Source organism: Vibrio sp. SSH13-20 (assembly GCF_040104475.1).
Taxonomy (GTDB): Bacteria; Pseudomonadota; Gammaproteobacteria; order Enterobacterales; family Vibrionaceae; genus Vibrio; species Vibrio harveyi.
This window is the reverse complement of record NZ_JBECOU010000001.1, coordinates 57672-115342: the sequence shown is the minus strand read 5'-3', so window position 1 is coordinate 115342 and position 57671 is coordinate 57672. Positions and strand designations below refer to the sequence as shown.

Below are 57671 nucleotides of genomic sequence, written 5' to 3'. Positions count from 1 at the left end.
CCGATACCAAAGAAGTCAGAATCCATGTCGTCGATGATGTCATCAGACATGTCTTGGTAACGTTGGTACTCAGCGCGTAGGCTCCAGTTGTAGTTGATTTGGTATTCAGCACCTAGAGAGCCCGTTGGTACGAAATCTTTCTCATCGCCAGCCATCATGTAAGCAGCACCTACTTTAGCAAATAGGTTCCATGAGTCTGTTAGAGGTAGGTTGAACTTAGGAGCTAGAGTCAGTGCCCATAGGTCGCCATCAACAGTGTTTTTGCCAGCTTTGTTGAAGTTAGCAGTAAAGTTACCTAGGTAGTCAACGCCGTATTCAGCTGCAACGTATTCGTTAAAGTTGTAGCCAAGGTGCATACCTGCTGCAAAGCTATCGTCATCACATGGTGCGTCTAAGTGACATGCGTCGTTTAGTGCGTTGTAACCAAGTTTGCCACCGATGTATGTATCAGCAAGAGCAACATTTGACATTACGCCACCAGCAAGAACGGTAGCCACTGCAAGAGCAATCTTTTTCATTATTTTTTTCCTTTATGCGAAGGCGACCCGATTACTTTCCCCAGCATACGCTGTCATCAAGAAAGTCAGAACCTGCACTGTTTTTAGTGATTAAAACTACGCCAACAATCTCTATTAACGCATCATCGCATGACGCTCTAATTGGGATATTTCCATTAGGAGCGCTGGTTGGAATTTTGATACACCTATCTGCCACGTCTTGTCCCAAGCGTTTAAACCTGAACGATTGGAGTGATAGATAACGATGAGCAAACCTCTGTAGGTACAAGATTCCGCGAGAAAAATTATCCGGCTTCCATCTTGTAATTACATAGCAACTTAAAACTAATTTAACTGGCTGTGCCTACTTTCAACCTCACACTCAAGGCTGTTACCCCTATGAGATGTTATGATTTTTGTGACGAGAATCTCGAAATGGACTTTAACAGAATAAGTATCGCTAAATTAAATTAGATTTTTTATCGACACGATAAATCCAACTTATCGAGACTCACATAAGCATCAGAAATTGCAGATTTTTTGTCTTAACTGCGGAGAAAGTAGCTCATTAATAGAGAACGCGGAGAGAATAATGGCAGGAAAGACAGCCCGCAAAGTACGGGCTGTGAACGAATTGCGTTAAATTTTGTCAGATACGGCTAGCGTCGCTGCTAAAATATCTTGCCCAAACAACACACTACGCTCTGGAGACCAACCGTAAAGTGGGTCGGGGTGGTTGTTGTTGTCTTTGAATGGCATTTCAATGGTGTAAGACAGACATTTAAATTGCTCTGCTACCCAGTTAGAGCCAACGGTTAGGTTCGCTTTACCTGGTTCATCTTTGTCGTAACCAATCTCGTCTTGGAACTCTGGTGTAATCGTCAGAAGTGCTTGTTTAAACGCGTTTTCCAACTCAGCCATACCTTCGTCATAAGAAGGAATGCCTTCAGATCCCGCTACAAAATTGTAAGGGATAGCTTCATCACCATGAATATCTAGGAACATATCCACGCCAGTTTCTAGCATACGTTCACGAACCAAGAAGACTTCTGGGCTCTTTTCCATTGATGGCGTTTGCCACTCTCGGTTGAGGTTCACACCCACTGCGTTAGTACGCAAGTGACCACGAACACCGCCGTCTGGGTTCATGTTTGGTACAACGTAAAGTACTGCTTTTTCTAGCAATGCACGCGCAACCGTGTCGTTTTCATCCAGTAGACGTTGAATCATGCCTTCCATGAACCATTCTGCCATCGTCTCGCCTGGATGCTGACGTGCAATCATCCAGATTTTCTTTTTACCTTCTTCTGGCTCACCGAAAGTAAGCAAGCTCATGTCATTGCCATCTAGCGTGTGACCCAAAGTTTCCAACTGGCAGTGGTGTGCACTTTGTGCCATGTGTAATAGGTCTAGATGACGATCGTACGTGTATGGTGCAAAGTACGCGAAGTAGATTGAGCTGCGCTCAGGGATAACAGTGAAAGTCAGCGTGTCACCATCGAACTCTGCCGGCACGCGGAACCACTCTTCACGATCGTAAGACGCAACAACGTCGTAGCCTTGCCAGCCTTCTGGGTAAGCCGATTTCGCAAGATCAAGTAGTTTGATGGTGTGCGATTGCTCGGCTTCGGTCTCAAGACGGAAGTGGAACCACTGGTAGAATTCCGACATGTTGTCGTTAGGGATTTTAAGTAGGATGTCGTTTTTGTCGTCTGCTTTCACTACGTGAATGCTGCCGCTGTCGAAGTTGCTGAATACTTTCATTCTATTACTCACCTTTTGCATCTGAGCTTGAAAGACTGAGGCTAACACAAAGGGAAGAGGTGCCTCTAACGATTTCACTTCTTCCCTATCCGTTTGCGATCAAAATATTCAGTTTAGTCGAGCTTATCCGCTTTGCCTGCTGGTCCCGCAAGTTTTGCTAGCCACTTATCCCAGATAAATGGTGTTTGCTCATTATCTTCTGCTTCCTCTTTTCGGCGTACGGCATTACGCACCATCATTGCCCCTGTCCAACGAAAAGGCTCTGGTGGGAATTGTCCTAATGGTCCTCTGGCTAAACCGCTTCGCGTCCAGTCATTATCTAACCCCAATACGAATGAAGATAAGATCTTTCCGCCCATTCGAGTCTGAGCCACACCGTTACCCGAATAGCCAAAGCCGTAAAAGACATTGTTCTGTTTATCTAGCTCGCCAAAGAATGGGAAACCGGTAGCAGAGCGATCCGAACCACCCGTCCATGAATAAGCGAATTCTGTTCCTTTTAAACGCGGAAACAGCTTATCGAACGACTTACGCAGCAGATTTTGATAGCGCGTTGGTTTATTAAACATCACGTCGACGCGGTTATTGTAAGAGAATTGATTGCCGCCCTTACCCAACATCAAACGACCATCTGGCGTATCTCGATAATAATGGACGAAGATACGTGAATCCAACACGCTAGAGCCCGTTTGCCATCCTGATTGAGGCAAAGCGTCACCCAGAGGTTTTGTAATCACCATATCTGAAGAGACAACAACGATGCTGTTGTTAAATTGCTTAAAGTGTTCCACCATCCAAGCATTTAATGCCAACACTACTTGCTTCGCTTTGATGCTCGCATTAGGCGTACTAACGGTTGCAGGTTGACCATAATCTAAACGCGTCATTGGCGTATTTTCATAAACCTCAACACCCAGTTCGATAGCAACACGACGTAGCCCTCTAGCCAACAAAGCCGGCTGGACGCTTGCGGCAATAGGAGAGTGAAAACCGTCCACATGCCTTGGTGAGCCAGCATTCTCTCGCAGATCTTCAGTCTGACAATGTCGCCAACTATTCACGTTTAGCCGCTTAAGTTCATCCACGACCGGCTGCATACTTCCGGTTTGCGCATGGTTTGTCGCCGTGTAGTAAACGCCTTTCAAGGATAACTGTGCATCAACATTATGCTGCTGACAAAACGCCTCAATCTCCAAGACTGCTTGCTCCGATTCTTTTACTAACCATGCCGCTTGTTGTTCACCAAACAAGCGCTTCAATGTTGGAAACTTTGTTGACCAAGTCAGCATACAACCACCATTTGCGCCCGATGCCCCGCTACCACACAAGCCTTTTTCAATCACAACCACTTGTTTTTCCGGCGATTGCTGCTTAATCATGATCGCAGTCCAAAGACCTGTATAACCACCGCCGACAATCGCCACATCCGTCGCTATATCTTGTTGGAGTGACAATGGCGGCGTTGGCTGTTCTATTTCCAGAGCTTGCTTGAACCAGTAAGAGAGATGAGTCATTCCGTATCCTTTGTAAAGTGGCACACAATATTGCTTTAGTACCACTTTACAAACGAACATGAGAATCAACGAGCGAGAAAACCTGACGCTGAGCGTTAGAAAATATTGCCTATTAATAATAAATATAAATTAAGCAATAAAAAAAGGGGGGCAAAGCCCCCCAACATTCCTATAAATAACACACAGCAAGGATAAAGCAGAAATTAATAAATATTAGCTAGCGAGAATATAAATTAACGGTTACCTAACTCTCTCAAACGATATTCGTATTTCACGTTTAAAATTGGTTGGTAGGCAATTTGTCCGTTATCTTGTAGAAACTCATCCACCGTAACTTTACTATCGGTGATTGAGAAAGAATTTTTGTCTACTTTTGCAAAAGCGCCATACAGTTCTTTGCTTAGTTGTAGAGATGTTTTACCTTGATATTCTTTAATCATTTCAAAGCCCATCTCGTAAGCAGCTTGCTTGCTGTCGACGACATTACCTTGAATCGATTTGCTGTTATTTGTCCATTGATACCCACCAGCGAATGCAGCAATTGGTGAAGCGGTTAGTGCAATGAGACCAACAAGAGTGATTAAACGTTTCATAATATGCTCCTTACTTACCTTTTAAATATCGAGTTCCAAGTGCTCGATGAATGTAGCGTACGTATAGAGACCTATAGCGAATAAAATTAATTTCAAAAAAAGATTAAAATTAATTCATTTTATTTATCGGCTTTCTTTAAACGTCTTTGACTCTAAAAAAATAAACACTAGAAAAATCCATAGATTACGTTTTATACCTAACTCACTTCGAGATACTTGCTTCCGCAAAAATGGTTTGATTCGCACTCAAAACAACGATGTGTATCGCTTGTTTGTCTTCAAAGCTCATTCAGTCCCCCTAGATAGTGACAATGACTATTGGTTACTGAAGAAACGAACCCACTCATTAGCTCACTCAACGGGTTTGTCTGAGCACAACAACACGCTCTGACAATTTCATACTAAACCATACAAACCTCACTTCTTTTTTCTCTTAAAATCTTCGCCAAAAGAACACCGTTCAAAACCAGCTCCCGTCAATGCTTGAGCGAAATAAGACCACTCTCTTTTATCGCCCTATTTTCGCGTTTTATATCAAGCGCTCACGCCTCTTTGACAGAGCCGAACAACTGGAAATGAGTTTGGAGTGAAATGACCATGAATAAATCCATCCTTGATCACAGCAGAACCATTTATTCCGATGAGTACGCTGACATTTATCGTCCAATTTGGACCTACCGCGTAAAATTCATCGCACGCGCTTTATTCTACAGAAAGTCGTTTAAGTACCTCGCGGACAACATTGAAGCATCACTGCTCGAACTGCTTTGCACTCGTACACACCGATTCTTAGAGAAGCCATTTCGTCCTTACATTATTAAGAATGGACCTGCTTTCGACCGTTCTGCGCTTGTTGTCGATCACTACAACTCGGTAGCAGACCTGATCTCGCCTGAACTGATTCAAGAGATCTACACCGATGCGGAAGGTCTAACTCTGACTTCATTTGAAATTGACGACATCTTGTATTCGGTCCGCTTGGTTTACGAAGCGCGTTACCAAAAAGAAGGTGATATGAGCTTGGTGCTGCATAGCCAAGAAGATGGCAACTTCTACACTCTTTCTTTCAGCTTGGGTCATGAGAATGGCGAGCGATGCATCATGATTGGTGGTTTGCAAGGACCACGCAGCTGTGAGGAAAATAACGCAAAAATCAAAAAGCTGACGCGTAAGCTATACGGTCAACGTCCGAAAAGCTTGATGGTTGGATTGCTGGCTATCGTTGCGCAGGTTTGGGGCATAGAAACACTGTTGGCTGTAAAAACTCAATCGCACACTTACGCAGCTAAGCGTTACAGCAAAGGCAGAATCAAAACCGATTACGATGCGTTGTGGCTAGAGCTTGGTGGCACAGAATACGACCGCAACTTCTACTCTATCGACGTGAATGCACCTCGTCGTGATATTGAAGGTATGTCTCGTTCAAAACGTTCTATGTACCGTCGTCGTTACGAATGGCTAGACAACACCAAAGTCACTTTCGAACAAGTCCTAAGAAACTAAAAGGCTAAAAGGCTAAAAGCTAAGGGGAAACGTTTATGCGTTATTCATTCGTTACTGCTTTGGTGTTGTCGACACTTTCTTTGTCTGCCAACGCAACCACCAGCGAACACATCATAGGTACAAATATTGGCTATGGCGGTGTGAACTACGACGCACCGACGAGCGAAGAATCAGGCGACATGTTCTTAGGTGAGATTTATTACCGCTACATGCCAACGCATAACTTTGGTATCGAAGCGGGTTATAAAGGCGCGTTTGACGGTATTGGTTCGATACTCGTGAGTCCGATTTCAGAAGTCACCGATACGAGCTTCTCCGGACCTCGCTTAAGTGGCTATGCTAGCTATCCACTGGGTTCAGGCTTCGAGCTTTATGGCAAGGCAGGTGTTACTCTCTACACTCTCGAATACACTTATAAAGTGAACGGTCAGAGCAAAAACATCGAACACTCAAGTGTTGGTGGTGAAGCGGCTGGCGGTATTGGCTGGAGCTATAAACACTTTGGTTTGAATGCAGAATATGTGTATTCAAAAAACAGCGATTTTGACTCTAGTGGCGTGATGTTTGGTGCGCAATTGCGTTTCTAAACAAGGCTTACAGGTTAATACAAAAGGCAGCGAGAGGCTCATTCGCTGCCTTTTCTTTTTTGTATTAACGGGCGCATATCCCGCTCATTAGTTAATGCGTTAATGCCAAAATAATCCCCACCAGAATCGAAGTAACCCCAATACCCCGAGTGAGATACCATTTCTCAGACAGAAACCAAATCCCCATAAACAATCCAAACACGACGCTGATTTGCCTTAGTGCCACCACCAAACTTACGTTGTCTGTCATGGTCATCGCAAACAACACCAAGCCGTAGGTGGATGCCATCATTACCCCTGCCATGCTGGCTGTTTTGCGGATCTGCCACGCTGTCTTAATCTCATCTGGCTTCCCTATAACTAAGCACCATACAAGGGCTGGAATACCAATCGCCCAAAACTGCACGCCCAAGTAGAAGATTGCACTGTACTGATCATTCAAGATCTCTGATGCTTGTCCTGTGAGTAAACTCAGCGCTTCTTTATCGACCACCGAGTAACCCGTTGTGCCTATTGCGGCCATTAATGCCCAGAACACACCGACGTTCAAATAGGAGCCCAATGTCATTTGACGAAAATTCGTCAGTGGAACCAGCATACAACCAAGGGTAATCAGCAAGAACCCAAGCCACTGCTGACTAGATAATTCATGTCCCAATGCAACACTGATTGCGCCGACCATCATCACAGGCAGTGCCCGAGCAATCGGATAAACCACCCCCACATCAGCGTGCTTATAAGCGACAATCAAACCAACCAGATAAACCATTTGTGAAATGCCGCTAATGAACAGCAATCCCCAAAACTCACTCGGTAATGATGTCCAGCCAATGGTTGCCAAATACCAAATCAAATAAGGGGTAAGAATGAAACATGCAGAAAAGCTGGCGGCCATGGTAAACGCGAGCCCTGACCCAGAGTTGCTTTTGCCAAGGATATTCCAGCCCGCATGAAGAACAGCAGAGAAAACGACGAGACCAATCGCCAACAAATCCATTTCAATGTTCCTGTCTGAATAAAATAAAGGCCCCGAGATGGAGCCTTAGATAATGAGAAAATCCACTTAACGATGGAGTTCCGCCAGAGATTCAATGCTAATGGCATCGTGTCGCCAATATTCGATATCGCAATCAATCAACTCACCGTGTTGGTTATAGTTGATGCGCTCCACCACCATCGCTGGCGTACCGGCTGTCGCGCGCAGTGCCTGAGCCATTTCACCCAACAAAGTGCTGGTTGAAATGCGGTAGCGAATCTTTTGATACGTCACGCCATAATGCTCGCGGTAAATGTCCGTCAGTGAGTTTGACAAATCATAGTCCAGCAGATTCGGAAACAGCTCTGGGCGAATATAGTTTGTTACGAATACTACAGGTCTATCTTCAAGGTATCGCACACGGTCGACTCGATACACGTCCGAGAAAGGTTGCAAGTCCAGCAAGCGTGCCGCTTGTTTGTTTGCCAACGTTCCTTTTGCTGCGACCAACTCCGTTTTTGGCACGCGATTTTGCGCTTTCGCCATGTTCGGGAAGTTCAGAGTTTGGGTTGGGTCGTAACGCAATGGCTCGGGTGAGATAAACCAACCTCGGCGATCTTCGCGATAGATTCGACCTTCTGCTTCCAGCAGTGATAAAGCTTCACGCAGAGTGACGCGTGTAGTATCGAACGACTCCGCCAACTTACGCTCTGCTGGCAGTTTTTGACGCGGCGATAGCATGCCCGCTTCAATCTGTTCAACAATCGAATCTTTAATTTTTACGTATTGCACGAAGTGTCCTTATCTTTTGCGCCAAGCTTGTGTGCGATTCTCTAACAATTTACCCAAAGTCATCTGAACAATCTTCGCAATTGCGGCAGCCATCATGATCATCACAGCCATCGCTGCTGCAGCGCCAGTTTGACCTGCATCGTCCATATTCAGAATCGAGACCGAAGCCGGAATCGTATCGGTTGAGTAAAGGAATACTACCGCAGAAGTGGTGGTCAATGCATTAACAAACAAGTAAGTCGCAATGTCCAAAATCGCAGGTAAACACACAGGTAATGTCACTTTAAAGAACAACTTGTACTGAGGAAGCTTCACCGATGCTGCTGTGGCTTCAATCTCCGATGGCAACTGCTTTAGCGCTGTCAGGGCGGTCATGTGACCCACGGTGTAGTAATGCACTACCGTGTTAATCACCAAGAATGCCATGGTGCCATAAAGCACGTTCAAAGGATTGTTCGCATCATTGAAGTAAAAGATGTAACCCAAGCCAAGCACCATACCCGGAACTGCCATTGGCACGACGCTAAGCATTTGCATCACTTGACGAATTGGACCAAATGCACGCCCTTTCTCAATACAGTACGCACCGACAAAGATGATGGCTGTACCAATAACCGCTGTCCAACCTGCCAGCGTTAGAGAGTTGAAGAATGGGCTCCAACCGTAAGTGCTCATTTCAGCAAAGTTGTAGTTGTTTAGCGTCAGCGCTTTGTTCCAAGGCCAGAACGTCACTAACGAGCCATACACCGCCATACCAAGTACTGCCAGCACTGCGATAGAAATGATGCTGCAGTAAACCAAACAAATGCTGTCGCGCGCTTTGTTAGGCTCTGGCTGATAAGGCACCGAGCGAGTGTCGAATAAGCTTTTTTGTTTTTTCTGTACCCAGCGGTCTGCGCCGAACGCCATTACCGCAGGAAATAGCAACATAATGCTGGTCACCGCACCCATGGCAAAGTTTTGCTGTCCCACAACTTGCTTGAAGATGTCAGTCGCCAGGACGTTGTAGCTTCCACCAATCACTTTCGGCACACCAAAGTCCGTGATAACCAGCGTAAAGACCACGATAAGCGTACTGATCAAACCGTATTTCGCCGCAGGTAACGTCACCATAAAGAAGGTTTTGATGGGTGAAGTTTTCAGTGCGCGGGCTGCTTCATACAAGCGAGCATCAGAAGTGCGCAGCGAAGTGGTTAAGATCATCAATGCATGAGGAAAGGTCCAGAAGATCAAACCCATCGAGATACCAATCACGCCATAAATCGAGTTTCCTAACAGCATCTCTTTCGCAATGCCTTGATTACCGAAAAGGAAGATTAAACTGATCGCCGGCAACAACGAAGGCGCGAGAATCGGCGCAGTACCTAGGATTTGGAACAAACCTTTAAATGGCATACATGAACGAGTCAGCGCGTAGGCATAGCCAAACGCAAGCACACCCACTACCGAGGTAACTATCACGCCCAAAGTGAAGGTGTTGCCCACCGACACCCACAAGCTTGAAGAGGAAAAGTACGTCGCAAAGTTTGCCAATCCAACAAATTCGCCATTGGCATTTTGCACACTCTTGGTCAACATAGCCCAAAGCGGCATTAAGATGAACAACACCATCATGGTTGACAAGCCAGCGAGCAAACCAAACAACACAAGGTTGTCGCGGCTGACACGTCCGAGTAGGGATTTTGCTTTGTCTTGTGTGGTCAGGCTATTCATCGTCATTGTCTTCGCATCCATGTTTACACCTACGCTGCTAGCGCTTTATCAACCGAGGGCACGGCGTAACCATGCAGCCCTTCTTCAGCAAACTGGATGTAACGAACATCGCCCGCCTTGATATTGAGTTTTTGAACCGTTTCCACAGGCACATCCACGACGATGGTTTTCGTTGAGCTGTCGTTTTGCAATACGCAATCAATGCGGAAAAACGCCCCCAGAAACTCGGTTGCGGTAACTCGCACAGGTAAAGAGTTGGTGTAGTTTTCAACGAACTTGATGCTTTCAGGGCGCACCGCAAGGTCGAAGCGGTCACCACGTTGAATCTTACGATTGGTCAAGCTTGGCGCTAACATCAGGGTTTCGGCAATCCGTACTTGGGAGTCCGTTGCGACTGAGGTTTCAATAAAGTTCATGCTGCCGACAAACTCAGCGACAAAGCGCGTAGCTGGTTGTTGGTAGATCTCTTGAGGTGTGCCGACTTGCTCAATCACACCATGGTTCATCACCACGATACGATCCGCCATCGACAGCGCTTCGTCCTGATCGTGCGTAACCATGATGGTGGTGATGCCAAGCTTACGTTGCAGCTTACAAATCTCGTCACGTAAGTGAACACGTACTTTTGCATCCAGCGCTGACAGCGGCTCATCCAATAACAGTAAACCCGGAGATAGCGCCAATGCGCGAGCGAGTGCTACACGCTGCTGTTGACCACCAGAAAGTTGGTTAGGGAATTTCTCGCCAGAGGTTGGAAGACCAATGGTTTCTAACCAGTAATCCACCTTCTCTAACGCTTCTTTGGTCGACATGCCTTGGTTCTTCAAACCCACTGCAATGTTCTCTTGCACAGTTAGGTTCGGAAACAGCGCGTAAGATTGGAATACGATGCCGAAATCGCGCTTCTCTGGTGGTAGGAATGTGGTCTCTTGACCGTTTTGAAAAATCGCACCAGACGTTGGCAAGTCTAAACCTGCAATGGCACGTAGCAGAGTGGTTTTACCGCAGCCAGAAGGACCAAGAAAACAAACGAACTCGCCCTTTTCAATCGCTAGCGAGATTTTCTTTAATGCAGTGAACTGTCCGAATTGCTTCACTACATTTTCGATATTTAGGTAATGTTGGTTAGTTGACATAACACACGCTCCAAATGGTATATACCAACTTTAATTTTGGAGTGTTACGTTCCAATGACAAATTTATAGCCAGAAGATGACAAATAGATGAAGGGAAGCGAAGTTTGTTTACGTGACAATTAGAGCTTCCCGACTCACTCCTCCGTCGCTCTCGAGAATGACGTGGTGAGTGTGGTTCATAAATTCTGAAATCACACTCATTGCCTAGAATTACGAGCTTTGACTTTCACGCCATACGCTTAAGATCGTCATTCCGGACGAGCCTAAGCGAGCCATCCGGAATCTCTTACAAGTACTATATTCTGAGATTCCCGACTCACTCCTTCGTCACTCTCGAGAATGACGTGGTGAGTGTGGATTACAAATTCTGAATCACACGCATTGCTTAGAATTACGAGCTTTGACTTACACTCCATATGCTTAATATCGTCATTCCGGACGAGCCTAAGCGAGCCATCCGGAATCTCTTACAAGCACTATTTTCTGAGATTCCCGACTCACTCCTTCGTCGCTCTCGAGAATGACGTTGTGAGTGCGGATAGAAGCTCCCAACTTTCTTAAGTCCGTCATCGCGAACCTAGGTGAGACTAGGAATCTACTTTCAACAAACTCTGAAATAACAGAGAAAACAAAAAATCCACCTCAACCGAGGTGGATTTCAACATTCAACTCAAAGCAAATTCGATTAAGACTTTGGCTCTGATTTCGCGTCAAACTTCTCAGACCAAGCCGCTAGAATCTCTGCACGCTTGCTGCCCATTTGCGCGAAGTCCATCTTCGCCATATTCTCTTGAACATTAGGGAAGTTAGATACAGTCGCTTTCACTTCTTTATGTGCAACCACTGGGTACATTTCTACGTAAAGCTCGTTTGCTGCTTTAGAGATTGACCAGTCGACAACTCGTTTCGCTGCATCCGACTCTTTTACTAGACCAACGGCTTCTGATTCCCAGCCGATGCCTTTTGGTGTGATAACCGCTAGTGGCGCACCCTGTGTTTTCAGCTTCGCGCCGCGGCTCGCCATCGAGATACCGATAGCCACTTCACCCATACCCGCTTGAACACATGGCTTAGAGCCAGAGTGCGTGTAGTGTGCAATGTTCTTGTCTAGGTCACGCATGTAGTTCCATGCCTGATCTTCACCCATGTTTTGTAGCCAAGCAGAAACCTGCATGTAACCAGTGCCTGAAGACGCTGGGTTCGGCATTGCAATGTGACCTTTGTAAACCGGCTTTGTTAGGTCTTCCCAAGACGTTGGTTTCGGTAGGTTAAGTTGTTTCGCTACCGCTTCGTTAAAACAAACTGCGTTAAAGAACGCATCGTTACCGAACCAAGCTTGGTTTGATTGAGGGTCGTTTAGGTTCGCGTGCAGCTCTTCCAAACCTTTTGGTGTGTAAGGCTTAAGAAGACCTTCATCTTTAAGCAGTGCCATTGACGAGCCAGCCAGCCCCCAAACCACTTCCGCTTGAGGGTTGTTCTTTTCTGCCAGCAATTTCGCCGTCATGATACCGGTGGAATCGCGAACCCACTTAATCTTGATATCTGGGTTATCTTTCTCAAACGCAGACTTGTATTTAGCAAGAATGTCAGTTTCGAAAGCGGTGTAAACCGTGACTTCCTGTGCTGCCATTGCATTCGTAGCTAGCAGAGAGACAAGTGCAGCCAGCGATCCTTTCATCAAACGGTTTTTCATCATTTTCTCCAGTTAATTTGGCTAAGTTTTCATTTGGTCTGTACCAGTTGACGATATACACCCTACTGAGCCTTTGTGACGAAATCATGACCATTAAATGGCAGTTTTACGAAAATTTGCGATGAATAATCGTTCAATTGATCCGTCATTTTCTGGATATTAAAGTTTTATGAAATTGGATATTCGCCTATTTACTGCCCTTTTCTTCCTCGCTAGAGTGAACTTGAAATTTGGTGTAGACCAATTAGCCTATTCTGATGGAAATCGAGATGAAAAACGAATACCTACTACTGACTCCAGGTCCTCTATCTACTTCTGAAACGGTACGTGAAGCCATGCTAAAAGACTGGTGTACTTGGGATGATGAATACAACAAAGACATTGTAGAAGTGATCCGCACTAAGCTTGTAAAACTGGCGACGGAGCAAGACGGCTACACCAGTGTACTAATGCAAGGTAGCGGCACCGCATCAGTCGAAGCAACGATTGGCAGTGCCATTGGCAAAGATGGAAAATTGTTGGTTGTCGACAACGGTGCGTATGGTGCACGCATCGCTCAGATCGCTGAATACCTAAATATTCCATGCCATGTAGTTTCCCCAGGCGAAACATCACAGCCACACTTGAACGAGGTGGAAACTGCATTGGCATCGGATCCTGCGATCACACACGTGGCGATTGTTCACTGCGAGACAACCACTGGCATGCTTAACCCTATTGAGACATTTGCTTCTGCAGCGAAAGCACACGGTAAAGTGGTGATTCTCGATGCCATGTCGAGCTTTGGTGGCATTCCTATCGATATCGCTGAGCTAGGCATCGATTTTATGATCAGCTCAGCGAACAAATGTATCCAAGGCGTACCGGGTTTTGGCTTTGTGATTGCGAAACAAACTGAGCTAGAAAAGTGCCAAGGTCAGGCGCGTTCTTTGAGCCTTGATCTTTACGACCAGTGGCACTGTATGGAAGTGAACCACGGCAAATGGCGTTTCACGTCTCCAACGCACACAGTTCGCGCTTTCTACCAAGCATTGCTAGAACTGGAACAAGAAGGCGGCATTGAGGCTCGTCATAACCGCTACCAAACTAACCAGAAAACACTGGTTGCAGGTATGCGCTCTTTGGGGTTTGAGCCACTACTGAGTGATGACCTTCACTCGCCAATCATCACCTCTTTCTACTCTCCAACTCACAGTGATTACCAATTCAAAGCGTTCTACACGCGTTTGAAAGAGCAAGGCTTCGTGATTTATCCGGGTAAAGTATCGAACGCAGATTGCTTCCGCATCGGCAACATCGGCGAAGTTTACCCAGCAGATATCGAGCGCTTAATCGGTGCGATTGAAAAAGCAATGTACTGGCAAGTTGCGTAAAGCAGCCTTCTGATTGAGAGAGCGTTATGACTCAGAATATCAAACCGACCCATTTCCGCAGCGAAGGCGATGTCAACACAACACCAGCGCGCCAAGCTTGGAATGCATCGATGGATGACGAACGCACGCAAACATTATTGAAGCGTGATTCGGAGGTCTTTCTTCATCAAGCTATGTCGACGCCTTGCTTAGATACCTTGGAAGCAGCAGAAGGCATCTACATCCAAGATGCCACGGGCAAAAAGTACATGGATTTCCATGGCAATAACGTCCACCAGTTGGGCTACGGTCACCCGCATGTGATTAAACGTGTGCAAGAGCAAATTGCCAAACTGCCGTTTTCACCACGTCGTTTTACCAACGAAACTGCGATTGAATGTGCCGAAAAACTCACCCAAATCTGTGGCGGCGAATTGAATCGCGTGCTGTTTGCGCCGGGTGGCACATCTGCAGTGGGCATGGCACTTAAACTAGCGCGCCATATCACGGGCAACTACAAGGTGGTGTCTCTGTGGGATTCCTTCCACGGCGCATCGTTGGATGCCATCTCAGTGGGCGGCGAAGCGTGTTTCCGCCAAGGCATGGGACCATTAATGGCAGGTGTTGAACGCATACCACCAGCCGTATCTTACCGTGGCGCTTTCCCAGTAGAGGACGGTAGCGACGTGCATTACGCCGACTACCTTGAATACGTGATTGAGAAAGAAGGTGGCGTGGGCGCGTTTATCGCAGAAGCGGTTCGTAATACCGACGTACAAGTGCCGAGTAAAGCCTATTGGAAACGCATCCGCGAAATCTGTGACAAACACAATGTCATGCTGATCATCGACGACATCCCAAACGGCATGGGTCGCAGTGGTGAATGGTTTACCTACCAAGCCTATGACATCGAGCCAGATATGCTCTGCATCGGTAAAGGTTTGGGCGGAGGGTTAGTGCCTATCGCAGCCATGGTAACTAAAGACAAATACAACACCGCCGAGCAAATCTCCATGGGTCACTACACTCATGAGAAAAGCCCTATCGGTTGTGCTGCAGCACTGGCAACTATGGAAGCCATTGAACAAGACGGCTTGCTAGAGAAAGCCAAAGCCGACAGCCAGTTCATGCGTGAAAAGCTGCTAGAGATGAAAGCTAAGTACCCAGTGATTGGCGATGTGCGTGGCATCGGCATGTTATGGGGCATTGAACTGGTCACCGACCACGAAAGCAAAGCACGCGCGTATGACGAAGCTGAAGCTGTTCTGTACCAATGCCTCAACAACGGAGTGAGTTTCAAGGTATCACAAGGCAATGTGATTCAACTCAGCCCACCGCTGATCATCACTCACGAACAACTGACAGAAGCGTTGGCAATTTTCGAAGAAGCCATCGCCAAAGTGTGTCACGACTTTAACTACTTCTAACCTCAACAAAACCAATTTATCCTGAGCGCAGTTCCAACGTGTAGGCAGCGCTCTGGCAAGCAAGAAAAAGGATTGAACATGAGCAACTCACCAATTCAAGCAGTAATCTTTGACTGGGCTGGCACTATCGTCGATTTCGGCTCTTTTGCACCAACCAGCATCTTTGTGGAAGCGTTCAAACAAGGCTTTGATTTCGATATCGACCTTGAAGAAGCGCGCGAACCAATGGGTCTTGGTAAGTGGGATCACATCCAAGCAGTGGGACGCATCCCTGCCGTTGATAAGCGTTGGAATGAGAAGTTTGGTCGCTCAATGACCAGCGAAGACATCGACGCTATCTACGCAGCATTTATGCCTCTGCAAAAAGCGAAAGTGGCTGACCATGCAGAGCCTATCTTAAATGCGATTGAAGTTGTGAACAGTCTGAAAGACAAAGGCATCAAGATCGGCTCTTGTTCTGGTTACCCTCGCGAAGTGATGGACGTATTGATTCCAGTGGCGGCGGATTACGGCTACAAACCAGATTACGTAGTAGCAACGGATGACCTGCCTCAAGGTGGTCGCCCAGCACCATTTATGGCACTGAAGAACGTGATTGAGCTGAATGTAACGGACGTTAACGCGTGTATCAAAGTGGATGACGCCGCACCGGGCATCGATGAAGGTCACAACGCCGGTATGTGGACCGTTGGTTTGCTGCTGTCTGGTAACGAAGCAGGTCTAACATTTGAAGAATACCAAGCCGCGGACGAAGCAACGCTTAATGCCGCTCGTGAAAAAGCGCGTGCAAAATTGCTCAAGAGCTCGCCGCACTACCTTATCGATACGATCGCTGACTTCCCAGAAGTGGTTGCTGATATCGAACGTCGACTAGCAGCAGGTGAGCGTCCTTAGTCCACAGTCATTGTTCTCACGCATAAAAAAACCTCTCAGCATCGAGAGGTTTTTTGTATCACGTATTAGTTTCTAACCAAATGAGGTTAGTTGATCGCAGTACTCGCTCGGCGTTTTAGCTTAAAGCCCATGTCCGTTGCATGCTCTACGGGCTCACCTTTAATGGCTTGCAGTAACTTGTCTGCGGCTTTCGTCCCCATACGTTCGTAATCGAATTCCGCACAGGTCAAACTTGGGTAGGCGTGCTCACCCATGGAAGAGCCTTCCAAACAGATAATCGCAATGTCGGTCGGGACTTTCAACACTCGGCGGTGACACTCAAACAATGCACCAATCGCAATCTCTTCATGGCTACATACCAGAGCATTCAAACTTGAATCGCGCAGCAATAGCTTCGCCAACCCTTCCGCACCTAATTGTGACGATGGTGCTTCGTGCGTGGTTAAAAAATGGTCCGGCGCAAGGTAGTTCTCAATCATCGCGCTTTGCCAGCCGTGTAGCTTACGTTGCAAAGTGGAGTGATCGCCGCGCGCACCAATGAAACCCACGTTCTTGAAGCCTTGTTCAATCACATGCTTGGTACAGGCTTTACCCACCTCAAAATGGTCAACGCCGATATTGAGATAGCTCGCTTTCGAACTTAACTCAGCAATTTCCAATACCGGCGTGTTCGAGGCTTCCAAAAGCTGATTAGTACGTTGGCTGTGTTCATTACCAAACAGCACCACTCCGGCTGGGCGGCTCTCAAGAAATGTCGAAAGCAGTTTCTCTTCTTGCTCTACCGAGTAGTCGCTGTAGCCAAGCAGCAACTGATAACCTGCTTTGTTCAACGCTTGTTGAAAGCTCGGTAAGAAAAGCGCGCACGCTTTTTCAAACAGGGAAGGAATGATAAGAGCGATGGAGTAACTTTCAGCAGACGCCAAAGCCCCTGCCGCTTTATTCGGGATATAGCCGAGCTCATCAACCACTTGTTGAATCTTTTCTCTCAGCTTGTCAGATACTAGCTCGGGCGTTCGTAATGCTCTCGACACCGTCATGGTGCCTACGCCGGCTTTTTTAGCGACGTCCGCCAAGGTGACATTGCCAGTACTTCTTCGTTTGCGAGGTTCGCTCATTGTTCTTATTTAGTGTTCTCTATTTTCTGCCGCGACATCTTACCACAGCGTTTTAGTGGTTTTGATATTAGCGCATTAGAAGTCGATCACAAGCATATGAAACTCGGATGACTGATAAAAATGGTAGCGCTATCACAATTTATGATAGCGCTATCAGATAGCGCTACCATTTGTGATCATTCTCAGGTTTTTCTGACAAATTGATCGATAAAGTACCCATCAACAAAACAACAAACCGGAAAGATCCAATGCTACGTGAACTGATTACCTCTGATGTGATCCGCATCCATTCTGATGCTACTGACTGGAAAGATGCGGTGAGCAAATCCTGTGAAGCACTGATTGAAAATGGCGCGATTGAGCCAAGCTACGTGGACGCTATTTACCGCTCACACGAAGAGCTCGGTCCTTACTACGTGGTAGGTCCTGGTATGGCAATGCCACACGCTCGCCCTGAAGATGGCGTTAACCGTTTGTCTCTTGCTATCACGGTGATTCAAAACGGCGTGAACTTCGATTCTGAAGGTAACGACCCAGTGAAAATGCTGGTTACGCTAGCCGCGACAGACAGTAACTCGCACGTGGATGCGATTTCTAAACTGGCTGAGTTGTTTATGAATGAAGAGCATGTAGAAGCCATCTGCTCCGCTCAAAACACACAAGATGTTCTTGCGATCATCGAAAAATACTAACTCCTGATGTGCCCTTCGAAATGGGCATACACCCCTATAAAAAGAAAAGGTCTGAATTATGAAAATTATGGTTGTTTGCGGTCACGGTCTTGGTACTAGCCTAATGATGGAAATGAGCATCAAAGGCATCGTGAAAGAATTGAATGTAAACGCAGAAGTGGATCATATCGATCTAGGTTCTGCAAAAGGTACGGATTGTGACATCTTCATCGGTACTAACGACATCGTTGAACAGTTGAACGCACTTGGCGTTGAACCTCGCATCGTTGCGCTTGATAACATGGTCGACAAAGTGGCAATGAAAGAGCGTCTATCTGTAGCACTTCAAGAGCTTGGCGCTCTATAAGGTGGCGTTATGGAATTTTTCAGTTTCTTAATGAACGATGTCCTATCAGAGCCAGCGGTTCTGGTAGGTCTCATCGCCCTCATCGGCTTAATTGCCCAGAAAAAACCGGTTACTGAGTGTATTAAAGGCACGGTAAAAACCATTCTTGGTTTCATCGTGCTTGGTGCGGGTGCGGGTCTGGTTGTGACTTCTCTGGGTGACTTCGCGACGATTTTCCAACACGCATTTGGCATCACAGGCGTGGTTCCAAACAACGAAGCTATCGTCTCTATCGCGCAAGAAGCGTTTGGTAAAGAGATGGCGATGATCATGTTCTTCGGTATGTTAGTGAACATTCTGATCGCTCGCTTCACGCCATGGAAATTCATCTTCCTAACAGGTCACCACACGTTATTTATGTCGATGATGGTAGCGGCAATCCTTGCTTCTAGCGGCATGAAAGGCGTTCCACTGATCGCGCTTGGCTCTCTAGTTGTGGGCTCTGTGATGGTGTTCTTCCCTGCGATTGCTCACAAGTACATGAAGCAAGTAACAGGTTCTGACGACGTTGCGATTGGTCACTTCTCTACCCTTTCTTACGTGCTAGCTGGCTTTATTGGCAGCAAGTTCGGTAATAAAGAACACTCTACTGAAGAGATGAACGTACCTAAGAGCTTGTTGTTCCTACGTGACACGCCAGTAGCAATCTCGTTCACCATGGGCATCATCTTTATGGTGACGTGTATCTTCGCTGGCGGTGACTTTGTACGCGAAGTCAGCGGTGGTAAGCACTGGTTCATGTTCGCACTGATGCAATCCATCACATTTGCCGGTGGTGTGTACGTCATCCTTCAAGGTGTACGTATGGTTATCGCAGAAATCGTTCCAGCATTTAAAGGCATCTCAGACAAACTAGTACCAAACGCAAAACCTGCGCTTGATTGTCCGGTTGTATTCCCATACGCACCAAACGCGGTATTGGTTGGCTTCCTATCGAGCTTTGCGGCGGGTCTTTTGGGTATGTTCCTACTTTACGTGATGGGTCTTACTGTGATTATCCCTGGTGTCGTTCCACACTTCTTCGTAGGTGCTGCAGCAGGTGTATTTGGTAACGCTACAGGTGGTCGTCGCGGTGCAATCTTAGGTGCTTTTGCACAAGGTTTACTGATTACCTTCCTACCAGTATTCCTAATGCCAGTACTTGGTGACCTAGGCTTTGCTAACACGACCTTCAGTGACGCAGACTTCGGCGCTGTTGGTATCCTACTGGGTCTGATTGTTCGCTAAGTGGTTAGTCTGAATATGACTAGCTGATAACTGACTTGATTGAGGCGCGAATAGGCTCATCGGCATCAATCCTCAAAAATCTCTAGTCATAGCAAACGACTGGCTTTAGAAGAACCGGATCATGAAAGAAAACAAACGCCCCTCACGTGAGGGGCGTTTTTCTTTTTGGCACTATCTTAAGCAAGTTTGGCTTATTGAAGCGTAGTTCCGTTAGATAGCAGCTTTCTTGTCGGCTCTTGTTCGGTGTATTCGACCGCATCGTGATCCGCGAGCTTATCGACTTCCGCCTGTTCACCCACCACAATCAACACGTGTTGTTTCACCAGAGCGTCGACCACTTCAATGTTGTGCTGACGAAGAAGCGCTCTCACTTCGCTCTCTTTCCCTTCATGATACTTAACAAAGTAACGTGCAGGTTGCTGCTCGGCTTGATCTTGGCGTTCATCCACGAGAGGAAATCCTTGATTGTTTGCCAAGCTGCTTGAGCTCAGTCCGATTGCCAATAGTGCGGTAGCGCCTACCGCAGACAAAGAAAGTAAGGTCAACTTCTTCATAGTCACTCCTTATTGAAAGGTCAGAGTCCAACTGTTGATGGTGCCTGTGTCTCTTCTGGCATTGTCCACCGCTTTAAGTTCCCATGTGCCTTGCGATTCAAAACCAGAGAAGTCCGCTTGGAAACTGGTTTTAATGTCGTTCGCACCACCACCCGCATTGTCGTGCAGTACTACTTGACCACCATCTGGTGACGTTAGCGTGACACGAAGATCGCCAATGTAGGTGTGAGTGATATCCAAGTCGATAGTCACTGAACCTGCATCGCCAGAGCGAGCAACATCTAATGGGCTTACGATACCTGCAGAGCTGTTGTCAGGAATCGCTACTGCATTCGAGTTGGTGTAGCTAGAAGGTGCAGAACCGCCGCCTGATGAATCACCCGAACCGTTATGCGCGGCAACAAGAGAAACACCAGAGTACGCGCTGTAGCCGTAAACCAATACTTCATATTGCCCTGCGCCAGATACGTTCAAGCTACAGCTTTCGCCATTACCGCCCGCCCATGAACGACAATCGTAAGTGCTGGTGCTTGGTGTGCCGTTAAAGCGCACGTAAAGGTCAGCATCACCAGAGCCACCACTCATGTTGAATGTCGCTTGCGTTGCATCCGCTGGGACGTCAAACACGAATACTGTGCTTGATTTGCTGCCGCCAGAAAGCTGCGTTTTCGCCACACCATTTTCTAGAACGTTGTCGTTGCCAGAGCCGCCGCCATCCGGACCATTACAGCCTGCGTCTAGGTATTGTTTCGCAGCCTCAGCATTCACAAGACCATGACCAGTGCGGTTATCACGACCTGTTACGTCGATGTCCGTTGCTGTCTTGATCAGTGCGTTACGTACTTGTGCTGCGGTACAGGTTGGATGGTAACTCCACACTAAACCTGCAACACCAGTTACGTGCGGTGTCGCCATCGAAGTACCGTTGTAGTACTCGTAGTCTTCACCCTTGGTGGTCGATACCGTGATGTCTTGACCAACATAGCCCAACAGCTCCTGACCGAAAGCACGATCAACCGTCACTGACACAATACGCGCCGCGTTGTTTTGATCGACAAGGAAAGGATTCTGCAAACCCGGAAGCTCAGAGTTACTGTACACAATCGCCGCACTTGCGCCTGCGTTGTAACACGCTTGAACTGCATCGATTTCTGGGTAGTTACCTGATGATTGGTTGCCCACACGCTCGGTCAAACAAATCTTGCCCGTCATATCACCACAGCTGAAGCTGCTACCGGATACGTCACAGCTTGCCAGTGTCGCCGTGATAGAACCGGCTACTGGATCAGGACCGTAACTGCCACCCGATTGGATCAAGCGGTTGTGAGGAACGATGCCACGATCGAACTGGCTAACACCGTTCAAGCGAATGTCTGAAAGCTTACCCTCGCCCACGGTCACCGTAGATAGAATCGCTACGCCCGGACCTGCGATTTCAACTTGGTCTGTCGCTTGAGAGAACGCCGCGTGATCACGCTTATCATCCACTGCCGCAACGGACATAACTGAGTCGTAAGACGCTGGGTAGCTGTGCGCAGTATTACCATCGTTACCCGCAGCGGCAATCAGCAGCACGCCTTGGTCGTAAATGGTTTGCAACGCGTTTTTCTCTGTCACACTCGACTGGCTACCACCAAGGCTCATGTTGACGACGTTCGCGCCGTTGTCAGCACAAGTTTGTACCGCTTTAACCAAGCTGGATGAGTAGCCCCAACCCGCTTCATTGAACACCTTAACGATGTGCAAATTCACGTTTTGGTTCGGCATAACGCCTTTGATGCCCTCTGTGTTGGCAATCGCGGCAATCGTACCTGCTACGTGCGTACCGTGAGCGTTGTTATTACCCGGAACACTCCAAGAACCGGTACCGCTATCATTTGTACCCGACACTCGGTTACCACTCAGATCGTTGTGCGCCAAATCGTAACCCGAGTCGATGATACACACGGTGCGATTCCCTGCATTTGAGTCATTCAGAAGCTGAGCATTCACCGCCTCATAGCCCCAAGGGATAGTCTCGCTTAACAGATAACGCGGTGGGTCAATTTCAACGTATTCCACGTCGCTGCGGTTACGCAGTTGCCCCAACTCCGAGTCTTCCATTTCCACGCTGTAAATCGCGCGATTTCCTAGCTTTTCCACTTTACGCGCTTTGAGCTGATCTAAGACCGACTCTTGCGCGATACGTGGTCCCCAGAATGAGTTCCCACCCAATGCTGAAGGACTGGACGTATCTTCTTTAAATTTGACGATGTATTTGGTCGGCAAGTTAGATTCGTCGAACCCCGTCAGAGGAGCCGCATGCGCTGACATCGAAAATGTCAGTGCCACTGCAACGGCAGACAATGAAAACAAGCCATTTAATTTAGTTGTTGTGTGATGCATTTGCTCTATTCCTTTTTGAGCTGATTTTTATTCACTTTACGCTCATGAAAAATCATTCACTTATCATTAACATGAGCTACTCAGCTATAGATTATTTGTAAAAAAATCCAAACAATTGATTTTGTGAATGCATAATTGTTAATAAAGGATCATTTAATCAACAGATAAAGTGAACATCAAAAAGGAACCAATTTTCTTATAAAGCAATTACTTATTAACGCCAAAAGTGCATGTTAAATTAATGTTAGTGAGTAATTATTCTAGATTTTATAAAATTATGCTATTTACTAAATCTATTGAAAGTTGAACGCGGTACCAGAATTGACAAAATGAATAATTAGATATTTGACTAAGTAGGGTATTTACTCAGAATGAGGACGTTTGGTGAGATAAATTCTCACCTAAATCATGACGATAATCATCACAGAGAGTGAATCATGAATAAAACTATTACGTTACTTAGTGCATTATTACTACCACTAAGTTTTGCTCACGCTGCCGAGCCAACATTGTCTCCAGAGATGGTCAGTGCCTCTCAAGTAAGAAGCGCGCAAGCGAAACAAACTTACACTTATGTCCGCTGCTGGTACCGCACCAGTTATTCAAAAGATGAACCTGCGACCGATTGGGAATGGGCAGAAAATCCAGACGGCAGTTACTTCACGCTTGATGGCTACTGGTGGAGTTCGGTTTCTTTCAAGAACATGTTCTACACAGACACACCGCAAAGTGTTATCAAGCAACGTTGTGAGCAAACTCTGGACCTAGCAAATGAAAACGCTGACATCACCTTCTTTGCAGCCGATAACCGTTTCTCCTACAACCATACTATCTGGAGCAACGACCCTGTCATGCAGCCAGACCAAATCAACAAGGTCGTAGCATTGGGTGACAGCTTGTCTGATACAGGCAACATCTTTAATGCATCACAATGGCGATTCCCGAATCCAAATAGCTGGTTCTTGGGACACTTCTCAAACGGTTTTGTGTGGACTGAGTACATTGCTCAAGCGAAAAACTTACCGCTATACAACTGGGCTGTAGGTGGCGCGGCAGGCGAAAACCAATACATCGCTCTGACTGGTGTAGGTGAGCAAGTTTCCTCTTACTTGGCATATGCGAAATTAGCGAAAAACTACAAGCCTGCTAATACCCTGTTTACCCTTGAGTTTGGTCTAAATGACTTCATGAACTACAACCGTAGCGTGCCAGAAGTGAAATCAGACTACGCGGAAGCCTTGATTAAACTGACCGATGCAGGTGCGAAGAACTTGTTGTTGATGACACTACCAGATGCAACACGTGCACCACAGTTTACCTACTCGACTCAAGAAGAAATCAACAAGATCCGCGCGAAGATCGTGGAAATGAATGAGTTCATCAAAGCACAAGCGGCGTATTACACTGCACAAGGCTACAACGTTACCTTGTACGATACGCATGCACTGTTTGAAAGCTTAACAGCAAATCCAGAGCAACACGGTTTTGTAAACGCGAGCCAAGCTTGCCAAGACATCAACCGCTCTTCATCGGTGGATTACCTATACCATCATGCATTGCGTTCTGAGTGTGCGTCTTCTGGCTCTGATAAGTTTGTATTCTGGGACGTAACGCACCCGACCACAGCAACACACCACTACGTGGCAGAAAAAATGCTAGAAAGTACGAATCAATTGTCAAACCATCCTTTCTAAGTTAACGAAACTCATAGAACCTCTCTGTAGTCGAGAGGTTCTAATTGCCTTATTCCCATTCATAAGCCAGAGATTGTATTCGTCGTTCGAACTCGATAAGTTGAAAGAAAACTCTGAGGTCAACGTCATGCTCGAACATCCTTTAACTCAACGCGCTCTTGAAATCATTCGCTCGAAATCTGTTGGAGCACCTCAATCACATCCATTTTCGGTCACAATTAACTTCCATCCCGATCGTTTGACCTCTCAAGGCATACCTCTTCTCAAAGCAATTGCGCAAGACGGAAAGCTCAAATCTCAGTTTGAAACCGGTACAAGCAATGGCGGATTAACAGCTTATAAAGGCGGAGAGCGTTGGCGTTGGGAGCAACGCGTGTTTGATGGTGTGTACGACAATAGCCAACCAAATCAACGCCCAAAGTATGGCGCGTTAAACTTCTCAGGTTCAGAAGTTGGCGCTTCACCAAGATTTGGGTCAAGCTACTTCTTATTGAAACCAGAAATCACTAAGCGAGCGACATTTTGTTATCCAGATAGCTTCTTCGAGCCAGAGCACTTCGCCACCATTGAACGTGTTCAAGCCTTGTTGGATGAGTTAAACGCACAAGCGCCAGACAGGTTGGACGCCTATATCGAAACTCAAATCCACGGCGATTTGCGCTTGGAGGAAGATATTCGAGCCTTGGTGCTCGATCCTTCATTTAAAGGCACAGAGGTAGAAGATTACGCTCGCGAGTTACCAGTTGAAATTCGTTGGCACAGTGGCTTTTGTGTCTCAATAGAAGACATCAATCTTTATCCAGACTACCGAGGACAAACCATTTTAGACATCGCAAATCAAGTTGCAGAAAATGGCATGCTAACACCACGCATTATTGGTGAAGCGGTAAAAGCAAAAGCGTTTGACGAGCAAGATTTGAAGAAAGTCTGGCACTACTTAGCGCGATTTGGGTTTGATTATCGATAAGCTAGCGATTAAAAGCCACCAGCCCAGCTATCGAATTCATCAATCACATCTAGCTCTTTTTGAGTTCGAGGACGAGGATAATAAGGTAGAGCAAGTAGCTTTTCTGACGGCATTAGCAGCCAATCTGGTGACATCTTCATACGCACCAATTCTTGCTCCCCTTCACGGCGCACAAACATATAATAACCATCAACGTGAGTATTGGCATAACTTGCGATTTGAACGATTTCTCCACTTGGCAGCTTTACTTTGCGTCCCAAAGGATAGAGACGATGCAACGCAAAACTCACATGCGCATCTTCAAGATAGCCCTTTTTGAATCGAGAGATGCCAATCGCAGTCGATGTTGTTCGATGAGACCAACCCGCCAATATCAACCCTTTGAGAGAATCTTTGAATGGCTGCCCTTTTGGCTCACCTTCATTGGAGATGAATTGCACCGTTAACGTGTCACCTTGCTCATCTAAAATTTGCAAAAATTGTTCACCAGTTTTATCTGCCAATAATTTCACGCTACTGCTCCGCCAAAGGTTTATGAATGAAATACTATATACAACTTGGCAAGAGCTAGCTATTACGCTGCATTGTTTTCCTTGAACTCGACTCAATGACAACGCTCTGAACCCTGCATCTTGAAATCACTTGGGTATAAAGCCCCTAACGCAAAGTTCAAGGTCGTTTTTCGTCAATCTTGCTATGATAATTTGGTCACTTTTTAAGGAACAAAGAATGAATCTAAAACACTATATTGTATTGCCTATGATGGCAGCGGTGCTGTTTGGTTGTGCTCAGCGCAATTCTGATGACACCATGAACACAATGACAATTCATGTCGCTCCTGAGCGTGTAGACTGCGTGGGTGTGGCTCCAATGAAGTGCATGGTCGTGGACGGTAACTACTTCTATGATCAAATTGACGGTTTTGAATTTGAACCCGGCTATGAGTACACCTTAAAAGTCAAACGCATCCAGCAATTTACTCCAGAGAATGCGCCAGCAGATACAAGTTTGTACCGATATGAACTCATTGAAGTACTAGAGAGACGATAGCCCAAGATTAACCGCCTGTTGAAAGGAAATCATTATGTTTGGAAGTTGGAAACGAAACCGCCAAATTCGAGAAATCGCAAAAGACATTACACCTAAACTCGTGCTCAAGTATGGTGAGAAAACGGATTACGCGAAGAAAGAGATCGATTGGGCACTCAAAGAAAATGGAAAAACAGACGACGCTTTCGCCCTTCTCGCATACGGCATGTTCATTAACCAAACCACTTACGTGTCGATAGGGCTAAGCCAAGAGCTGGGTGAGCATGTTGAATTTCAATCAGAAGTCTCACTTGCCTTGTTTGACCAAGCGACAGATCTTGTAAGCGTCAGTGCTTTACTGACTTACGCAGAAATTCAGGACTGCAACAAACAACAACCCGCCACCGATTCTAATGATTTCGATGCTGACAGCGGAGACTTTGGAAGAGACGGTGGTGATGGTGGCGGCGAATAACATCACGCCAACATCTGTGGTGATAAGCACCTGTGGCAACAAAAAGCGGCGCTAATTCATCCCTATAATAATCACGAAAAGGCTCATCGCGAGCCTTTTGCCTTATCACCTTGGGTAACTTAATAGCTTCTTTTTGCTTATACCAAGCCTTTCAATTTCGCTAAACCATAAGCGGCAATGGTCACGCAGTCTTTGATTTCGCCGTCTATCATCATGCGCTCAAACGCTTCGACAGAAAACGAACGAGTGATCAAATCTTCTTCTTCGCTATCTAGCTGATTGCCCACTTCAGACAACTCACTCGCGAAGTACACATGGCAAGTCTGGTTTAAGAACCCGTAAGCGATGAACTGCGCACCAACGTACTCCATCTTATTAGCCTGCATGCCGGTCTCTTCACGAAGTTCACCTTTTGCTAGCTCAAGATGATCCGCATCTGGATTTGATTCCCACGCCCCTTGCGGGATTTCCCAACAACGTTGCCCTACGGTGTAACGAAACTGCTGTACTAAATGAATCACACCGTTATCGATAGCCAGAATCGCCGCACAGTCTGGCTTATCGACCACACCGTAAATGCCTTCGGCTCCGCTAGGGCGTTGGATTTTATCTTCACGTACCGTCATCCATTTATTTTGATATACCACTTTGCTGTCGAGCTGCTTGATGTCTGCCATGAGAGTCCTTACTGCTTGATTCTTCGAAATTACTTGTTGGATTAAGCGCCATTCTAACGCTGTTTGCGTGTCAGTTTGTAGACGGTTTTCAAATTCGAGGCGCTTATTTACGTTCAATATGTCGCATAAAAATAATCATTCATCGCAATAATTCCAATGGCGCGAAATGGCAAGTTTTCCCACCGGGGAACTCATATAGTTAACCCATCGACGCAAGGCATGGCTTTGCAAACTTGTTCATTATTGATTGAGGGTTCTTATGAGCGCATCGGATAAAGTCTACGGTTTCAACACTCCACAGCGTCTGTTTGTTGGTTATACCTTGGCGGTATTGGTAGACCTTACGGTACTGAACTTCTATGACGAATACTGGGACTTTGTAACGATTGATTCGTTTACGATTTCTTTCGCCGCGGCATTGCTGCTTCAGTTGCTTTTGAAGCTGTCGATCAAAGCGGAACACAAAATTGCAGAGTACTTTAAATCGAAACCGGGCACGGCACCTAAGATTTATCGCGGTCTTTCGACTTACGTTATTTTGGTCGGTTCGAAGTTCGTGATGCTAGAAGCAATTAACATCCTATTTGGTGACAAGGTTGACTTTAGTGGTCCTTGGAACGGTGTCGTCGCCTTCTTTGCGGTGGTGTTTACCATCCTGATTTCAGAAGTCATCGTCGGCAAGATTTACTTCAAGCTTGGTGAGAAAGAACAACAAGTGCAAGGCGAATTGACTGAAAAAAACGCAAACTAATAAGCAAGATCGATTGACACAAAACAGTATCGATAAAAACAAAAAAGCGCTGATAAATCAGCGCTTTTTCCGTTTATTTGTCTACTTAAGCTTAAGCGATGAGGATGCTCTTAAGCTCATTCAATGATTCCACCGTGTAGCTTGGTGCAATGCGCTCATCCACACTTGCGCCTGTGGTGTTCAGCCAACATGTTTCAATACCGAAGTTGTTACCACCCAAGATATCAGAATGCAGGTTGTCACCCACCATCAAGACGCGCGTCTTACACGGGTTACCCATTTGTGTCATCGCGTACTCAAAGATGCCTAGATCCGGCTTGGCAATACCGACTTGTTCAGAAATCACCACATGCTCGAAGTAATCGCTCATACCTGTGCGTTCTAGACGAATCGCTTGCAGCTCGGTAAAGCCATTGGTGATGATGCCCATTTTGGCTTTACCTTGCAGCGCTTCCATCAACTCTTTCGCACCCGGCAGCAAAGTGCAGATGTCTGCCATCGCTTCTAAGAATGCCGTGTTGAGATCCGCCGTCGTGGTATTGAGCTTTTCTGCCCACTCAGTAAAGCGTTTGTGCTTGAGCTCATCTGCTGTCACTTTACCATCTTGGTAATCTACCCAAAGTGGCTTGTTGACCGTTTGGTAGTGGGCAAAATCTTGCTCGGTGAAGTCTACGCCTTTGCGAGAAAACATTAGCTGCAAACCTTTGAAGGCATCAAAGTGAAACAAGGTTTCGTCAGCATCAAACAAGATCCAATCGTATTTCATTTTCTTCTTTCCAATATCCAGGTCGTTTTCTGCCGCATAGTCTAATTGTTTTCTTCTTGAAGATAATCTCTATAATTGGAAAATGATTGTATCGTTTTTCTCAACAATAAAATTAATAATAGATAATCCCAATAACCTAGGAGCACGCCGTGAATGCCATTGCGTCACTGCCAGTATTTGTCGCTGTCGTCGAATGCGGCAGCTTTTCCCTTGCCGCCAAGCAGTTAAACCTGACTAAATCGGCGATAAGCAAACGCATTAACCAACTCGAAGATGACCTCGGCATTCGCTTGCTTAATCGCACTACGAGAAAGCTCAGCCTAACCGAAGCTGGACGTCGATACTTCGAGTACGCTTCACAAGCAGTCAACCTTGCTCAGCAAGGCGTCGATGCCGTTTCTGAGTTGCAAGGTTCACCCCAAGGTAGGCTTAAAATCACCGCCCCTATGTCTTTTGGCGTTTTGCACGTTGCGCCACTTATCAGCGAATTTCTTGCACGTTACCCGAAAATTGAGGTGGATTTACAGCTAGAAGACGCCATGGTGGATTTGGTCGAACAAGGCTTTGATTTGGGGATTCGCATTGGCGAACTTGCGACTTCTAACCTTGTCGCTAAGCGCCTTGCTCCGTGTAAAAGCGTACTGTGCGCCTCTCCCGCATACCTAGAAGAATTTGGCGTACCAACCAAACCAAGCGATTTGGTGACACACAACTGTTTGCGCTATTCGTATTTCCGAGGCGGGGTGGAATGGATGTTCATCAACAGCGGTAACGAATATAAGGTACTGCCGAAGGGCAACTTTGTGGTCAACAACAGTGAAGCGATTCGCCAGTTGCTATTAAGAGGCTCTGGCATCGCACAATTACCGACCTTCATCGCCGCCAAAGACTTTGCAGCAGGCAACTTAAAACCGCTTATGGAAGAATTCTCTCTTCCTGAGCATGCCATCTATGCGGTATTTCCAGAGCGTAAGCACATGCCATTGAAGGTACGTGTGTTCATCGACTTCATTAGCGAGAAGCTTGGCACTGATACACCGTACTGGGATCGCTATTGATCGATTTGAATACCAACTGACGAATACACATGTTTTGCTGAGATCAGTTATTGGTCTCAATCAGAAGATCTTTCTTCAATTTTAGCGCCATAATTTCCTTTCTCAGCACTTCTTTAGTTTCAGGATCTTCTGAGCTTTCGAATTCTTTCTGCTTCTTATCGATAAGCCGCATCATTTGCACCGCTGGCGGTAGGCAGTTTGCATCTTTAAGAATCTTCATACCCATTCGGTGCTCTGCGGGTGTTTTAAAATAGTCTTCAAGGTCGAGCTTTTTTCCTCTGTAGGGGTTGTCTTTAAGCTCACCTGTTTTTTCAGCATTGCGAATCCAACCACCGATCGCGTTATCAATGTATGACGACATATTCACCTCTCGTGTAATGCGTTCTATTTGTAAACGGCTTTGAGACCTTCGATCGTGATTCGAATACCATCATCGAAGTACTTTTCATAGTTCACGGGCTTAGCTTGACTCATTAACCACGCAAAATGAGGCAGTTGCTCGTCGTCCAATTCAGGAAGAGATTGAGGTTTATTGCGTGCAGCTTGCTCTTGATGCTCAACGATATCCGTCACTCGCGTATAAACACTCGCAAACGCCATAAAACCAACTTCTGCTTCAAATTTGGCCTCTCTGAAGATACCTAAAATATCGTTGACGATGATGCTTGAAGCCGGCGTGAAGCTTTGGCTATGGCGAATAAACGCGACCGAACCCGGAATAGACATAAGTGCTTGTCTAAAGTTTTTCGCAAACGTGTAAAGGTATGCTTCCCAGTCTTTCTCTTGCGGCAATTCGACTTTCCCTAGTACATAGTCGCAACATAAATCGACCAACGCTTCTTTAGAGCCAACATGTCGGTACAGTGCCGTCGCGCTGACCCCCAATTGTTTGCCCAGCGCATGCATGCTTACATTTTCTAACCCTAGGTTTAAGGCACACTCAACCACGTCTTTTCTAGAAATTTGCGCAGGACGCCCTTTACTGCTTTTTTCGCTCATCATCGTCTCAAAATAAATAGTTAACACCATTAAGTTAATACCATTAACTTAAACTATCAATACTGCGATTTATTCAAAACGACGTACCACCTTATTTGGTTAATCTAATGTTTCATTTTTAACAGGTGCGCAACCGCTGTAGGAGCGCTAACTTAAGTAGCACGTCAACCACACCGGAGCGTGAAGCTATGAAAGTACTGATTCAATACACCCAAGCGGGTAAATATCGTGACCAAGCGTGGGAATCACTGACGCTAAAAGCAAAAGGCGAGATTCAAGCCGTGACGCCTTCTTATGCCGCTCAGCTTATTGAGCAAAACAAAGCGACGCTTGTAATGACCGAAGACGAACAAGTGATCTTCCATTCTTAATCTAACAGCGACTGACACTAAAAAGGCCTGCGTTTCTGCAGGCCTTTGTTTTTATTGGTTGAGGTTTAATTACTCAAAATCACTCGCTTCTGGCAGACGATCTAGCATTTCATAGTACTCACCAGCTACCGTACCGATGTCACCACGAATGTACGCTTGGATTAGATTCAGATCTTTCAGCCATAGATCTTTGTCTGCATCCGCAGACGCGACATAGCCAGCATACACATTATCAACTGCAAACATCATGTCTTTTGTGTAGTTGTTATAAATCAGAGCCATTGCGTCAGTGTAAGCTTCAAATACTTTTGTCGTCTTATGTGCTTTGCCACCTTTATAACTTAATGTTCCTGCAACTGAATCCATCACAAGATCACCTGAAGTCAGGTTGGCTCTCACAAAGTTACCGAATGAAGTGCTAAACGTCAGCACACCTGCTGCAATGTCTGCATCAATGGTAGTTTTCATTGCATTTACCATTGGAGCATCCAGTAGCAATACCGCATCGTGGTATGCAGGAAGAATCGATGTACGGAATGGTCCCCATGCCTTTTCAATGTCCGAAGCAATCTTGCTTAGTTGTGCCGAGTCGTAGTTATCCAAGTAGTTTTTCAGATCGTAGCCTTCGCTGGTAACTAGCTGATTTGCGTAATCATAAGCCAGTTTGTTGGCTTTCGTTGCCACAAACTTCTTACCATCAATTACAAACTCTACTTTGTCACCTGCAATAATACCGTAGCGATCTTGTTGTTTAGTGAATGCATCAAACTGCGCTTTACCACGAGCCTTAACTTTGTAATCGTCAGACTGCATTTGGCTAACGCCCATTTCAAGGATCACATCACCGATACGTTCACGACTGACTGCGTCAATGCCCAAGAATCGATAAATACCACGTGGCATTGGAGGTAAGGACTCCATTTGTTCAGTAAGGTGTAAGTTCACCGTGGTACCTTTTAGGTTGGTGTATGACTTACCCTCTTTATCCACCAGCGCGACAGGCGTGCTTAAAGCATCATTTGCCACAATGTTGCCCATGATATCTTCATATTCAGCTTGAACACCTGGTAGGTCCAACAACGAAGCAAAGCTCACTTCATCGGTGTAGCGGTTAGAGAATCGACGTGCCAAGAAATAGCTCGCAAGCGCTTTGTCTGGCCAGTAACCCAACACTGACACGGCGTTTGACCAAGGGTAATCAGGGTCAAAGCTGCCAATAGAGTTCAAGAAGCGTCCGTTTTGTGTCTCTGCAACCGCCTTGTAACCTTCATCGGCATCTTCAATGAAACGCGCCGCTAACTCATCAAAACAATTTGCTGCCGACAAATCGTAATCCGCCGGAATTTGGTGTGAGTTATTATCCAGCAATTTACCAAACGAAATCACTTTTTGATTGCCTGACGCATTTTCAATCACACATTGGTGCTCTGGTGTACGCAAAACATCAAGGAAGAACGCTGCTGATTTCTTCGCACCATTAGCGTAGTCACAGAACCATGAGTTATCTGCTTTGCCTTCACTACAGTATTGAGGGTTTGATGCTAGGCGCAGCAAGAAATCGCCCGGCTTATCTGTACTAGCGGTATAACCTAAGTTGGTGTACAAGTTATCGATGCGTTCTAGATCTTCCACCTTGTCACGAATCGAGTTCATCTCAGAATAACGGCGTAATAGGTAACCTATGTAATCTGTGGAGTACAACCCTGTCGTTCCGTAAAGCTGCAAATTGCGGCGGTCATAACTATCAAGGTAGTTTTGCCATTCATAAGAGACAATTTCTTCTAAGTTTGTCCCTTCATCAAAACGGTTACAGTCGCTGTTTAGTGAGACGTTACCATCAGTACAGAAGTCATATGACTTACGCTCAATCTCATTGACTTTATCAAGATAATAGAGCACACCGTAACGCGTCTTCGCCTTAAGTTCCGAGTCATCAGACAGTGCTGCAGTGTCAAATCGGCTAAAGTCACAGTTGTACAGAGATTTGCCACTGTCTGTGCCCGTTAACTTCTTAACTTCAGAACACACCATGAGTGCATCATTCTCAGCGTTATCACCAAATCTGTAGGCGAAGCTTTGCTGATAGTCTTGCAGTTCTTTTAGGTAGCTGTTGTATGCTGCTTTCGCTTCATCGCTAGCGTCGTCTGCTGGCTTCGCTACAGGTGTTGGTGCTGAGCCCGAAGATGCTTGAACGGTTTCAACTTTACGACCATAACCGAACTTAAACGCTGCAATATCGTACAGACCCCATGTTGGTGTTTCATCCAACATACTCGGCGCGTAGTCCATGGTTGAGCTGTATGCAGGAATATTATTCAAGCCCAGTTGATGTGCTTGCTCTAGCGTGTAGTAGTTTGATTTGTCATTCGAACCTTTAAAGTTATGACGTAAACCTAAGTTATGACCAAGCTCATGAACCAGCGTATTACTGTAAGTCGCTACAGTAATCGCATCTGCCGTTTTAACCTGCAGATCTTTTGGTAGGTGTTTCCAACGCTTAAGCTCTCGAGAGACTTCTTTGCCAGCATCATCTAGCTTGATTTCGAAGTAACGGTCGTCATCCAGTTTCAAATTATCAAGCATGGCTTTGCTGGTTGAAGAAACCCACGATGCTTCGATTGGGTAAACATTGTGCTCCGCCCAGAAAGACAAACGGTTTTCTTCTGTTGCGACCACCTTTTCAAAATCTAACTCATCGCTGAAGGTTTTCTTTAGCTCCGTTGGCGCTTTAGTCGCTGCTTTGCTTGTGGTCATTTCTTCTTTTGACACAAGAGGCGCAGGAATACTTTCGTCCGCTTCCAGCTTCGCGATTGCCGCCATAGTTGAGAGCGACTCAATTCTCTCTGAAACTTCTGATGTTGTTGTCGCGGAGCTTGTCGTTGGTAACGGATCGAGACCGTCTAAGTCCAATTGATTACGGTTGTAGAATCGGGCTAGGTTATCCCAGTAATAAGGAACCCCAGTTCTTGCCACACCAGCGTATTGGTTTACGTGACCTTTGATGATCTCACCCGTCATTGGGTTAGCAACGGAAGGACCATAACCTAACAAGCCGTTCGCCAGCGGCTCATCCACCAAGTTGATCACGTTGTAACGCAAATCACCCGGGTGTATACCTGCACCTTTGGTTTTGTTTACGATTTCAATTTCTGGCTTGCCAGAATCCGCACCAAATAATCTAAGTGCTTGGTTCATCTTATCGATGGATTCAAGCGTCGCATCTAAGAAGATTTTGTTTTTCTCTTCAAAGAAGTTATCGGTCAGATAATACTTGATTGAATCTTGATCAGGGTTGAAACGGTTCAGGTACACCACATCACGATCATACTTGTTTGTGATAGGGTTAAGCTGCTTTGTCTCAGAGACAAAGAAACCAATGTCATTCTCGTCACCAATAGGATATAGAACCGGTTGGTAGTCTTTGGTTGCCACCACACTCTCGTGCATTAGAGAGTAATAAAAACGAGATTTAAACGCGCCATCGACCAGCATGTCGTCAAGACCCGCTTTGGTATCTTCGTTGATGTAGGCTGACATGTTATCCAAGTCAATGCGGAACGAGCGCTCAAGTTCGAAGTTTAACGTGCCCTTCTCTGGATCAAAATCCCATGAGATTACGCGCGGCGAACCAATTTCGGTTAGCCCATCCGTGATCCCATACAGATCTTCCATATTGAATTCGGCGATCTCAAGATCTTCCGGACGCGGAGTAAAGTGGGTCTTACTCTTGTAGTTTAGACTCGCATCCTCGTTAGTTTCTTCTTTATTCGTACAGTCACCGTGACCATCTTCTTTACAGCGGTATGCTGCAAAGTCACCAGGAATAGTCAGAACATGTGCAAAGTTAACATCGTCATCATCGGCAACGAACTTCTCCTCGCCACAATAGTTGTTCGCGTCTTTGGTCAGATGTGCGTCTGGGTAGTTTTTGTCGTAATTACGAACTTCCAGACCTTCTTTACTGAAACACAGCTCAACATAACGAGGCGAACCTTGTAAAAATGGGAATTGGTTTAGCGCGAATCTTGGTGCTGCACCAGTTGTTGGTACATAGAACCAACGACCGTCTTTTAGGTCTTTAACCGCGATTTCTTTTGCATCTCTTTCGACATAGTCATAAGCCTGATCGTCAGCACCACAACCGGCAAGTCCGGCAGTGATCGCTGACACCAGAGTTAATTTTTTAAACATGGTTTGGATATCCTTAATTTTTGTTATTTTCCTAGAAGGAGTAAGCAACAGAGGCGATGTATGACGCTTTCTCTTGGTCAAGCAGGTCGATATTGCCCAGCGTTCCTCGTTCCGCATCTTGATAGAAGCCGGTAGAGGATGCTGCCAACGTTAGTGACCAGCTCTTGTTGAATTTGTAGGTTCCGTATAAGGCACCTTCATACTGCCAACTGCTCCGTCGAGTCCCTTGATAACTGATGGTGTTACCACCTAAAGCCGTGATGCCCAGAGAGAACGAATCCCAAGACTTTTCAGCGACAGAAAACAGTGAATAGGTCCACTCTGTGAGTGAGCGACCGCCATTCGTTTTGTACTTGTGGAAGTTCTTTTTGAGTCGTGGCGCGATAGAAAAATCAACGCTCCACAAAGAAAAAGAGACCGGTACGGCTAAACGAAAAGCTGTTTGTAGCTCATCATTTCGCGAGTCTTCTGAGGTAGGTATGGTGAACTGACCTGCAACAGCAATTTTCCCCGTTTCACCAAAGCGATACAGATTCGAGTATTGCAAGCCCAGTACTGAATCCGTTGCGTAAGTTCCAACTTCATCTTCTAGAGCACGGTAACCACCGGCAGAAAAGAAAGCTTTGATGTCTTTTGAAATCGCGTAGTTGAGATCCCCGCCCCAAGAAAAGTTGCGAACGGAGCGATAGTCGTCTTTGTCGTAAATATTTGTATCGTAAGAGAGGTAAACGGACCCACTTAGTTTACAAACTATACATGACGACTCTCCTTCATTTTGTGTAGATTCGATCCCGCTGCTATCAGCTACGTTGTTTTCTTCTGCGAGTAACGGCATTGAAAACAGCGTACCTAACAGCATCGCAAGCGGGGTCATCGTCCACTTAGTTGTGTGCTGCATGTTTTTAAACTTCCATGAAAATTAAGTTCATTAGAACAAACTTAAAGACAAACAGATTATTGGAATGACATTCTAAATAAGTAACTATCAGACCAATAAACCTATCAACCATAAGATTTCTCGTATGGTTAAATCCTTATTCTATTTTTGATAGATCTATTTTTAGTTATTTGTGCTATTTGAAATTTATAACTCGTGATAAGTCAACGTTGTTACAATATAACGATTCCATTTTTAAAAATTGCACAATCATATAAAGCAATCGTTGTCGTCATTACTAAAAAGACAACAATACCGATCTTTATCAACAACTTACAAAAACAAGCTTTGAAAGAGACAGAAATGAGAAATACATGTTAATAGAACAGATGCATTTATGAGAACATCATTCCGTTATAACAATCCTTGTTATGTCATTTTGGTAGGCTAATTATTTAATCTTATAACTGAAGAATACTAATAAGAGAAATCATCAAAACCATCCGTTGTTAATAATGAATTTCGCATTTAAAACAAAAGATGGAAATAATATCAAATTCGAGTTTTCTAATATATTGACGTAACCCAAGAGTAGTTTGAATAGAAAGTCACCCATTAAGGTCGATAAAAATTACACAAACATTCACAAAATGAATAATTAAAGGCAGAGAACTCTAATTACAACACAAATGGGCTGCATATCTGTGAATTTATATTCATTTAACGATTTTTTATAAATTTGCATTTTATGTGACAAAAATCACAACAATGTGAAACAAAAGACACAAATGTCAATAAACTTAAGCATCAATTATCTCATCAACTCTCAAAAGTGAAGGGAAGCTTAAGGTTGTCTTTCTCTGTTCTTCTTACAATAAAGTTTGAATTATTTATCAACAATAGCAGTAGGTTAGCGCCGGCAGTCTCTCATAAAAAACTGAGTAGCAGGCATGGAAAGACGTTAAGAGTAAAAGCACTAACTTAATAAATTTCGGGTTTGAATATTCAGCGAATCAAAACGCACACTTATGCTCTGGGTAAGCTGCCAAGGCGACAGCTCAATCTTGAATGGTTTTGTTACCACAATTTTCACAGATCAAATGACGAGAAAAATCGTCCATCGAAGCTAAAAAAGCACCGAAGACAGCACTTTTGAGAAACCCAGTAATGAACTCTTTCTTCCCCCGGTTTTTATCACCCTCAAAAGCACTTTTCTTTCTAACTAAAACCACAACGTGGTGCGTTTCCACTCCACATTTAGGACACAGAAACACTTCTGTCTTTCTTGACATATTAGCCTCCTAGGTAGGTATTTCTTAGCAACGTAACGATTACCATGACCGTGCATCAACTTTGGCTCGCAATGCTCGAGCATACTCGGTTAACAGCCTTGCATTGTCTGCGCTTTCAGCGTCTCCACAAACTCGACCTTGATAGGTAATATTGGGGCTGGAATAGATAGGTACTATGTTCTTTTCGTAGCTCATGATGGTTCCAGAGTCACCACATAATGCAGCATGAGCATACCGCTTGATCTGTAACTGGTTATCCTCAGCTGTCATGGATTCAAGTGTTCTACCTTGAACTTGAGATGATAGCGTTTCTAAATCATGTTGTGCCCATGCTAAGTGCCCTAGTTCATGCTCCAAAGCTAGTGGACCAGCTCGTACATCGGAAACCACGAAGTTAGGAAATACATCAACCCATGTTTCTGCTATTTTGTACTCAAAATCAAAGTAACTGCTGTCCTCACTTAACACCAACACGACATAGAAATTTGGTTCCTGATACGCACGTTCCAACAAACTGCTGTGTTGCAGGTTGAGTTCGTAATGTGAAGACAACATATCTTCAGGTTTAGCGTTGTGAGCATCAAAGAACTCATAACCAGCGCTCTTACGGATCATAGGAACACATGAGTTTGCGAGAATAAGATTCGAAAGGGCTAAATCTTCGCCGATTCGCTCTTCCAAGGCTTCTATGCTGAAGTCATTGAGAATTGAATAGTCAAATACGAATTGAACCCAAGTCTCCACTTTTTCTTCGTCAGCGCATTGCGAAAGTACGAGCTTTTGAGAGTCAAAATAGAGCAAAGCACTTACGAACGCCGTCCCCACAATTAAGCAAATACTTACAACTTTCAGCTTCATACATTCTTCTTATGAATTTCATAGACAACAAAAATAAGCATATGAAATTTATAAATTAATGAAATTGATATGTAAACAAGCGCTTATTGACTATGAGAATAAGCGCCATGAGTAAGCATGGTTATTCGTCCTCGTTTAGACGACGAATCAATTTGGCTGGCGTTCCACCATATAAACTATCTGGCGGCACATCACTGTTCACCACTGAGTTGGCTGCAATCACAGAACGAGCGCCAATGGTTACGCCTTGGTTGATGACTGAGTTCCCGCCAATCCAAACGCTATCTTCAATCGTGATTGGTTTACAAAACGTTTCCCATTTTAGTCGGCTACGGTAATCCAGCGAGTGAGATGCAGTGTAAAGCTGAACACTTGGTCCAATAAGCACATGATTACCAATGGTGATTTTAGCGCCATCAAGCATCACGACATTCATATTGATAAAGGTCTCTTCACCGATTTCAATCGTTTTACCAAACTCACAATGGAACGGCGCACGGATGATGCTCATCCCAACCTTGCCAAATAGGTTCTTTTGCAGTGCATCACGTTGGGATTCATCGGTGTTGCCATTGAATGCCATCAATGCATGAGTTGCGTGGGTTCGAATCGCATCAATTTCTTTGTCTGCGCCATCGAATACTTGGCCTGACATCATTTTCTCTAGTTCGGTCACAGGATCTTTCCTACAGCTTTTAACGTAGCTAGGTTAATGCAAAAGAGGAATAAAAAAAGAGAAAAGCACGCGCTTTTCTCTTTCCTATTTTATTTAAGTGGCACTAGGGTCGGTTACACGATTTCCCAGCTGTGAGTCATCTCTACGCCCTTACCGAGCATCAGGCACACGGAACAGTATTTCTCTAACGAATCAGCAGCAACTTTCGCTACGATTTCTGGATCTAAGGCTTCACCCGACACTTCAAAATGAATGTTCACTTGAGTAAAAATACGCGGTGCCGTTTCACGACGTTCGGTTGTGAGCTTCGCATTAACAGAAGCCACTTTCTGACCTGCTGACTTCAATCCATCAACCACATCAACAGAACTACAACCACCAGCAGCCATCAATACCATCTCCATTGGGCTTGGTGCAGTCGCACCGCCATTGCCATCCATCACAACGGAGTGACCAGATTGAGACTGACCTAGGAACTTAAAGTCTTCGACCCATTTTACTTCTGCTTGCATGGTTTCCCTCATTATTACTTCTGTCTCATCGGCAACCTATCACCAATGAGCGTTTGTTTGGTGCCATTACTGTAGCCCTCCGGTATAAAAGGGCAAAGAATTTTTCACTATTGTTGCAATTTTTTAGCTCTAACTTCTGTCTCCTTACGTAACATTCATTGAGAAAAATGACGTTTGAGGAAGTTATGAAGAAAGTATCTAAGCTATTGGTGGGATTCTCATTCACACTCCCTGTACTGTTCATCTTATTAAGTAAAACAGGCACTGCCGATACCATGGATAAGGTGAACGCATCTGGCAAAACCGACATTGCTACTTTGGCTGGCGGCTGTTTCTGGTGTACTGAATCAGATTTAGAACAATTACCGGGTGTGTTGGACGTCGTATCTGGTTATTCAGGTGGTGATTTAGCAAATCCGACCTACCGACAAGTCTCTTCTGGCAAATCTGGCCATATAGAAGTGATTGAAGTGAAGTACGACCCAAGCATTGTTAACTACGAGCAAGTTTTGGATTACTTCTTCCGCCATATCGACCCGACTGACGACAAAGGCTCATTCGTCGACCGTGGTCCCCAATACCGTCCTGCGATCTTCTACCATAATGCGGAGCAAAAACAGATTGCTGAGCAATTTATGATGGAAATCGACAAGGCGATGATTTATCCGAAGCCACTTAAAACGGAGCTTATTGAGTTTGAAAAGTTCTACCCTGCGGAGTCTTACCATCAGGATTACCACAAAAAGAGTGCCCTGAAATACAAATATTACCGCTATGCGTCAGGTCGAGATAAATACCTAGATGAAGTGTTTGGTGAGGATCGTAAAGACAACCCAAAAACACTACGCGAGCTTATCAACGAAAAAGATCTGATGACAAAACTGAAGGTCTATGAAAAACCGTCTGATAAAGAGATCAAAGCGAAGTTGACTGATCTGCAGTACTACGTAACACAAGAAGAAGGCACAGAGCGTCCCTTTAACAACGAGTACTGGGATAACAAAGAAGCGGGCATATATGTGGATATTGTCACTGGTGAGCCACTGTTTTCATCGACGGATAAATACAAATCAGGTACAGGTTGGCCAAGCTTTACTAGACCAATCAATCCAGGTTACATCGTTGAGAAGACCGACTTTAAATTGGTTTATCCACGAACAGAGATTCGCAGCAAGTTTGGCGATTCGCATATTGGTCATGTTTTCAAAGACGGACCAAAACCAACAGGGTTACGTTATTGCATGAACTCAGCAGCCATGAAGTTTGTACCAGTAAGCGAAATGGCAAACCTAGGTTACGACGATTATCTGTACCTATTTGATAACTAAACTCGCTTAAGACAACGAATTAGGAGTGAACATTCAGAACGATGAAAGGTTTTAAATCCAACCTTCCCATAAAAGTCTGTCCAGTCTGTGAGCGCCCGTTTTCTTGGAGAAAGAAGTGGGCGCGAAATTGGGATGAAATCGTTTATTGCTCTGAGCGTTGCCGAAGAAGAAAATCAACGAAGACGTAGGTCACTCCGAACCTCTCTAGTGCGTATTTTGCCCCAGTAAGTACAATCTTTACCAAGGCAGTAATGCGCCATCATAAGCCCAAAATGCCCCGCTATCATGCGGGGTTGCTTTTTCTATTAACCCCAACAAATCCTTTGCAACTCGCTCTGGCGTGAACAGTTTTCCCTCTGGCACATTGGTTTGAAAAGGCGCAGACAACGCCGTATCGGTGGTTCCCGGATGGAGCGCGAGTACCGTGCCATGCTTGAGCATTCTTTGCCACTCAATTGACATGGTTTTGAGGAACATATTCAACGCGGCTTTTGAGGCTCGATAGCTATACCAACCGCCCAATTGGTTATCGTTAATACTGCCAACTTTAGCAGAAACAGTCGCGAACTTAGGCTGTGTGCTGCGTTTGAGCTTAGGTGTAAAGTACTTCGCCAGCAGTAAACTGGGCAAGGTGTTTACCATTATCGTTTGCTGGAAAAAGTCTGCGTCGAGAGAACTCAAATTCTTCTCCGGACCTTTCTCTTGGGTGTGCAACATACCCACGCAGTTCACCAACCAATCAACATGCTCGATGTACTCACTGAGCGCTTTCACCTCCTCATCTTGTGTCACATCCACTTGATGCCAAATAACATTGGGATGATGCCAGTTGGGGTGTTGCCTACGATAGGTCGCGTGAACACGAGCGTGAGGAAAATGTTCCGCCGCGCACGCAACCATGGCAAATCCAATTCCGCCATTCCCACCTACTATCAATATTTCCATTACAAGCTCTCCAAATTTTCCATGTAGTGCTCCGCGGTTTCAAGGATAGCTTGTCGTTGCTGTGGTTCCATATTGTCCCAAGAGCGGAAAATCATCCCGATACGAGGATTGGTCGCCAATCGCTTGTCATGCTTGTTCATAAAACGCCAATACAAGCTGTTGAATGGGCATGAACCTTCACCACTGCGTGCTTTGTTGTCGTAATGGCAGCCCTTACAGTAGTCGCTCATTTTATTAATGTAAGAACCACTAGCTGCATAAGGTTTAGTGCCGACAATACCTCCATCAGCAAACAGCGCCATACCACGTGTGTTTGGCATCTCTACCCACTCGATCGCGTCAACGTATATACCGAGATACCATTCATCCACTTGAGATGGTTCGATCTCAGTTAGCAAACAGAAATTACCAGTGACCATTAAACGTTGGATATGGTGCGCATAGGCGTAGTCAAGGGACTGACCAATCGCATTACGCATGCACGCCATTTTTGTTTCGCCATTCCAGAAGAAATCAGGCAGTTTTCTGCTCGCTTCCAGTTCGTTCTTTTTCGGGTAATGAGGCATGTTCGCCCAGTACACTCCGCGGATGTACTCTCGCCAACCTAAAATCTGGCGAATAAAACCCTCAACCTGAGAAATATTAATGTCTGGGTTTGAGTGGAATGCCTTGAGTGACGCATCAATGACTTCTTGCGGGTGCAGTTGTTTGCTGTTGAGAGAAAACGAAATCCGACTGTGATACAAACTCCATTTAGCGTCGTGTTGCCCAGTCATCGCGTCTTGAAAACGACCAAAAAGAGGCAAGCAAACTTGGCAAAAATGAGCAAGTAGAGACAAGCTTTGAGCACGGTTAATCGGCCACAATAAATCCCCTTCAAAGTGCCCTATCGTTTTAATTCCATGACGTGTTAATCGCGCTTGTATTTCACTGACATCGGTACTAAACATTAAAGGTTGTGGCAACTGCTCAATATCTTTAGTTTTGAGTTTGTTGCGATTATTCGCATCATAGTTCCACTTCCCCCCAACAGGTTTGCCATCTTGCATTAAGATGTTGAAACGCTTGCGCATGCGGCGATAAAAGTGCTCCATCATGATGTGTTTGCCTTGCGGGAACTGCTCTTCGATCTCTTCAAACGGCAACAAAAAGTGCTCTGAATCAACGCAACGCGTTACTACGCCATTGAGCTTAAGTTTGGCAAGTTGTTCCAATAATCGGTATTCATCAGGGCGTTGATATTCAAACTTGCTTGCACCAACTTCGCTGACAAAATGCTGGAGAAGTTGCTCAAGATCCCCAAAAGATTGGGTATCATCCAACGTAAGATGCAAGACTTGATGACCTTCGCTCTGACGCTCTTTCGCAAACTTTTCCATTGTAGAAAAGAACGCACATACTTTTTGAATGTGATGCGTCACATACGTGCTCTCTTGCTTTAACTCTGCAATCAAATAGAGAACGTGGTCATCAGGTTGCTGAAACCAAGTATGTTCGCAATTGAGTTGATCACCCAAGATCAACCGAACGGTATCAAACTGCATCATGATTTCTCCGTAGAAGACGCATTGCCATGACTTTCCATCGCAATCGTCCAATCAACCATGTCCACATTATCCAAACGTGCACCATCACAATGCCCATCCCACTTATCAATAAACTCATGGTTGGGGTCGTACATTTGCGTCTGCTTTTCAAGATTGAATTGCCTTGAACCACGAGGGTCCGCACCAACGCCTGCGAGGTATTGCCAATTTCCCCAATTTGAAGCCACATCGTAATCAATTAATTGAGACTCAAAATATGCAGCGCCATAGCGCCAATCTAGCCCTAGTTCATGTACAAGGCAGCTCGCGACCAGTTGTCTGCCACGATTCGACATGTACCCAGTTTCATTGAGTTGATGCATACACGCATTAACGAGCGGGAATGGCGTCTCGCCTTTTTTCCATTGTTGGAAACGATGGGCGTAAAAGCTGGTCAATGGCGTTTGATTGCGAATCCCACCAAAATGAAACAGCTGCCGACCATATCGTCGCGCATACCAATAAAAGTACTCACGCCACAGCAATTCAAAGTAAATCCAATACGTCGAATCATTAGCACCATAATCCGCTTCATAACGCTTTAACATGTCCACGATCCTTTTCGCCGAAACACAGCCATGTGCTAACCACGGAGAGAATTTAGTGGAATAGTCCATGCCATCTAAACCGTTGCGTGTCTGTTTGTATTCACTCGCAAGCGGCGAATCAAAATACCGACGACAATGCTCAAGCCCCGCATGCTCTCCCCCAGCAAATGGCATTGGCTTTAAGTCGCGAGTTAAGCTCAATGTTGGTAAAGAGAGACCTTTGGGTAGTGGTGGAAGTGTGGAGACTCTGTCGGCAGGTTGCGAAATAGATAGCTTTTCTACTTGCTTACGAAACTGGGTAAAGGTATCAGGTAGCGCATTGAGACTGAACGGGAGGTCAGCCAACCTAAATAAACTTCGCACTTCGTGCTGAACAACCGTTACGTGGCGTTCCTCCGCCTTAATTTCTTCGATGACATTTTGCTCGTCGCAACCCGGCATAGCATCAACGTAAAGCCTTGTAACACCAAGATTTTTGAAGGCATGTTTTAATGCTTGATAAGGATGCAAGTCGACAACAAGCAAACGTTGTTCAAGTGCATTTAAAGACAGGTTGAGGCAGTGTAATGACTCATCTAAAAACTGTCTTTTTGGCTGACCAAACTCGGATGTTTGAGCATAGTGCGCCAAAAATGGTGAAACCTTGGGATAACAGTAAAGACAGATAAGAAAATCCACTTCTTCTGCAGCTTTGGTCAGATTTGGGTTGTCATGCAGTCGCAAATCATTGGTAAACCAATACAGTCCTATTGTTTTGTTCAAACGAAGCTCCTTTTGGCACTTTTCTGTTATGCGCATGCCAGATTCTACGAACCTTAGTTGGTCAAGATCAGCACTTCGTTTACATTGCTCAAAACTCCATCACCCAAACTTTTATGGTAAACAGAATGTTACGAAGGATTTTATGAAATTTTAAAATCAAGACTAATATTCATGAAACCATTTGATTATTTGCTCATATTTTTTAAGAAAACCAAGCAAAAATGACAAAAAATAAAGCGATATTGTTTTATATCCGTTACCCTTAGCTTAATTCCATTTTGCTTGTAACACTGCAGAAATGACCGACGAATTTAAGAAATCAACCGCGAACCTAAAAAAAGCGGTACCACTGATGATAAAAAACCACGTAGCGGCAACACCAGCCAACTACGCACTGTGGTACACCTACGTAGACAAAACTATCCCAGAGCTGAATCAAGAATTAGATATGGTTCTTGAGAACTATGACGTCTGCCCACCAGCAATGCATAAGCAGCTCTATAACAGCTATGTTGCGAGTAAAGCAGAAACCAGCTTAGAAGAACTCAAAACAAATGTAGAAGTGCTTTTGGGCGAAGTCTCTAGCTCGATGACTGACACGATTACCGACACCTCCTCCTTCTCCGACATGGTGGATAAGAGCTTTAACAAACTAGAAAAAGTTGAAGACAATAGCCTCAGCATCGAAGAAGTGATGAATGTAGTGCGTCAGCTTGTTGCAGAGTCTCGTGAAATACGCCACTCGACGAAGTTCCTAAATAGCCAACTCACAACGGCTAGCGAAGAGATCTCTCGCCTTAAGAATCAGCTAGCAGAAGTGCAGAAAGACGCCTTGTTCGATGGCTTATCCAACCTGTATAACCGTCGCGCTTTCGATAACGACCTGCAAATGCTGATCGATAACAACCAAGCAATGACACTGATCATGTTGGATATCGACCACTTCAAAGCATTCAATGACAACTACGGTCACCTATTCGGAGATACCGTAATCAAAGCCATTGCTCGTCGACTGCAACAAAGTTGTCGTGACGGCATCAGTGCTTATCGCTTTGGTGGTGAAGAGTTTGCCCTTATCGTACCAAACAAGTCACTGCGAATCGGTCGACAATACGCTGATACGCTTCGTCGAATGATTGAAAAGCTGCGTGTTCGTGACAAACGTTCAGGGAGCCAAGTACAAAGCATCACCGCCTCTTTTGGTGTTGCAGAATTTGAAGTTGGTGACACGCTCGATAGCATCGTAAACAAAGCTGATAAACAATTGTATGAAGCGAAACAACTCGGTCGTAACCGCGTAATGCCGCTTTAACACAGTCAAAACGAACAGGCGAAAGCCATTCAAACTGGCTGAAAATATAAACAAAACCCCAAGCAAGTGCTTGGGGTTTTGTCTTTCTTGGGCTGGCTCGTTATTCTCTGTACTTCTTAGCTCATTAATCAATGCTATAGCAGTAGCTTAAGAAGTAATCGTCGCCATTTTTCGCGGTGTACTCTTTGTCTTCACTGCACGCCATTGGCTTTCCTTTCTTATCGCCTTTGATTAAGCTGATCCAATGACGCATCGCGGTCGGCGCATTACCAATTAGCTCAGGGCTAAAGGTAGTACGCGTTTCCAGTTGGATGTCGTCAATGTCCATCAACTCCACACAACCCGTGCCTTTGTGACAACCGAACATTACTTCAACGTGACTGCCTGATTCATCTTTGAATAGGATCGATTTTGGATCTTCTTTCTCTCCTGTGTACGCCACAAAATGCTTTGGACTTTTCAGACCACTGTGTGTGCCGTCCTTGAAGTACGCCATTACATGTCTGTAGTCGATCACGTAGCTTGATACATCTTGGTGTGACCCACTCTCCAATGGGAAAATACGGTCCAGTAGTTGCTTCGCCTTAACTTGCTTCTCGCTCTGCAGCTCAGCACTTACCGCCTCGACGGCAAATACGGCTTCAGCGATAAATGGGCGTTCTTGTTGTTGGATGTCTTTTTTATCGAAGTTCAGCATATTCATCGTCGTTTCCTCGCACTTAAACACTCTTCCTAGAGTAAAAACTTAAAACCTCTGTTTAAGTTTCAGGCAAATCTGTGAAGTTGATGGTTAATTTCCTTGCCTGCTCATTATGTAGACTAGCGAAATATTGACTACAATTTCACAACAAAAATTTTACAATGTGAATTTTACAAAATGTCTGTGTCAAAAAGTCTTATCCGCCAATCTCACTTCTTAGGAACGAAAATTCGTAACCTAAGGAAGAACAACCATTTAACGATGGAAGATTTGTCTGCGCGTTGCGTTAGGATTAATCCTGAATACGCTCCGTCAGTTTCTTACTTATCCATGATCGAACGTGGAAAACGCGTTCCGAGCATTGATATGTTGGAAGTGATTGCCGAAGTTTTCCAAAAAGAACCCGCTTGGTTTTTGGACGATGAACCAGAGCTAGAAGCCATTACCCCCAACAAAGGTAATCGTGGTGGCATCAACGGAATGGCGCTCGAACCAAGCTTTTTATTCTCTAACGACATCTTACAAATCGCGATACCGGAAATGCTCTCTCAAACCGGCATCACGGGGCGTCAGTTCGCTCATCTCTTGATTCGAGCGCATCAAGAGAACCACCAAAACCACTTCCCGGACTTAGAACGAGCGGCAGAAGAGGTTGGCTTAAAACGTCTTAATCTTTCGGTAGAGGATCTGATTGATATTGCGAAAAGCATGGGATTGGATATTCGCTGGGTAGACCGCGCGCCACAAGATGTGATTGATGAACTCGGTGTGAGTGCCAAGCAGTTGATCACCTCGTTTATGGAAGCACCAGGGACCATCTACCTCAACAAGCGCATGCGAGACTACCCGACTCGATTGAAGTACGACTTAGCGGTATACATTGGGCACCGAGTGCTGCACAGCAGTGACGGCATGAATAACGTGTTGTCGATTGGTCACCAGAACAACTGGGAACAAAGCGGTTCGCAGGTTTCTAACTCTGAACTCAACTCACAAGATATTTTACAAGCGTGGCGCGATTTCGAGTCGAGTTTCTTTGCTGGGGCGTTGTTGTGTCCGAAAGTGCCATTTCGTCAGTTACTTGACCGCTCTGGCTATGAAATTGATGTTCACAAAAAAGCGGGCGTCTCGCCTTCTGTCGCGATGCGCCGCATGACGGTAGTGTCGCCATACCCACACTGGCATTACTTTGATGCCTATGGTCCAGGCAAACTGAAAGCCGTATATCGCGGTAATGGTATCCCTCTGCCTTGGGGGAACATGCGTAAAGTCAATGACCCTTGTCAGCACTGGGCGGTATTCCGCCGCTTATCACAACCGCTGGACACCAGCTCGGCGCAAATTTCGATTCTTAACGTCGGTAACGAACCTCGCATCTATTGCTGTGAATCGGTCAACGTATTTGACCCTGCAGGTAATAATCGCGTTCTGTGTGCAGGTATTGACCTCAATCCAGCGATTTCAGCCCAAGGTGGTGATGCGATTGCGATTGCTGAAGAGTTGAAATCACTGTGTGTGTCTTCCGGTGGTAGTACTGTGATTCCACAGCACATCAAGAAAGATCTCACAACGATTGCCAAAATTCTCAACATCAATTGGATCGAACGAGGGATTCAAACTCAAGCAAGATTGATTTGTTCAAGAGGAGCAGTGTGTCCAAGGCAACCAAGTTGTTATAACAAGTGTGGCGAATCAGATGATTTGGGCGATGAGAGGCAAATTATTGAACTCTAAAAAGAAAAAACGCCAATCACAATGAGGTGATTGGCGGTATATACTTGTGAACAATGTGTATTCACTAACAACGTCAGTTGGCTAGGTGACCCTCGGCTTAATAAGGGTCACTCTGTATAAAGCACGATGCGTGCCAACTTTTAAAACTGCGTTTTTTCTTCGATCTTGATGCATATTGATGATTTATTAACCACACATTTTGCAAATCGCATTTGCAAAATGCAAACAACTGCAAAATATGCCACAACATGCATTGCTACTAATCCCTTTATCAGCAATGTCCTTTCTTAGTGATAAGAACGGCTTAAATGAAAAAGCCTCGCTAAGTGTGCGAGGCTTTCCGTTTAAATGTTTTAAGCGGGTGCTATACCATTCGTTTTAGCCGCCATAGTGTTTCTGTTGATACATTCGCTCGTCGGCGATTTTCATCATTTGCTGAGATGAAATCATTTCAGGGTCAAACATCGCGTAACCCATGCTGGTTCGCAGGTATATTAATTCTTCTTCATAGATCACCGGCGTTGAACACAAGGCAAACCTCAGTTTTTTCAACAACGCTTGAATGTTTTCTTCAGTCTTAGGGTTATGCACGATGATAAGAAACTCGTCGCCCCCCATTCGCGCCACAATATCTGATCGGCGCAATGTGCTTTTGATTCTTTCTGCACACGCCACCAACACCTTGTCCCCTGCGTCATGCCCATAGGTATCGTTAATATGCTTAAAATGATCGAGGTCGATGTTAACCAAGGCAAAGCTATAACGCTTTTTATAGCGCTTGGCGATCTCAAACTGCTGTTGATAAGACTTCATAAAGTAACGACGATTTGGCAGCTGAGTAAGCTCATCATGCAATGCACGGCTGTCCGCTACAATGTATAGGCGATAAATAACAATGAGCGCAATGCTCAAAGCAAGCACGATCGGATAGCCAACTAAACGCGCCATTTGTAATACATACCAAGGCACTTGTTGTTCTAACTCACCATTGGAGTACACCGCCAGACTCCAGCCACCATATGGGAAGAACACTTGCTCTTTGGCATAAATGTCCTCTTCTCTTCCCGGATTGCCAAAGATAACATCACCTAGCTCACCGCCACTGTCGTAGCCACGCATCGTCATTTGATATTGGTAAGAAAAATCAATGACACCCGTTTCTCTCAACAAACCATTGAAATCGATCACCGCACTAATAACGCCCCAATAGTCTTTATTAGTCGGAGGATCGCGGAACACAGGAACACGCACAATCAACCCTTTACCGCCTTGTACAAGCTCGACAGGACCGGCGATAAATATCTCTTCAATGTCTTTGGCTTTTTGTACCTGAACCCATTGAGTAGGCACGCTACGATAATCAAGACCAATCACACGTTCATTGCCCTTTCGAGGGTATATATAACCGACGACATCATTTTCTGCGATGCCAATAACAGTAATGTGATTACTTTTGCTTAAGATACGATTCGCCGCCAAATTCAGCTTGTGTGTTTCGCTGTTCGGCAGCAATGTGATAAGCGTAGCCAGAGTGCTGGCCTTATATATGTCAGCCATCAGTTCCGCTTCCAAATTGGAACGCAGCATAGAAAGTTGTTCTTTGGCCTCAACTTGAACTCGCTCTCGGTGCAGACTGAGCTGATTTTGGTGTAATAGCTCAATAACTCCAACGCACAGGGCAAAAAAAGTGAGGAAGAACAATGCAAAGTAACCTTGCTTCTTCGGTGAGTACCGCATCTGTTCCCCACTAACTCATGGCAAACCAAGAGTTTTCTTTATTTATTGTTAAAATACTTATTTACTAAAAGAATAACCAATAGCCATCGTAAAGGTAATAAATATTTGTTCATTTTATAAAAGAGAAAGGTAAAGTGAGATGCAGGTACAAGGCGATTTATTCAAAAGCTCATTTTGGCAAGAAGTAGCACAAGGCAAGATCTACCATGATCCTCACTTTCTGAGTCATTCAGAAGCCGACCATTACTTTTCCCAATTGCGAACAACCCTACCTTGGCAACAAGAAAGCATCATGATGTTTGGTCGCTCAGTTCTACAACCTCGTTTGCAAGCATGGCACGGCGATGCAACGTACACCTACTCCGGGCTCACAATGGCACCTCACCCTTGGACCACAGAACTTAGTGATCTCAAAGGACGCTGCGAAACCATTGCAGACGTTTCGTTCAACTCAGTATTGGCAAACCTGTATCGCAATGGACAAGATTCAATGGGTTGGCACCAAGACAACGAACCAGAATTGGGAAGCAACCCGATTATTGCGTCGATTAATTTGGGGGAAACTCGTCGGTTTGTGCTAAGGAATTTACATTGTAAAACCCAAATAGAGTATGAACTCAGCCATGGTTCACTGCTTATCATGGCAGGTGAGCTTCAGCACCATTGGAAGCATGCTGTCCCAAAAACTGCAAAAACCAAAGGAGAACGCATCAACCTAACGTTCCGCCATATCGTGACTAACTATTGACTGAGCCATTACATACCGATAAAGCATTGATGGTAGGTTTGAATTCTGGCTTTCTAACGGAATGTGTATATGCGTATCAAACCTCTCAGCTTAGCCGTGTTGCTCTCATGCTCACTGGTTTTTCAGGCGCAAGCCTCTCAAGAGTCTCCAGCTTTGACCTATTCACAATCTGCTCAGTTGATCAAAAGTACCTATGAGTCACAGCTCTATACCTTACCAGCGTTTCGAGAAGGGCATTTCGGTCTTCGTATGTACCGCCAAACTTTGGATGATAAATACTTACCTGCGGTATGGACTGACATGGCGCAAGTTGCCAGCCGTTTAAATCGCTTTGCCAGCGATGTCACCACACCAGAACAGATTTTTCTGTATTCAGAGGAACGTTTAGCCAGCTACCATGACGACGAAGACGAGCGCGGGCAGCGCCGTTATACCGTTACCAAACATCAACCAGAATACTTGTATTTAGGTGTTGATTTACTTGGCGCAATGGCACGAGCCGATGAGTATGGTTTAAAACACAAGCAAGACAAAACGCTGAGAAGCATACTAAAACGTTATGACTTTGCTCGTTACGCCACTGACCCCGCCATGATTGAGGCTTGGGCAGCTCAGTTGGCGAATCAGGTTTATTGGTTGCGTCAACTCGGCGAGCAAGATGTCGTTAAAGCGTTTACAGATGCATTCCGAAGCACCTACCCAGATAGCCTAGATAAGAAGCTCTCACCGCAACAATACGGCAATAAGATCTACGGCATGACACACATCATTTTTGGAGATTCTCAGTACTACCAAAAACAGGTTAACGAAGCCGATCATCAATGGATCTATGACTACTTTCGCGACAACATAGACACCATCATTCTCCGTTCAAAAGAAGATGTGATTGCTGAAGTCGGCATTACTTTCTTGTTGGCTGGTTTGGATAACGATCCGGTTGTTGAAAAAACACGTCAAGCGATTCAAAGCGCCCTTAATACTGAGCAAGGCATGATCCCTTCTGTGGATGGTGAGTTCGACCTAGCTTATGGTGAACACCGTAATGTCCTCGCGATCATGCTGTTAGATTGGCAAGGAGTGCATCAAGCACCGACGGTAAAAAACCAACCACAAGCGTTTAGTTCAGTACCATACGGATTGGTACCCAAGTCGTAATCAACCTTACTGAATCTAGTTTGAGATCAGGAAGCAGAGCTAAACACTCTGCTTCTTAAGCATTTGCTCGTAGCGAACCAAGCGAAAATCTTGAAATCCTTGCATCACGCTCCGGATCATTGGGTTCTCAAAAAATTGCCGGCTGGTTCCTGTGTAGAAAGTGATGCAATGACTTGAACAACATCGTTCTAAAAAACAATCTTCCATAAACTGATTCAAGCTATGATCCCGAATCGGGAAAAACACCATCAAATCTTTACTAATTTCAGCAATATGATTGAGTAATTGAGTTCGAATTGACTTGGTCAAAAATACAACGCTGACCAAGTAAATGGCGTTATTCTTCTGTTCATACACCACATGTCCAATCAGCATTTTTTGGTAATAGAAACAGTAGATTTTAGGTTGATGAAGCTCAAGCTCATTCAGAGTTTCGACAAGCTCGTTCCCATTCAAACGTTGATGGGAATCCATAACTAATGATCTATCTTCTCCTTCCAATTTATCCAAAGATACGTGACTGGTATGCGTGATCTCATACTCGTACACCGTACTTAAATTTTGGAAGTTGACCGGATGTTGGAGTGCTTTCTTAACACTCTTCAGCTCTTGAGTATCGTAGTGATATGGTTGCTGAAAGAAATGTGCGATCCCGAGACGTCGCAGTAACGTCGGCTCTATTTTCCTCCTCTCCCACTGGCTCAGCGTTGCTTGATTCAAGCTAGAGAATACACGGTGTGAAGAAGAAAGCAGCTCCGCCAAACTGTCTTGTGAGTATTTATATTTCTTTCTAAAGTGCTTCAATGTATCAGCAAATTGAAGTCGGTCGAACTGCATTTTTTCTCCTAGCCAAACGCCGTTAGTTTCGAAAATATGTATATTTACACACCAAATCTTGATTCTGTACGTCAATCACAATTCAACTCAAAATACCCGTATTACACGACGTTATCTGTAACGCCTTCGGGGTAATTCGCATGCAGTGGAGAAGCTTCTTGTTCAAAACCAACGCGACTGCCCCTCGGAATCACGACTAATCCACCATCCGTAATGTGAAAACGTTCTTTGTCTCTCTCCGGCTTTTCCCCAATCACGGTACCCGGAGCAATCTGAACATCTTCTTCAATGATAGTACGTGTAATGCGACTATTTTCTCCAATTTTACACCGTCCCATTAATACGGACTCGTGCAGAATACTGTTTTTACCCAGCTCACAATCCACACCAATGACTGAGCGAATTGAACACGCCCCCTCAATATGGCAACCAGAAGCAATATAGCTGTCCTTAACGCGGACTTTGATCCCTTCAATATCGCAATATTGGCTTGGTCGTTGCGATTCAATTTGTCGGCTCAGCAACGCACTGGTAGATGGTTTGCTAGTATCACTTTGTTCCGCCAGCATCATCATTTGTAGTCGCCAATAATCATCAATGTTATTGACGTTGTGCCAGTACATAGGCGCTTGCTTTGCGTCAATCTCGCCGAGGTCAAACAACACGGTTTTTACTCTACGCGCAAGCAGTGCAACGATGTCCTTGGTCAAATCATGCTGACCATCCAGCTTCTTGGCATTATTGAACAAACCTTTGACCAACACGGGGCGCTGAAAGAGGTAATTTTCCGTTAATACCATGGCAAAGCCTGGTTTGTTTGGAATTTCTGCTGGAATTGGGGGCTGGTGTTGAATATCAATGACTTGACGGTGTTCATCTAACTCAACGACATGATACTGAGACGCTTGTGCGACAGGAACCTGAGCCACAACTAACGTGAGTTCGGCATTTTGGATTTGATGGTAGTGCAACAAAGAAGAAATGTAATTGCGATGGATTTGCTCACCACCGACCAGCAAGACATGTTCATCGGAGGGTCGATTGATGACATCTAAATGCTGCAATAAAACATCAGTCCAATTCTGTTGCAGCTTAGGTAATAACTTAGCTTGAGAATAAATGGGTTCGAGCACTTCGATTCTCGATTTGTAGTGCTGCCATGCATGCTTAAGGTGAGCAACTAACGGTGCGCAATAAAAACGACTGAGGACAAGATTACGCTTTATTCCTGCTTGAATGAGGTTGGTTAGCGAAAAATCAATTAAACGGTGAGAACCTACGAAAGGTGTGATGGATTTACAGCATGTTTGAGTGAGTGGACCTAGCCCTGTCCAACCTTTATCGGTTAATACTACCGATACGACTTTTGACGTCACGTACGACTTCCTTATTCTATTAATAAATTAGAAAGTAAATGCAAACCGTACGCAAGCACTATTCAATCCTGATGTGAATTTACTCAATAATGAATATTGTCGAGCAATAGCCTACCTAATATTTAACCTAGCTCTCATTCAAATAATTTATAAAATAAAACCCGCCGAAGTGGCGGGTTTTGAATGGCTGTTTATGTGGAGGCGTTCCTTATAACGAGATAAAGATACCTGCTAAACACGCACTCATTAAGTTCGCTAATGTACCAGCCGCTACCGCTTTGAGACCCATGTTCGCTACATCTTTACGACGTTCTGGAGCCATCACACCGATAGAGCCAAGTTGAATTGCAATAGAACCGATGTTCGCGAAACCACAAAGCGCAAACGTGATGATCACTTGTGTGTGTTCAGTCAGCGTTGCTTTATGTTGTACGAAGTCGATGAATGCAACAAATTCGTTCATTACGATTTTCTGACCGATGTAAGAACCTGCCGCTAATACTTCGTGACCCGGAACGCCGATTAACCAAGCGAGAGGGGCAAATAGGTAGCCAAAGATCGCTTGTAGCGTGATGCCCGCAAAGCCGAACATTTCGCCTAGGTTTTCCAGACCCGTGTTCACCATTGCAATCACACTCACAAATGCGATCAGCATCGTACCTACCGCAACCGCAACTTTCATACCACCCATCGCGCCGCTTGCTAACGCGTCGATCACGTTGCTCTCTTCAGACTTATCCAATTCGATGTTGTTGTAATCGCTTGGCGTTTGACGCTCTGGCACAATGATTTTTGCCATCAACAGGCTACCTGGAGCAGCCATGAAGCTCGCTGCGATTAGGTATTTCAGCTCTACACCTAGACCTGCGTAACCACCTAGTACACTACCTGCGACTGACGCCATACCACCAGCCATTACCGCGAACAGTTCTGAACGAGTCATGTTTTGCAAGAAAGGACGGATAAGAAGTGGCGATTCGCCTTGAGAGAGGAAGATGTTACCTGTTGCAACAAGAGATTCTGCTTTGCTGGTCCCCAAGAACTTTTGGATGGCACCACCGATAAATTGAATCACTTTTTGCATGATACCCAAGTAGTAAAGGGCAGAGATAAGAGCGCTGAAGAAGATGATGATAGGAAGAACGCGAACCGCGAAGATGAAACCAGTAGAAGCGAGGTCACCGAAGAGGAACTTGATGCCTTCATCGGCAAAACTCAATAACCCAGCGACACCATTGCTCAAACTGGCTAACGCCGCTTGTCCCCAAGGGAAGTAGAGCACCAAGGCTGCGAAACCCATTTGAAGCAGCAATGCTCGAGACACGGTTTTCCAATTGATTGAAGAACGGCTCTCTGACAGCAGGAACGCACAACCTAATAGTGCAACAATACCAAATAGACTAAATAGAACACTCATGAATCGGACCTACTGAACGTTGAAAAAGAAAGGAATGCCAAAAGCATTGGCAGAAGAAAGGGACAACGCATCGAGTGACAACGCACTCGTAGATCCAAATTGAAGGAAGAACGGATAGTTCGACATCTTATTTTTACCTTATACAAGCAATTGAACGTAGCTGGTCCGGTCCGTGGGGTCATTCACTGCTGGAGAGCTCTCGACTCTTCCTGCTCCATGTGACGGCTTGTATGGGTAAGGGTCCTGAACAACGAACCCTAATTCCCGCTTAAACGGGTCGCAAGTATAGCCAACAAAAAGAGATATTCATCACATTTATTTACGCAAACGTTCAAGCGTTCATAATTTAAGCAAAGATGCTATTTTGTGGTCATACTTGTAGGGGAAATAGGGGTATTAGGAGGGTGACGAATAGTGAAATCACCAAAAATGAACAATAAATGTCCAATCGAACACCAAAGACCAAAAATGAGCAATTTTGCTCTCGCCAATCTATGGATTTTGGATATACAATTTGGAACGCTTCATTTCGAAGCCTCTGTGTATTCAGAGCATCATGATGCCGAGATGGTGAAATTGGTAGACACGCTAGCATGAGGTGCTAGTGCCTTAGGTGTGAGGGTTCGAGTCCCTCTCTCGGCACCATTCCTTTCTTTCAAAGAATTTAGAGTGTAATGCAAAGTTCTAAACAGGCAAAACAGTCCGCTGACGCTAATCAATTACTTAGCGAGCTTGCGGTGCACGCCTTATTACACCTGCACTTCAAAATCCACGCATCATCGCGAATTCTTCCTCTTAAAGAACGTAACGACCTACTGCAAAAATGGCTTAAGCCTAAGCTCAAAAGTAATCGCTACAAACTGATTAAAAAGCCATTAAAGTCTCTGACTCAGCAGGCAAAAGGGGAAAATGGCAATCTAGAAGCTTTACTTGAACGTTGTGTAGGTGCCGATAAACCTAGTAACCCACAACCTCACCTCGATAGCTACCTACTGCTGATCAACGAAGTCGAGAAGAAATTGGGTACGACGGTTCTGCTTTCTCGTCCTGAAGATGTCGATTTATCCCACGACCAACATGGTTGTTTGCTATGTGTTCTGTCTGATAACTTAAACCAACACTTCGACGATAATAACGCCTTAATCGCACCTATTTCGATGCTTTTCCGTGGACCTATGAGTCAACGTTCTCTGTTCTTAGGTAGTATTTATGCCAGCAATACCTTCAATTACGAAGTGCTGTACCAAGACGAGCAGTTTGTGCGAATCACGCTGGATTTAGCATAACTAGACACCCAGATGAGTTAAAAAAGCCGCGAAGTTCGCGGCTTTTTGCTTAATTAACGTTTATCAATCTCTGACGTATCGACAACCCGAAGAGTTCTCAATCCAGTTCGCGGAAACGAGCCGTAAAGTGGCGAAGTACTGGAGGTTCGTATTCAAACGTCAATCCTTTTAGTTCATCAGCACGATTCTTCAACTCGATGATCGCATC

General features: G+C 45.2%; 54 protein-coding genes and 1 tRNA gene (2 of these 55 cut by a window edge). 23 read left to right on the top strand and 32 right to left on the bottom strand.

Annotation, left to right across the window (positions count from 1 at the left end):
* From ABMY42_RS00545 to ABMY42_RS00530, 4 genes are all read right to left on the bottom strand, one after another.
* Window positions 1–518, bottom strand: the 5' portion of a protein-coding gene (locus ABMY42_RS00545) for an OmpA family protein (protein ID WP_005445398.1). The gene continues 448 nt to the left of window position 1, outside the view; 518 of the gene's 966 nt are visible here — the first part of the coding sequence; it begins with the start codon at window positions 516–518; its stop codon lies beyond the left edge, outside the window.
* Between the two features lie 618 nt (window positions 519–1136).
* Window positions 1137–2261: a M14-type cytosolic carboxypeptidase gene (locus ABMY42_RS00540; RefSeq protein WP_349265848.1), complete on the bottom strand. Its 1125-nt coding sequence runs from the start codon at window positions 2259–2261 to the stop codon at window positions 1137–1139.
* Window positions 2262–2374: 113 nt separating this feature from the next.
* Window positions 2375–3775: an FAD-dependent oxidoreductase gene (locus ABMY42_RS00535; RefSeq protein WP_349265847.1), complete on the bottom strand. Its 1401-nt coding sequence runs from the start codon at window positions 3773–3775 to the stop codon at window positions 2375–2377.
* A gap of 233 nt (window positions 3776–4008) precedes the next feature.
* Window positions 4009–4368 carry a DUF3316 domain-containing protein gene (locus ABMY42_RS00530; protein ID WP_349265846.1) on the bottom strand — a complete coding sequence of 120 codons (360 nt, stop codon included), beginning with the start codon at window positions 4366–4368 and terminating at the stop codon, window positions 4009–4011.
* A 591-nt stretch (window positions 4369–4959) separates the two neighbouring features.
* On the opposite strand from ABMY42_RS00530, the gene ABMY42_RS00525 reads away from it, so the two are divergent.
* Complete coding sequence (locus tag ABMY42_RS00525) at window positions 4960–5871, top strand: VirK/YbjX family protein (RefSeq protein ID WP_017188571.1); 912 nt, start codon at window positions 4960–4962, stop codon at window positions 5869–5871.
* Window positions 5872–5906: 35 nt separating this feature from the next.
* Window positions 5907–6458, top strand: a complete 552-nt coding sequence (locus tag ABMY42_RS00520; RefSeq protein ID WP_005445404.1) for an outer membrane beta-barrel protein — start codon at window positions 5907–5909, stop codon at window positions 6456–6458.
* A gap of 91 nt (window positions 6459–6549) precedes the next feature.
* On the opposite strand, the gene ABMY42_RS00515 is transcribed toward ABMY42_RS00520, so the two are convergent.
* The 5 genes from ABMY42_RS00515 to ABMY42_RS00495 form a co-directional block, all read right to left on the bottom strand.
* A complete protein-coding gene (locus ABMY42_RS00515; RefSeq protein ID WP_349265845.1) occupies window positions 6550–7455 on the bottom strand; it encodes an EamA family transporter in 906 nt (301 codons plus the stop codon).
* A 66-nt stretch (window positions 7456–7521) separates the two neighbouring features.
* Window positions 7522–8226 carry a phosphonate utilization transcriptional regulator PhnR gene (gene phnR / locus ABMY42_RS00510; RefSeq protein WP_017635094.1) on the bottom strand — a complete coding sequence of 235 codons (705 nt, stop codon included), beginning with the start codon at window positions 8224–8226 and terminating at the stop codon, window positions 7522–7524.
* A 9-nt stretch (window positions 8227–8235) separates the two neighbouring features.
* The gene (locus ABMY42_RS00505; RefSeq protein WP_005442364.1) at window positions 8236–9960 is read right to left on the bottom strand and encodes a putative 2-aminoethylphosphonate ABC transporter permease subunit; all 1725 of its coding nucleotides are present in this window, start codon (window positions 9958–9960) and stop codon (window positions 8236–8238) included.
* Window positions 9961–9968: 8 nt separating this feature from the next.
* Window positions 9969–11075: a putative 2-aminoethylphosphonate ABC transporter ATP-binding protein gene (locus ABMY42_RS00500; protein ID WP_349265844.1), complete on the bottom strand. Its 1107-nt coding sequence runs from the start codon at window positions 11073–11075 to the stop codon at window positions 9969–9971.
* 685 nt (window positions 11076–11760) lie between these two features.
* Window positions 11761–12771: a putative 2-aminoethylphosphonate ABC transporter substrate-binding protein gene (locus ABMY42_RS00495; RefSeq protein WP_005384363.1), complete on the bottom strand. Its 1011-nt coding sequence runs from the start codon at window positions 12769–12771 to the stop codon at window positions 11761–11763.
* A 266-nt stretch (window positions 12772–13037) separates the two neighbouring features.
* Between ABMY42_RS00495 and phnW the strand changes: the two genes are divergently transcribed.
* The 3 genes from phnW to phnX all read left to right on the top strand — a co-directional run bounded on the left by phnW (window position 13038) and on the right by phnX (window position 16441).
* Entirely contained in the window at window positions 13038–14141 is a 1104-nt protein-coding gene (gene phnW, locus ABMY42_RS00490) for a 2-aminoethylphosphonate--pyruvate transaminase (RefSeq protein WP_349265843.1), read from the top strand.
* Between the two features lie 26 nt (window positions 14142–14167).
* Window positions 14168–15547 (top strand): aspartate aminotransferase family protein, encoded by a 1380-nt coding sequence (locus ABMY42_RS00485; protein WP_349265842.1) that lies wholly within the window; start codon window positions 14168–14170, stop codon window positions 15545–15547.
* A 78-nt stretch (window positions 15548–15625) separates the two neighbouring features.
* Window positions 15626–16441 carry a phosphonoacetaldehyde hydrolase gene (phnX, locus tag ABMY42_RS00480; RefSeq protein ID WP_050913262.1) on the top strand — a complete coding sequence of 272 codons (816 nt, stop codon included), beginning with the start codon at window positions 15626–15628 and terminating at the stop codon, window positions 16439–16441.
* A gap of 86 nt (window positions 16442–16527) precedes the next feature.
* Here the strand turns inward: phnX and ABMY42_RS00475 are convergent, their stop codons facing one another.
* On the bottom strand, window positions 16528–17556 hold the full coding sequence (locus ABMY42_RS00475) for a LacI family DNA-binding transcriptional regulator (protein WP_005442357.1): 1029 nt from the start codon (window positions 17554–17556) through the stop codon (window positions 16528–16530).
* A gap of 248 nt (window positions 17557–17804) precedes the next feature.
* Here ABMY42_RS00475 and ABMY42_RS00470 point away from each other — a divergent pair, with 248 nt between their 5' ends.
* Genes ABMY42_RS00470 through ABMY42_RS00460 form a run of 3 tightly spaced genes read left to right on the top strand, consistent with a single transcriptional unit; the run spans window position 17805 to window position 19860 of the window.
* Window positions 17805–18248, top strand: coding sequence for a PTS sugar transporter subunit IIA (locus ABMY42_RS00470; RefSeq protein WP_025768034.1), 444 nt, complete (start codon window positions 17805–17807; stop codon window positions 18246–18248).
* Between the two features lie 58 nt (window positions 18249–18306).
* Window positions 18307–18594, top strand: coding sequence for a PTS sugar transporter subunit IIB (locus ABMY42_RS00465; protein WP_005374080.1), 288 nt, complete (start codon window positions 18307–18309; stop codon window positions 18592–18594).
* A gap of 9 nt (window positions 18595–18603) precedes the next feature.
* Entirely contained in the window at window positions 18604–19860 is a 1257-nt protein-coding gene (locus ABMY42_RS00460; protein ID WP_005384349.1) for a PTS ascorbate transporter subunit IIC, read from the top strand.
* A 191-nt stretch (window positions 19861–20051) separates the two neighbouring features.
* On the opposite strand, the gene ABMY42_RS00455 is transcribed toward ABMY42_RS00460, so the two are convergent.
* Window positions 20052–20414, bottom strand: a complete 363-nt coding sequence (locus tag ABMY42_RS00455; protein WP_050938334.1) for a hypothetical protein — start codon at window positions 20412–20414, stop codon at window positions 20052–20054.
* A gap of 9 nt (window positions 20415–20423) precedes the next feature.
* Window positions 20424–22799: a S8 family serine peptidase gene (locus ABMY42_RS00450; RefSeq protein WP_272760293.1), complete on the bottom strand. Its 2376-nt coding sequence runs from the start codon at window positions 22797–22799 to the stop codon at window positions 20424–20426.
* Window positions 22800–23233: 434 nt separating this feature from the next.
* Between ABMY42_RS00450 and ABMY42_RS00445 the strand changes: the two genes are divergently transcribed.
* Both ABMY42_RS00445 and ABMY42_RS00440 read left to right on the top strand, forming a co-directional pair.
* Entirely contained in the window at window positions 23234–24493 is a 1260-nt protein-coding gene (locus ABMY42_RS00445; protein WP_086028060.1) for an SGNH/GDSL hydrolase family protein, read from the top strand.
* Between the two features lie 127 nt (window positions 24494–24620).
* Window positions 24621–25460, top strand: a complete 840-nt coding sequence (locus ABMY42_RS00440; protein ID WP_045487051.1) for a DUF3626 domain-containing protein — start codon at window positions 24621–24623, stop codon at window positions 25458–25460.
* A gap of 8 nt (window positions 25461–25468) precedes the next feature.
* Here the strand turns inward: ABMY42_RS00440 and ABMY42_RS00435 are convergent, their stop codons facing one another.
* Entirely contained in the window at window positions 25469–25972 is a 504-nt protein-coding gene (locus ABMY42_RS00435; RefSeq protein ID WP_005445419.1) for a hypothetical protein, read from the bottom strand.
* A 217-nt stretch (window positions 25973–26189) separates the two neighbouring features.
* On the opposite strand from ABMY42_RS00435, the gene ABMY42_RS00430 reads away from it, so the two are divergent.
* A complete protein-coding gene (locus tag ABMY42_RS00430) occupies window positions 26190–26510 on the top strand; it encodes a DUF4377 domain-containing protein (RefSeq protein ID WP_005445420.1) in 321 nt (106 codons plus the stop codon).
* A gap of 34 nt (window positions 26511–26544) precedes the next feature.
* The gene (locus tag ABMY42_RS00425; RefSeq protein ID WP_349265841.1) at window positions 26545–26964 is read left to right on the top strand and encodes a DUF6559 family protein; all 420 of its coding nucleotides are present in this window, start codon (window positions 26545–26547) and stop codon (window positions 26962–26964) included.
* 137 nt (window positions 26965–27101) lie between these two features.
* Here the strand turns inward: ABMY42_RS00425 and ABMY42_RS00420 are convergent, their stop codons facing one another.
* A complete protein-coding gene (locus ABMY42_RS00420; RefSeq protein ID WP_005445422.1) occupies window positions 27102–27641 on the bottom strand; it encodes an NUDIX hydrolase in 540 nt (179 codons plus the stop codon).
* 259 nt (window positions 27642–27900) lie between these two features.
* Between ABMY42_RS00420 and ABMY42_RS00415 the strand changes: the two genes are divergently transcribed.
* The gene (locus tag ABMY42_RS00415; protein ID WP_005445423.1) at window positions 27901–28392 is read left to right on the top strand and encodes a hypothetical protein; all 492 of its coding nucleotides are present in this window, start codon (window positions 27901–27903) and stop codon (window positions 28390–28392) included.
* Between the two features lie 91 nt (window positions 28393–28483).
* On the opposite strand, the gene yjjG is transcribed toward ABMY42_RS00415, so the two are convergent.
* Window positions 28484–29158 carry a pyrimidine 5'-nucleotidase gene (gene yjjG / locus ABMY42_RS00410; RefSeq protein ID WP_005445424.1) on the bottom strand — a complete coding sequence of 225 codons (675 nt, stop codon included), beginning with the start codon at window positions 29156–29158 and terminating at the stop codon, window positions 28484–28486.
* Window positions 29159–29307: 149 nt separating this feature from the next.
* On the opposite strand from yjjG, the gene ABMY42_RS00405 reads away from it, so the two are divergent.
* Window positions 29308–30216 (top strand): LysR family transcriptional regulator, encoded by a 909-nt coding sequence (locus tag ABMY42_RS00405; protein WP_005432509.1) that lies wholly within the window; start codon window positions 29308–29310, stop codon window positions 30214–30216.
* 43 nt (window positions 30217–30259) lie between these two features.
* Here ABMY42_RS00405 and ABMY42_RS00400 read toward each other — a convergent pair whose 3' ends face one another.
* Together ABMY42_RS00400 and ABMY42_RS00395 are read right to left on the bottom strand one after the other, a co-directional pair.
* On the bottom strand, window positions 30260–30577 hold the full coding sequence (locus ABMY42_RS00400; RefSeq protein WP_005445426.1) for a DnaJ family domain-containing protein: 318 nt from the start codon (window positions 30575–30577) through the stop codon (window positions 30260–30262).
* Between the two features lie 23 nt (window positions 30578–30600).
* The gene (locus ABMY42_RS00395) at window positions 30601–31218 is read right to left on the bottom strand and encodes a TetR/AcrR family transcriptional regulator C-terminal domain-containing protein (protein WP_230849572.1); all 618 of its coding nucleotides are present in this window, start codon (window positions 31216–31218) and stop codon (window positions 30601–30603) included.
* Window positions 31219–31403: 185 nt separating this feature from the next.
* On the opposite strand from ABMY42_RS00395, the gene ABMY42_RS00390 reads away from it, so the two are divergent.
* Entirely contained in the window at window positions 31404–31586 is a 183-nt protein-coding gene (locus ABMY42_RS00390) for a hypothetical protein (protein ID WP_005445428.1), read from the top strand.
* Between the two features lie 69 nt (window positions 31587–31655).
* On the opposite strand, the gene ABMY42_RS00385 is transcribed toward ABMY42_RS00390, so the two are convergent.
* From ABMY42_RS00385 to ABMY42_RS00360, 6 genes are all read right to left on the bottom strand, one after another.
* Window positions 31656–35777, bottom strand: a complete 4122-nt coding sequence (locus ABMY42_RS00385; protein ID WP_050904375.1) for a zinc-dependent metalloprotease — start codon at window positions 35775–35777, stop codon at window positions 31656–31658.
* Between the two features lie 31 nt (window positions 35778–35808).
* Window positions 35809–36675 (bottom strand): hypothetical protein, encoded by an 867-nt coding sequence (locus ABMY42_RS00380; protein ID WP_045487056.1) that lies wholly within the window; start codon window positions 36673–36675, stop codon window positions 35809–35811.
* 1037 nt (window positions 36676–37712) lie between these two features.
* Complete coding sequence (locus ABMY42_RS00375; RefSeq protein WP_005445432.1) at window positions 37713–37946, bottom strand: hypothetical protein; 234 nt, start codon at window positions 37944–37946, stop codon at window positions 37713–37715.
* A 39-nt stretch (window positions 37947–37985) separates the two neighbouring features.
* The gene (locus ABMY42_RS00370; RefSeq protein WP_274791012.1) at window positions 37986–38804 is read right to left on the bottom strand and encodes a hypothetical protein; all 819 of its coding nucleotides are present in this window, start codon (window positions 38802–38804) and stop codon (window positions 37986–37988) included.
* A 121-nt stretch (window positions 38805–38925) separates the two neighbouring features.
* Window positions 38926–39480, bottom strand: coding sequence for a sugar O-acetyltransferase (locus tag ABMY42_RS00365; protein ID WP_009696882.1), 555 nt, complete (start codon window positions 39478–39480; stop codon window positions 38926–38928).
* Between the two features lie 113 nt (window positions 39481–39593).
* On the bottom strand, window positions 39594–39992 hold the full coding sequence (locus ABMY42_RS00360) for an OsmC family protein (protein ID WP_009696881.1): 399 nt from the start codon (window positions 39990–39992) through the stop codon (window positions 39594–39596).
* Window positions 39993–40177: 185 nt separating this feature from the next.
* Between ABMY42_RS00360 and msrB the strand changes: the two genes are divergently transcribed.
* Window positions 40178–41320 (top strand): peptide-methionine (R)-S-oxide reductase MsrB, encoded by a 1143-nt coding sequence (msrB, locus tag ABMY42_RS00355; protein WP_069688308.1) that lies wholly within the window; start codon window positions 40178–40180, stop codon window positions 41318–41320.
* Window positions 41321–41361: 41 nt separating this feature from the next.
* Window positions 41362–41508 carry a DUF2256 domain-containing protein gene (locus tag ABMY42_RS00350; protein ID WP_005453360.1) on the top strand — a complete coding sequence of 49 codons (147 nt, stop codon included), beginning with the start codon at window positions 41362–41364 and terminating at the stop codon, window positions 41506–41508.
* Between the two features lie 49 nt (window positions 41509–41557).
* On the opposite strand, the gene ABMY42_RS00345 is transcribed toward ABMY42_RS00350, so the two are convergent.
* The 3 genes from ABMY42_RS00345 to ABMY42_RS00335 are packed head-to-tail and all read right to left on the bottom strand — an operon-like array spanning window position 41558 to window position 45161.
* Window positions 41558–42265, bottom strand: coding sequence for an SDR family oxidoreductase (locus tag ABMY42_RS00345; RefSeq protein ID WP_069688005.1), 708 nt, complete (start codon window positions 42263–42265; stop codon window positions 41558–41560).
* Window positions 42265–43809: a cryptochrome/photolyase family protein gene (locus ABMY42_RS00340; protein WP_349266095.1), complete on the bottom strand. Its 1545-nt coding sequence runs from the start codon at window positions 43807–43809 to the stop codon at window positions 42265–42267. Before ABMY42_RS00340 ends, ABMY42_RS00345 begins: the two co-directional genes overlap by 1 nt.
* Window positions 43809–45161 (bottom strand): DASH family cryptochrome, encoded by a 1353-nt coding sequence (locus tag ABMY42_RS00335; protein ID WP_349265840.1) that lies wholly within the window; start codon window positions 45159–45161, stop codon window positions 43809–43811. Before ABMY42_RS00335 ends, ABMY42_RS00340 begins: the two co-directional genes overlap by 1 nt.
* Window positions 45162–45459: 298 nt before the next feature.
* Between ABMY42_RS00335 and ABMY42_RS00330 the strand changes: the two genes are divergently transcribed.
* On the top strand, window positions 45460–46473 hold the full coding sequence (locus ABMY42_RS00330; RefSeq protein WP_005453351.1) for a GGDEF domain-containing protein: 1014 nt from the start codon (window positions 45460–45462) through the stop codon (window positions 46471–46473).
* A 124-nt stretch (window positions 46474–46597) separates the two neighbouring features.
* Here ABMY42_RS00330 and ABMY42_RS00325 read toward each other — a convergent pair whose 3' ends face one another.
* Window positions 46598–47176, bottom strand: coding sequence for a hypothetical protein (locus tag ABMY42_RS00325; protein WP_349265839.1), 579 nt, complete (start codon window positions 47174–47176; stop codon window positions 46598–46600).
* Between the two features lie 174 nt (window positions 47177–47350).
* On the opposite strand from ABMY42_RS00325, the gene ABMY42_RS00320 reads away from it, so the two are divergent.
* On the top strand, window positions 47351–48907 hold the full coding sequence (locus ABMY42_RS00320; RefSeq protein ID WP_026138189.1) for a DUF3612 domain-containing protein: 1557 nt from the start codon (window positions 47351–47353) through the stop codon (window positions 48905–48907).
* A 378-nt stretch (window positions 48908–49285) separates the two neighbouring features.
* On the opposite strand, the gene ABMY42_RS00315 is transcribed toward ABMY42_RS00320, so the two are convergent.
* On the bottom strand, window positions 49286–50644 hold the full coding sequence (locus ABMY42_RS00315; RefSeq protein ID WP_005453344.1) for a diguanylate cyclase: 1359 nt from the start codon (window positions 50642–50644) through the stop codon (window positions 49286–49288).
* A 139-nt stretch (window positions 50645–50783) separates the two neighbouring features.
* Between ABMY42_RS00315 and ABMY42_RS00310 the strand changes: the two genes are divergently transcribed.
* Both ABMY42_RS00310 and ABMY42_RS00305 read left to right on the top strand, forming a co-directional pair.
* A complete protein-coding gene (locus tag ABMY42_RS00310; protein WP_349265838.1) occupies window positions 50784–51392 on the top strand; it encodes an alpha-ketoglutarate-dependent dioxygenase AlkB in 609 nt (202 codons plus the stop codon).
* 69 nt (window positions 51393–51461) lie between these two features.
* Window positions 51462–52547 carry a DUF3541 domain-containing protein gene (locus tag ABMY42_RS00305; protein WP_349265837.1) on the top strand — a complete coding sequence of 362 codons (1086 nt, stop codon included), beginning with the start codon at window positions 51462–51464 and terminating at the stop codon, window positions 52545–52547.
* Between the two features lie 39 nt (window positions 52548–52586).
* Here the strand turns inward: ABMY42_RS00305 and ABMY42_RS00300 are convergent, their stop codons facing one another.
* The 3 genes from ABMY42_RS00300 to ABMY42_RS00290 all read right to left on the bottom strand — a co-directional run bounded on the left by ABMY42_RS00300 (window position 52587) and on the right by ABMY42_RS00290 (window position 56177).
* Window positions 52587–53384: a helix-turn-helix transcriptional regulator gene (locus ABMY42_RS00300; protein ID WP_349265836.1), complete on the bottom strand. Its 798-nt coding sequence runs from the start codon at window positions 53382–53384 to the stop codon at window positions 52587–52589.
* Window positions 53385–53485: 101 nt separating this feature from the next.
* Entirely contained in the window at window positions 53486–54760 is a 1275-nt protein-coding gene (locus ABMY42_RS00295; protein ID WP_009696873.1) for a sugar phosphate nucleotidyltransferase, read from the bottom strand.
* Window positions 54761–54968: 208 nt separating this feature from the next.
* Window positions 54969–56177 (bottom strand): NupC/NupG family nucleoside CNT transporter, encoded by a 1209-nt coding sequence (locus tag ABMY42_RS00290; RefSeq protein WP_005432553.1) that lies wholly within the window; start codon window positions 56175–56177, stop codon window positions 54969–54971.
* A gap of 561 nt (window positions 56178–56738) precedes the next feature.
* Between ABMY42_RS00290 and ABMY42_RS00285 the strand changes: the two genes are divergently transcribed.
* A tRNA-Leu gene (locus ABMY42_RS00285) sits at window positions 56739–56822 on the top strand.
* A gap of 29 nt (window positions 56823–56851) precedes the next feature.
* Window positions 56852–57463, top strand: a complete 612-nt coding sequence (locus ABMY42_RS00280) for a DUF2913 family protein (RefSeq protein ID WP_009703776.1) — start codon at window positions 56852–56854, stop codon at window positions 57461–57463.
* Between the two features lie 97 nt (window positions 57464–57560).
* Here ABMY42_RS00280 and ABMY42_RS00275 read toward each other — a convergent pair whose 3' ends face one another.
* Window positions 57561–57671: the 3' portion of a tryptophanase gene (locus ABMY42_RS00275; protein ID WP_005453331.1), read on the bottom strand. The gene runs 1290 nt beyond the window's last position; only the last 111 of its 1401 coding nucleotides appear in the window; its start codon lies beyond the right edge, outside the window; its stop codon occupies window positions 57561–57563.

Coding starts and splice junctions, on each gene's coding strand:
- ABMY42_RS00280 (WP_009703776.1), top strand. CDS start 56,852: ATGCAAAGTTCTAAACAGGCAAAACAGTCCGCTGACGCTAATCAATTA.
- ABMY42_RS00460 (WP_005384349.1), top strand. CDS start 18,604: ATGGAATTTTTCAGTTTCTTAATGAACGATGTCCTATCAGAGCCAGCG.
- ABMY42_RS00315 (WP_005453344.1), bottom strand. CDS start 50,644: ATGCGGTACTCACCGAAGAAGCAAGGTTACTTTGCATTGTTCTTCCTC.
- ABMY42_RS00525 (WP_017188571.1), top strand. CDS start 4,960: ATGACCATGAATAAATCCATCCTTGATCACAGCAGAACCATTTATTCC.
- ABMY42_RS00340 (WP_349266095.1), bottom strand. CDS start 43,809: ATGCAGTTTGATACCGTTCGGTTGATCTTGGGTGATCAACTCAATTGC.
- ABMY42_RS00535 (WP_349265847.1), bottom strand. CDS start 3,775: ATGACTCATCTCTCTTACTGGTTCAAGCAAGCTCTGGAAATAGAACAG.
- ABMY42_RS00450 (WP_272760293.1), bottom strand. CDS start 22,799: ATGCATCACACAACAACTAAATTAAATGGCTTGTTTTCATTGTCTGCC.
- ABMY42_RS00485 (WP_349265842.1), top strand. CDS start 14,168: ATGACTCAGAATATCAAACCGACCCATTTCCGCAGCGAAGGCGATGTC.
- ABMY42_RS00345 (WP_069688005.1), bottom strand. CDS start 42,265: ATGGAAATATTGATAGTAGGTGGGAATGGCGGAATTGGATTTGCCATG.
- ABMY42_RS00430 (WP_005445420.1), top strand. CDS start 26,190: ATGAATCTAAAACACTATATTGTATTGCCTATGATGGCAGCGGTGCTG.
- msrB (WP_069688308.1), top strand. CDS start 40,178: ATGAAGAAAGTATCTAAGCTATTGGTGGGATTCTCATTCACACTCCCT.
- phnX (WP_050913262.1), top strand. CDS start 15,626: ATGAGCAACTCACCAATTCAAGCAGTAATCTTTGACTGGGCTGGCACT.
- ABMY42_RS00290 (WP_005432553.1), bottom strand. CDS start 56,177: ATGAGTGTTCTATTTAGTCTATTTGGTATTGTTGCACTATTAGGTTGT.
- phnW (WP_349265843.1), top strand. CDS start 13,038: ATGAAAAACGAATACCTACTACTGACTCCAGGTCCTCTATCTACTTCT.
- ABMY42_RS00470 (WP_025768034.1), top strand. CDS start 17,805: ATGCTACGTGAACTGATTACCTCTGATGTGATCCGCATCCATTCTGAT.
- ABMY42_RS00325 (WP_349265839.1), bottom strand. CDS start 47,176: ATGAATATGCTGAACTTCGATAAAAAAGACATCCAACAACAAGAACGC.
- ABMY42_RS00395 (WP_230849572.1), bottom strand. CDS start 31,218: ATGATGAGCGAAAAAAGCAGTAAAGGGCGTCCTGCGCAAATTTCTAGA.
- ABMY42_RS00310 (WP_349265838.1), top strand. CDS start 50,784: ATGCAGGTACAAGGCGATTTATTCAAAAGCTCATTTTGGCAAGAAGTA.
- ABMY42_RS00385 (WP_050904375.1), bottom strand. CDS start 35,777: ATGTTTAAAAAATTAACTCTGGTGTCAGCGATCACTGCCGGACTTGCC.
- ABMY42_RS00415 (WP_005445423.1), top strand. CDS start 27,901: ATGAGCGCATCGGATAAAGTCTACGGTTTCAACACTCCACAGCGTCTG.
- ABMY42_RS00390 (WP_005445428.1), top strand. CDS start 31,404: ATGAAAGTACTGATTCAATACACCCAAGCGGGTAAATATCGTGACCAA.
- ABMY42_RS00375 (WP_005445432.1), bottom strand. CDS start 37,946: ATGTCAAGAAAGACAGAAGTGTTTCTGTGTCCTAAATGTGGAGTGGAA.
- ABMY42_RS00465 (WP_005374080.1), top strand. CDS start 18,307: ATGAAAATTATGGTTGTTTGCGGTCACGGTCTTGGTACTAGCCTAATG.
- ABMY42_RS00420 (WP_005445422.1), bottom strand. CDS start 27,641: ATGGCAGACATCAAGCAGCTCGACAGCAAAGTGGTATATCAAAATAAA.
- ABMY42_RS00300 (WP_349265836.1), bottom strand. CDS start 53,384: ATGCAGTTCGACCGACTTCAATTTGCTGATACATTGAAGCACTTTAGA.
- ABMY42_RS00440 (WP_045487051.1), top strand. CDS start 24,621: ATGCTCGAACATCCTTTAACTCAACGCGCTCTTGAAATCATTCGCTCG.
- ABMY42_RS00475 (WP_005442357.1), bottom strand. CDS start 17,556: ATGAGCGAACCTCGCAAACGAAGAAGTACTGGCAATGTCACCTTGGCG.
- yjjG (WP_005445424.1), bottom strand. CDS start 29,158: ATGAAATACGATTGGATCTTGTTTGATGCTGACGAAACCTTGTTTCAC.
- ABMY42_RS00505 (WP_005442364.1), bottom strand. CDS start 9,960: ATGGATGCGAAGACAATGACGATGAATAGCCTGACCACACAAGACAAA.
- ABMY42_RS00370 (WP_274791012.1), bottom strand. CDS start 38,804: ATGAAGCTGAAAGTTGTAAGTATTTGCTTAATTGTGGGGACGGCGTTC.
- ABMY42_RS00350 (WP_005453360.1), top strand. CDS start 41,362: ATGAAAGGTTTTAAATCCAACCTTCCCATAAAAGTCTGTCCAGTCTGT.
- ABMY42_RS00380 (WP_045487056.1), bottom strand. CDS start 36,675: ATGCAGCACACAACTAAGTGGACGATGACCCCGCTTGCGATGCTGTTA.
- ABMY42_RS00330 (WP_005453351.1), top strand. CDS start 45,460: ATGACCGACGAATTTAAGAAATCAACCGCGAACCTAAAAAAAGCGGTA.
- ABMY42_RS00455 (WP_050938334.1), bottom strand. CDS start 20,414: ATGAAGAAGTTGACCTTACTTTCTTTGTCTGCGGTAGGCGCTACCGCA.
- ABMY42_RS00320 (WP_026138189.1), top strand. CDS start 47,351: ATGTCTGTGTCAAAAAGTCTTATCCGCCAATCTCACTTCTTAGGAACG.
- ABMY42_RS00360 (WP_009696881.1), bottom strand. CDS start 39,992: ATGCAAGCAGAAGTAAAATGGGTCGAAGACTTTAAGTTCCTAGGTCAG.
- ABMY42_RS00540 (WP_349265848.1), bottom strand. CDS start 2,261: ATGAAAGTATTCAGCAACTTCGACAGCGGCAGCATTCACGTAGTGAAA.
- ABMY42_RS00520 (WP_005445404.1), top strand. CDS start 5,907: ATGCGTTATTCATTCGTTACTGCTTTGGTGTTGTCGACACTTTCTTTG.
- ABMY42_RS00495 (WP_005384363.1), bottom strand. CDS start 12,771: ATGATGAAAAACCGTTTGATGAAAGGATCGCTGGCTGCACTTGTCTCT.
- ABMY42_RS00400 (WP_005445426.1), bottom strand. CDS start 30,577: ATGTCGTCATACATTGATAACGCGATCGGTGGTTGGATTCGCAATGCT.
- ABMY42_RS00515 (WP_349265845.1), bottom strand. CDS start 7,455: ATGGATTTGTTGGCGATTGGTCTCGTCGTTTTCTCTGCTGTTCTTCAT.
- ABMY42_RS00530 (WP_349265846.1), bottom strand. CDS start 4,368: ATGAAACGTTTAATCACTCTTGTTGGTCTCATTGCACTAACCGCTTCA.
- ABMY42_RS00425 (WP_349265841.1), top strand. CDS start 26,545: ATGTTTGGAAGTTGGAAACGAAACCGCCAAATTCGAGAAATCGCAAAA.
- ABMY42_RS00305 (WP_349265837.1), top strand. CDS start 51,462: ATGCGTATCAAACCTCTCAGCTTAGCCGTGTTGCTCTCATGCTCACTG.
- ABMY42_RS00500 (WP_349265844.1), bottom strand. CDS start 11,075: ATGTCAACTAACCAACATTACCTAAATATCGAAAATGTAGTGAAGCAA.